48 protein-coding genes (2 of these 48 cut by a window edge) are annotated in these 57339 nt (G+C 71.3%); 23 read left to right on the top strand and 25 right to left on the bottom strand.

The genetic code is table 11. The features are described 5' to 3' along the window. From IC605_RS16840 to IC605_RS16795, 10 genes are all read right to left on the bottom strand, one after another. Window positions 1-1090, bottom strand: the 5' portion of a protein-coding gene (locus IC605_RS16840; RefSeq protein ID WP_216326819.1) for an alpha,alpha-trehalose-phosphate synthase (UDP-forming). 284 nt of this gene lie to the left of the window's left edge; the window shows 1090 of its 1374 coding nt (coding positions 1-1090); its start codon is at window positions 1088-1090; its stop codon lies off the left edge, out of view. Window positions 1091-1234: 144 nt separating this feature from the next. Beyond that, a complete protein-coding gene (locus IC605_RS16835; protein WP_216326816.1) occupies window positions 1235-1567 on the bottom strand; it encodes a cupin domain-containing protein in 333 nt (110 codons plus the stop codon). 201 nt (window positions 1568-1768) lie between these two features. Further along, complete coding sequence (locus IC605_RS16830) at window positions 1769-5749, bottom strand: VWA domain-containing protein (RefSeq protein ID WP_216326813.1); 3981 nt, start codon at window positions 5747-5749, stop codon at window positions 1769-1771. Continuing rightward, window positions 5746-6633 (bottom strand): DUF58 domain-containing protein, encoded by an 888-nt coding sequence (locus tag IC605_RS16825; protein WP_216326810.1) that lies wholly within the window; start codon window positions 6631-6633, stop codon window positions 5746-5748. The genes IC605_RS16830 and IC605_RS16825 overlap by 4 nt, the downstream gene beginning before the upstream one ends. A gap of 2 nt (window positions 6634-6635) precedes the next feature. After that, window positions 6636-7634: an AAA family ATPase gene (locus IC605_RS16820; protein ID WP_216326808.1), complete on the bottom strand. Its 999-nt coding sequence runs from the start codon at window positions 7632-7634 to the stop codon at window positions 6636-6638. Then, complete coding sequence (locus IC605_RS16815) at window positions 7631-9052, bottom strand: hypothetical protein (protein ID WP_216326806.1); 1422 nt, start codon at window positions 9050-9052, stop codon at window positions 7631-7633. Before IC605_RS16815 ends, IC605_RS16820 begins: the two co-directional genes overlap by 4 nt. Before the next feature lie 8 nt (window positions 9053-9060). Then, window positions 9061-9690, bottom strand: coding sequence for a hypothetical protein (locus IC605_RS16810; protein ID WP_216326804.1), 630 nt, complete (start codon window positions 9688-9690; stop codon window positions 9061-9063). Beyond that, complete coding sequence (locus IC605_RS16805) at window positions 9687-10403, bottom strand: ABC transporter ATP-binding protein (RefSeq protein WP_216326802.1); 717 nt, start codon at window positions 10401-10403, stop codon at window positions 9687-9689. Before IC605_RS16805 ends, IC605_RS16810 begins: the two co-directional genes overlap by 4 nt. Further along, a complete protein-coding gene (locus tag IC605_RS16800) occupies window positions 10400-11197 on the bottom strand; it encodes an ABC transporter permease (protein WP_216326801.1) in 798 nt (265 codons plus the stop codon). The genes IC605_RS16805 and IC605_RS16800 overlap by 4 nt, the downstream gene beginning before the upstream one ends. 3 nt (window positions 11198-11200) lie before the next feature. Beyond that, entirely contained in the window at window positions 11201-12196 is a 996-nt protein-coding gene (locus IC605_RS16795; protein ID WP_216326799.1) for an ABC transporter substrate-binding protein, read from the bottom strand. A gap of 303 nt (window positions 12197-12499) precedes the next feature. Between IC605_RS16795 and IC605_RS16790 the strand changes: the two genes are divergently transcribed. The 8 genes from IC605_RS16790 (at window position 12500) to IC605_RS16755 (ending at window position 21440) form a co-directional block, all read left to right on the top strand. After that, complete coding sequence (locus IC605_RS16790; RefSeq protein WP_216326796.1) at window positions 12500-13708, top strand: helix-turn-helix domain-containing protein; 1209 nt, start codon at window positions 12500-12502, stop codon at window positions 13706-13708. A 264-nt stretch (window positions 13709-13972) separates the two neighbouring features. Next, entirely contained in the window at window positions 13973-15208 is a 1236-nt protein-coding gene (locus tag IC605_RS16785) for an MFS transporter (protein WP_216326793.1), read from the top strand. Between the two features lie 247 nt (window positions 15209-15455). Further along, entirely contained in the window at window positions 15456-16031 is a 576-nt protein-coding gene (locus tag IC605_RS16780; protein WP_216326837.1) for a Rieske 2Fe-2S domain-containing protein, read from the top strand. A 58-nt stretch (window positions 16032-16089) separates the two neighbouring features. Beyond that, window positions 16090-17754 carry a PQQ-dependent dehydrogenase, methanol/ethanol family gene (locus IC605_RS16775; protein ID WP_216326790.1) on the top strand — a complete coding sequence of 555 codons (1665 nt, stop codon included), beginning with the start codon at window positions 16090-16092 and terminating at the stop codon, window positions 17752-17754. Window positions 17755-17972: 218 nt separating this feature from the next. Then, window positions 17973-18866 carry a substrate-binding periplasmic protein gene (locus tag IC605_RS16770; RefSeq protein WP_216326787.1) on the top strand — a complete coding sequence of 298 codons (894 nt, stop codon included), beginning with the start codon at window positions 17973-17975 and terminating at the stop codon, window positions 18864-18866. Beyond that, entirely contained in the window at window positions 18863-19843 is a 981-nt protein-coding gene (locus tag IC605_RS16765) for an ABC transporter ATP-binding protein (RefSeq protein WP_216326785.1), read from the top strand. Before IC605_RS16770 ends, IC605_RS16765 begins: the two co-directional genes overlap by 4 nt. Beyond that, window positions 19840-20664 carry an ABC transporter permease gene (locus IC605_RS16760; protein WP_216326783.1) on the top strand — a complete coding sequence of 275 codons (825 nt, stop codon included), beginning with the start codon at window positions 19840-19842 and terminating at the stop codon, window positions 20662-20664. Before IC605_RS16765 ends, IC605_RS16760 begins: the two co-directional genes overlap by 4 nt. After that, window positions 20661-21440 (top strand): substrate-binding periplasmic protein, encoded by a 780-nt coding sequence (locus tag IC605_RS16755; protein ID WP_216326781.1) that lies wholly within the window; start codon window positions 20661-20663, stop codon window positions 21438-21440. The genes IC605_RS16760 and IC605_RS16755 overlap by 4 nt, the downstream gene beginning before the upstream one ends. Here the strand turns inward: IC605_RS16755 and IC605_RS16750 are convergent. The 5 genes from IC605_RS16750 to IC605_RS16730 are packed head-to-tail and all read right to left on the bottom strand — an operon-like array spanning window position 21410 to window position 27118. Beyond that, window positions 21410-23035: an FAD-dependent oxidoreductase gene (locus tag IC605_RS16750; protein WP_216326779.1), complete on the bottom strand. Its 1626-nt coding sequence runs from the start codon at window positions 23033-23035 to the stop codon at window positions 21410-21412. The genes IC605_RS16755 and IC605_RS16750 overlap by 31 nt on opposite strands. Window positions 23036-23038: 3 nt before the next feature. Next, a complete protein-coding gene (locus tag IC605_RS16745) occupies window positions 23039-23875 on the bottom strand; it encodes a carbohydrate ABC transporter permease (protein WP_216326778.1) in 837 nt (278 codons plus the stop codon). Next, complete coding sequence (locus tag IC605_RS16740) at window positions 23865-24779, bottom strand: carbohydrate ABC transporter permease (protein ID WP_216326776.1); 915 nt, start codon at window positions 24777-24779, stop codon at window positions 23865-23867. Before IC605_RS16740 ends, IC605_RS16745 begins: the two co-directional genes overlap by 11 nt. 13 nt (window positions 24780-24792) lie before the next feature. After that, window positions 24793-26037 carry an ABC transporter substrate-binding protein gene (locus IC605_RS16735; protein ID WP_216326772.1) on the bottom strand — a complete coding sequence of 415 codons (1245 nt, stop codon included), beginning with the start codon at window positions 26035-26037 and terminating at the stop codon, window positions 24793-24795. Window position 26038: 1 nt separating this feature from the next. After that, on the bottom strand, window positions 26039-27118 hold the full coding sequence (locus IC605_RS16730) for a LacI family DNA-binding transcriptional regulator (protein WP_216326769.1): 1080 nt from the start codon (window positions 27116-27118) through the stop codon (window positions 26039-26041). Between the two features lie 201 nt (window positions 27119-27319). Here IC605_RS16730 and IC605_RS16725 point away from each other — a divergent pair, with 201 nt between their 5' ends. Together IC605_RS16725 and IC605_RS16720 are read left to right on the top strand one after the other, a co-directional pair. Next, window positions 27320-27700: an ArsR/SmtB family transcription factor gene (locus IC605_RS16725; RefSeq protein WP_281416363.1), complete on the top strand. Its 381-nt coding sequence runs from the start codon at window positions 27320-27322 to the stop codon at window positions 27698-27700. Between the two features lie 14 nt (window positions 27701-27714). Next, on the top strand, window positions 27715-28242 hold the full coding sequence (locus IC605_RS16720) for an SRPBCC domain-containing protein (protein WP_216326762.1): 528 nt from the start codon (window positions 27715-27717) through the stop codon (window positions 28240-28242). A 151-nt stretch (window positions 28243-28393) separates the two neighbouring features. Here the strand turns inward: IC605_RS16720 and IC605_RS16715 are convergent, their stop codons facing one another. Next, window positions 28394-28774 carry a hypothetical protein gene (locus IC605_RS16715; protein ID WP_216326760.1) on the bottom strand — a complete coding sequence of 127 codons (381 nt, stop codon included), beginning with the start codon at window positions 28772-28774 and terminating at the stop codon, window positions 28394-28396. 61 nt (window positions 28775-28835) lie between these two features. Beyond that, window positions 28836-29336, bottom strand: a complete 501-nt coding sequence (locus tag IC605_RS16710) for a hypothetical protein (RefSeq protein ID WP_216326757.1) — start codon at window positions 29334-29336, stop codon at window positions 28836-28838. 84 nt (window positions 29337-29420) lie between these two features. On the opposite strand from IC605_RS16710, the gene IC605_RS16705 reads away from it, so the two are divergent. The 7 genes from IC605_RS16705 to IC605_RS16675 all read left to right on the top strand — a co-directional run bounded on the left by IC605_RS16705 (window position 29421) and on the right by IC605_RS16675 (window position 40415). Beyond that, window positions 29421-30101: a glycerophosphodiester phosphodiesterase gene (locus IC605_RS16705; RefSeq protein ID WP_425514228.1), complete on the top strand. Its 681-nt coding sequence runs from the start codon at window positions 29421-29423 to the stop codon at window positions 30099-30101. 130 nt (window positions 30102-30231) lie between these two features. Further along, window positions 30232-31518, top strand: a complete 1287-nt coding sequence (locus tag IC605_RS16700; protein ID WP_216326750.1) for an ABC transporter substrate-binding protein — start codon at window positions 30232-30234, stop codon at window positions 31516-31518. An 89-nt stretch (window positions 31519-31607) separates the two neighbouring features. Next, complete coding sequence (locus IC605_RS16695) at window positions 31608-32561, top strand: carbohydrate ABC transporter permease (RefSeq protein ID WP_216326748.1); 954 nt, start codon at window positions 31608-31610, stop codon at window positions 32559-32561. Further along, entirely contained in the window at window positions 32551-33417 is an 867-nt protein-coding gene (locus IC605_RS16690) for a carbohydrate ABC transporter permease (protein WP_216326744.1), read from the top strand. The genes IC605_RS16695 and IC605_RS16690 overlap by 11 nt, the downstream gene beginning before the upstream one ends. A 294-nt stretch (window positions 33418-33711) precedes the next feature. Continuing rightward, a complete protein-coding gene (locus IC605_RS16685) occupies window positions 33712-36828 on the top strand; it encodes an ExeM/NucH family extracellular endonuclease (protein ID WP_216326741.1) in 3117 nt (1038 codons plus the stop codon). A gap of 219 nt (window positions 36829-37047) precedes the next feature. After that, window positions 37048-38952: a glycoside hydrolase family 2 protein gene (locus IC605_RS16680; protein WP_343216645.1), complete on the top strand. Its 1905-nt coding sequence runs from the start codon at window positions 37048-37050 to the stop codon at window positions 38950-38952. Between the two features lie 20 nt (window positions 38953-38972). After that, window positions 38973-40415, top strand: coding sequence for a xylulokinase (locus tag IC605_RS16675; protein ID WP_216326735.1), 1443 nt, complete (start codon window positions 38973-38975; stop codon window positions 40413-40415). Window positions 40416-40428: 13 nt separating this feature from the next. Here the strand turns inward: IC605_RS16675 and IC605_RS16670 are convergent, their stop codons facing one another. The 4 genes from IC605_RS16670 to IC605_RS16655 all read right to left on the bottom strand — a co-directional run bounded on the left by IC605_RS16670 (window position 40429) and on the right by IC605_RS16655 (window position 44250). Continuing rightward, a complete protein-coding gene (locus tag IC605_RS16670) occupies window positions 40429-41094 on the bottom strand; it encodes a hypothetical protein (protein WP_216326732.1) in 666 nt (221 codons plus the stop codon). Between the two features lie 554 nt (window positions 41095-41648). Then, on the bottom strand, window positions 41649-42122 hold the full coding sequence (locus tag IC605_RS16665; RefSeq protein WP_216326729.1) for a DUF892 family protein: 474 nt from the start codon (window positions 42120-42122) through the stop codon (window positions 41649-41651). Window positions 42123-42676: 554 nt separating this feature from the next. Further along, the gene (locus tag IC605_RS16660; RefSeq protein ID WP_216326725.1) at window positions 42677-43597 is read right to left on the bottom strand and encodes a DUF389 domain-containing protein; all 921 of its coding nucleotides are present in this window, start codon (window positions 43595-43597) and stop codon (window positions 42677-42679) included. After that, the gene (locus IC605_RS16655) at window positions 43597-44250 is read right to left on the bottom strand and encodes an HAD family hydrolase (RefSeq protein WP_216326722.1); all 654 of its coding nucleotides are present in this window, start codon (window positions 44248-44250) and stop codon (window positions 43597-43599) included. Before IC605_RS16655 ends, IC605_RS16660 begins: the two co-directional genes overlap by 1 nt. Before the next feature lie 174 nt (window positions 44251-44424). Between IC605_RS16655 and IC605_RS16650 the strand changes: the two genes are divergently transcribed. Continuing rightward, the gene (locus IC605_RS16650; protein WP_216326719.1) at window positions 44425-45627 is read left to right on the top strand and encodes a zinc-dependent alcohol dehydrogenase; all 1203 of its coding nucleotides are present in this window, start codon (window positions 44425-44427) and stop codon (window positions 45625-45627) included. A 122-nt stretch (window positions 45628-45749) separates the two neighbouring features. Beyond that, window positions 45750-46172 carry a four-helix bundle copper-binding protein gene (locus tag IC605_RS16645; RefSeq protein WP_216326716.1) on the top strand — a complete coding sequence of 141 codons (423 nt, stop codon included), beginning with the start codon at window positions 45750-45752 and terminating at the stop codon, window positions 46170-46172. 107 nt (window positions 46173-46279) lie between these two features. Here IC605_RS16645 and IC605_RS16640 read toward each other — a convergent pair whose 3' ends face one another. Continuing rightward, entirely contained in the window at window positions 46280-46750 is a 471-nt protein-coding gene (locus IC605_RS16640) for a hypothetical protein (protein WP_216326713.1), read from the bottom strand. Between the two features lie 84 nt (window positions 46751-46834). On the opposite strand from IC605_RS16640, the gene IC605_RS16635 reads away from it, so the two are divergent. From IC605_RS16635 to IC605_RS16625, 3 genes are all read left to right on the top strand, one after another. Further along, a complete protein-coding gene (locus IC605_RS16635; protein ID WP_216326711.1) occupies window positions 46835-47089 on the top strand; it encodes a hypothetical protein in 255 nt (84 codons plus the stop codon). Between the two features lie 535 nt (window positions 47090-47624). Then, window positions 47625-48566: a dienelactone hydrolase family protein gene (locus tag IC605_RS16630; RefSeq protein ID WP_216326708.1), complete on the top strand. Its 942-nt coding sequence runs from the start codon at window positions 47625-47627 to the stop codon at window positions 48564-48566. A 345-nt stretch (window positions 48567-48911) separates the two neighbouring features. Beyond that, window positions 48912-50648, top strand: coding sequence for an ABC transporter ATP-binding protein (locus IC605_RS16625; protein ID WP_216326705.1), 1737 nt, complete (start codon window positions 48912-48914; stop codon window positions 50646-50648). Window positions 50649-50914: 266 nt separating this feature from the next. Here the strand turns inward: IC605_RS16625 and IC605_RS16620 are convergent, their stop codons facing one another. Beyond that, entirely contained in the window at window positions 50915-51835 is a 921-nt protein-coding gene (locus IC605_RS16620) for a tyrosine-type recombinase/integrase (protein WP_216326702.1), read from the bottom strand. A gap of 321 nt (window positions 51836-52156) precedes the next feature. Continuing rightward, a complete protein-coding gene (locus IC605_RS16615; protein ID WP_216326699.1) occupies window positions 52157-52840 on the bottom strand; it encodes a DUF1990 family protein in 684 nt (227 codons plus the stop codon). A gap of 594 nt (window positions 52841-53434) precedes the next feature. Between IC605_RS16615 and IC605_RS16610 the strand changes: the two genes are divergently transcribed. After that, window positions 53435-55891: an apiosidase-like domain-containing protein gene (locus IC605_RS16610; protein ID WP_216326696.1), complete on the top strand. Its 2457-nt coding sequence runs from the start codon at window positions 53435-53437 to the stop codon at window positions 55889-55891. Window positions 55892-56395: 504 nt separating this feature from the next. Here the strand turns inward: IC605_RS16610 and IC605_RS16605 are convergent. Beyond that, window positions 56396-57339, bottom strand: partial view of a saccharopine dehydrogenase family protein gene (locus tag IC605_RS16605; protein ID WP_216326694.1) — the 3' portion only. 142 nt of this gene lie beyond the right edge of the window; only the last 944 of its 1086 coding nucleotides appear in the window; its start codon lies beyond the right edge, outside the window — the gene reads right to left on this strand; the stop codon is at window positions 56396-56398.

Below are 57339 nucleotides of genomic sequence, written 5' to 3'. Positions count from 1 at the left end.
TGACGAGCATCACGTCGGCGGCGCGGTAGTGGGCGACGAGTTCTTCCCGGCCCACCCCCCGGTAGATGTACTGGATGGGCGCCCAGCCCCCCTGGGTGTGCTTGCCGTTGATCCGGCCCACCAGGCCCTCGACCTGCCCTCGGAGCTGGCGGTAGGACTCGACCCGCTCGCGGCTGGGCACGGCGATCTGCACCAGGGTCACCCGGCCCCGCGCCTCCGGGTGGCGGTCGAGGAAGGTGTCGAAGGCCTCCAGCCGCTCGGGGATGCCCTTGGTGTAGTCGAGGCGGTCGACCCCCAGCAGAATCTGGGTTTGCAGCGTGCGCCGCAGGTGATCGGCGGCCTCTTCGACCTCGGGGCTGGCGGCCAGCCGCTCGAAGACCCCCACCTCGATGCCGATGGGGCGGTCCACCACCCGCGAGACGCGGCCCTGCCAGCGGACCTCCCCCTCGCGCGTCCCGGCGTTCAGGGCGCGGCGGCAGGCGGAGAGAAAATGGCCCACGTACTCGGGGGTGTGCATCCCGATCAGGTCGGCGCCGAGGATGCCCGCCAGCACCTCGCGGTCCCAGGGGAGGGTGCGGAAGACCTCCGAAGACGGCCAGGGGATGTGCCAGAAAAAGCCGATCCGGGCCTGGGGCAGCGCCTCGCGGATCATGCCCGGCACGAGGGCGAGCTGGTAGTCGTGGACCCAGATCAGGTCGCCCTCGCGGTAGCTGCGCACGGCGGCCTCGGCGAAGCGGCGGTTGACGTTCACGTACGCGCGCCAGCCCGAGCCCTGGTACTTCGCCCGCTCGATGAAGTAGTGACTCATGGGCCACAGGGCGCGGTTGGAAAAGCCGTGGTAGAAGTCGCGGACCTCGGCCTCGCTGAGCCGGAGGCGCTCCAGGCGATAGCGCGTCTCGCCCTGGGGCAGCTCCACCGTCCGGAGGTCGGAGCGTTCCTCGCCCCAGGCGATCCAGGTGCCGCCCGCGCGTTGCAGGGCGGGGTCGAGCGCGGCGGTCAGCCCGCCGATGGAGGGCACCCAGGCCAGGGTTCCGTCCTCGGCCCGGTGGGGGGCGTAGGGTTCGCGGTTGGAGACGACGATCAGGCCCATGCTCGGTCCTCCGGGGGCGGGGTGGGGGAGACCGGGACGGTTCGGCCATGGGCAGGGCCGCCCACGTGCGCCGGTCTTTCCCCCGTCCCGCACGTGCCCACGCGGGTCGCCCTCACGGAGGTCGGTGGGACCGGGACGCGGCGCTCAGCCATCCTTGAACTCGATCACGAGGTTGCGGTAGGGCGTGTCCCCGACATTCACGAGTCGGTGGTGCAGCAGGCCTTCCTCCCCGGCCTCCAGAAAGACGACCTGATCGTCCTCGTAGCGCACGTCCTGGCTCTGCGCCGGGTCGTCGGGGTGAATGTGGCGCAGGTGGCCGCCCCGCACCACCACGAAGCAGAAGTCGAGGCGGTGGAGGTGCGCCCCCAGCGCCTCGCCGGGCGCGAGCGCGAGGTCCCACACCCGGACGCGGCCATTCTCGAACAGGAGGCGGGTGCCGACCTGCTCGCCGGGCTCCGCACTGGGGTCGGGGGTCATGCGGTCCTCCTCTCGGGTGGCTCGGGACAGCCGGGGCGAGGCTTTGGGGCAGCCGGGCCCGCGTCGGGCCGCCTCCCGCCTTCCCCCTTGCCCCCCTGCCTGAACAACCCTATCACCGGTCGGCGCGACGCTCCGTCCCCGTCTATGACGTTCCGGCCCACCGTGCGCCTCTCCCGGGCTGCCCCGACGTTCCGCCGGTCCTCAGCCCCGGACCCGCCGCCCCTCCGGCAGGGAACGGAAGGCCAGTCCCAGCAGGAAGCTCAGGAGCGCCAGCAGGGCGAAGGCGGGCCACGCCGGGCGCCACGCCCAGCCCCCACCGCGCGGGGCAGGTCGGGCCGGGCTCGCCAGCACCTCCCCCCCCGTCGCCCCCGCAATTCGGCGGGGCAGGGCCGGGTCGCTCACCGGGGCGGGCAGGCCGAGCGCGGCGTCCGGAAGGCTGTACCCGCCGGGACCGGGAGCCTCCAGGCGGGTCACGAAGCCACCCGCGCCGTCGGGGCGCAGCGCCACCGGGCGTGGGCCCCCGGGGCCCTCCAGGGTGACGGTGGGGGAGGAGGCCCGCACGATCAGGTCGTGGCCGTCGGGTTCGAGCGCCTCTGCCTCCTGATTTCCCCCCTCGGCGCGGATCAGGGCGGCGACTTGGGCCGGGTAGGCGGGCCGCGCGGTCCAGGCGCTCACCCAGCTCCCCGCGAGCCCGCTGCCGAGCGCCGTCACCCGCCCCAGGCCGACCCGCCACGAGGCCGCGAGGGGATCGCCGCCCGGGGTGCGCGCGAGCAGGGTGGCGCCGGGCCGCAGGCTGGTGTGGGCGTAGCCGCCGACCACGCCGGGGCCCGCCCCGCTGGCCTCGCCGAGCCAGCGCACGCGGGTGGGCTTTGCCGTGACGGCGGGCCCGCCCTGCCCCAGCGTGTCCTGGGCGAGGAGGCTGGGCACGTCGCGCCAATCCAAGGTGAGGTGAAAGGTGCCCTCTCCCCAGCGGGCGATGTCGCGCATCAGGGGGACGTGCATTCCGCTCCCCACCGAAACCGTGCTCACGGTGATCCCCGTCGCGCGGATGCGGCGCACCAGCCGCTCGTAGTCCCCCGGGTTGAAGATGCCGCCGTCGATGCCGTCGGTGAGCAGGATCAGGTGCTTGGTGGACGCCCCCGACGCGTTCAGTTGCTTGAGCCCCGCCTCCAGCGCCCGCCACACGACGGTGCCGCCCTCGGCCTCGATGCGGGCGATCTGGGAGCGGACCCGGGCGGGGTCGCCCACCCGCCCCAGTGGCACGGCGACCTTGGGCGAGGTGTCGAAGGCGATCACCGCGAGGTCGCCCCCGGGGTGGAGCTGCCCCGCCGCCGCGAGGCCCGCCGCCTTGATGAGGTCGAGCTTGGTGACACCACCCGCGACGGGCTCGTTCATGGACCCCGACTTGTCGAGCAGCAGCCCCAGGGCGAGGCGGGGCGCGTCGCGCGGCACCCGGCTCGATAGCGGCGAGAGGTCGTCGAGGGCGGTGCCCGGGTAGCCCCCCGGCCCGAAGGCGCGCGGCCCGCCCCCGATCACGAGGTGGCCTCCCCGCCCCACCCAGCCCGTGAGCGCCGCCCGCACCTCCGGGCCCAGCGCGCGGGCGGGCACGTCGAGGAGGGCGAGGCTCCGGTAGCCCTCCAGGTCGGCGGCCCTCAGCCGGGCCGGGTCGAGAGGCGCGGCGTCCAGCCCCTGCACCCCGAGGGCGCGGGCGAGCAGGCGGCGTGCCCCGGCGTCCCCGCCGACCACGGCCACGCGGGGGGGCGCGGTGACGCGGGTGGCCGCCTGTCCCCCCACCTCTGCCCCCTCCCCCCGCAGGGTCAGGGTGTACCCGGCGAGTCCGGGACCGTCCTCCCGCAGCGGCAGGGCGAGCCGGGTGTCTCCGGCGGGCACGGTCAGCGTGTCCTCGAAGATGGGGTCGTCGCCGCGCCGCAGGTGGACGCGCAGGGTCGTCGGCGCCGCGGCGCGCAGCGAGGCCCCGAGGGCGAAGCTCTGCCCGGCAGGCACCCGGGCCGGGAGGCTCAGGGCGCGGAGTTCGAGGGGAGGCGCCGCGGTTGGAAGGGCGTGGACGGCCACCCCCTCGGCCCGCAGGGAGGCCAGCACGTCCGGCAGCCGGGAGGAGGCAGGCCAGCGGTCACCCATCAGGAGCACGCTCCGCTCCGCGTCGGCGGGCAGGGTCGCGGCGGCGAGTTCGAGGGCGGCGGCCAGGTCCCCGGTGGAAGAGGCGCGGGGAGGAGGCGTCAGCCGGGGAGCGGCGGTGCCCCAGACCCGCGTGGTGTTCGGCACCCCGGCGGGCGGCGCCTCCTCCGGGGGCAGGACGAGCGCGGCGGCCCGCGTGCGGCCCGGCCCCGGCAGCGGAACATCGAGCAGGGCGAGCCCCAGCAGCACGGCGGCGAGGGCGTGCAGCGCCAGCATCCGCCGCTGGGGGGCCCGCAGCGCCGCCCAGCGGCCCCGGCGCAGGGCCGGTTCGCCACGGATCATCAGCACGCCCTCGGTCAGGAGAAGCGCGAGCGCCAGCCCGAGCAGCAGAACCCGGAGGGTGCGTCCGGTGGGCAGGGTCGGTGAGGGGGTTCCGCCCGCCCGTTCACCCCGGCTGGAAGCGGTCAGGTCGGCCTCCGGCCCGGCGAGGCGGTTGACCGCCAGGGGCTCGCCCCCGATCCGGTACACGCCCGCGCGCGAGGGGGTGAAGCGGCTTTCCGTGATCCCGACGGCCTGCCCTGCCGGGTCGGTGAGCGGCTGACCGGGGGGCAGGGCGCAGGGGTCGCCCACCGTGCAGGGGCGGACCACCCGCTCCCCGGCCTCGGGCCGCGCCGCGAGGGCCACGTTGCGCAGGAAGACGGGCCACGCGGGCGTCCGCACCCACGACCCCGCCTCGACCGGGAAGTTGACCCGCACCTCGGGCACGCCCCCCGCCTCCCGCCGCTCGACCAGGGGGCCCGCCGGGGCGGAGAGCAGCGCCGTTCCGTCCGGCCAGGGTGTGACCCGGGCGGGAGCCGAGCGCAGGGTCAGGCTGGCCCAGGCGACGCCGCGGCCCAGCGGGTCGCGGTCGTTCCACCCGGCCGGGGTGAGGGGCGGACCCGCCGCGCGCGGGGTGTTGAGCCACAGGGTCGGGCGGCTCACCTTGCCCGTCACCCCGGGCCGCGTGACCACCACGAGGTCGGCGTCCGCGTCCAGGGTGTCGGCGGGGGAGAGCACGGCGCCGGGCAGGGCCAGCAGCGCCCGCCGCACGTCGCCCGCCGCCTCGCCGATCAGGGCGACCCGCAGGGGGGCGGGGGTGGGGCGCAAGACGGCCTGCACCGCGTCGTCGGCGGGGAGGGCGTCGGGGTCGAGCGAGGCGCGCAGCACGCCGCCCCGCCCCGGGGTGAAGGTCAGCGTGAAGGGCGCCTCCGCCCCCGGGGCGAGGGCCAGCCTGCGCCGCGCGAGGAGCTGACCGTCCAGCGTGACCGTCAGCGTGCGCTCGCCGGGTGGGCCGTAGAGGCGGGCGGCGCCGCGCAGGGTCCAGGGGGCCTCCGCCCTCCCCGGTATGACCTCGAAGCGCGTGAGGGCGGCGTTCGTGACCGCACCCCCCACCGTCCGGACCTCCGCCCCCAACCCGGCGAGGGCAGAGCGGGCGGGGGCGGCGGTGGACGGTGCGACGAATGCCACGACGCGAGGCCGCCCCTCCCCCCGCAGGGACCGCACGAGACGGCCCGCCGCCTCCCAGTCCGCGGGGCCGTCCGTCGCGCCGGAGGCGAGGAGCGAGCGCCGCACCGCCTCCCGGTCGGCCCGGCCCACCGCGAGCGGGGTGACGTGCTCGCCCACGAGGAGCACCGTCACCCGACCGCCCAGCCGCCCGGCGGCCTCCCGCGCGGCGGCGGTGAAGCGGTCTGGTCGCACGTCGGTCGCCCGCATTGCCCGCGAGGCGTCGAGGAGGACGAGGGTATCCGCCCCGCCCGCCGGGTCCCGCCCCAGGCTGGGCCGCGCCAGGGCCAGCGCGATCAACCCCAGCACGAGGAGTTGCAGCAGCAGCGCGGCGCTCAGCCTGGGCCGCCGGGCCTGCTCGGGCGCGTGTTCGGCCCCCAGCCGCCGCCACAGGTGCAGGCTGCCGACCTCCGCCGCCCGGTGCGCGTGCCGCTGGCGGTGCAGGAAGGCGAGCAGCAGGGCCAGCAGCGCGAGGAGCAGCCACCCGGGCTGATTGAAATTCATCGGACGATGCCGCGTGCCAGGAACTCACGCAGCACCACCTCCCCGAGCGGCTGGTCGGCACGCACCTGAACGAGGCGGCCCCCGTGCCGGGCGAGGCTGCCGCGCAGCTCGGCGGTCCAGGCGTCGAGCGCCCGGCGGTAGCGCGTCAGCGTCGCGTCGTCGAGGGTGACGACCGCGCTGCCCCCGCCCTCGGCGTCGTCGAGGCGCAGCGGCTCGGCCCGCCCGGGAGAGGCGCGCAACCGTTCGGGTTCGAGTTCCTCGGGGGCGAGGACCTGTACGGCCAGGACCTCCTGCCCCCGCGCGTGGAGGGTGTCCAGGGCGCGCACGGCGTCTTCGGAGAGGAAGTCGCCCACCAGGATGACGAGGGCCCCCTTCGGCGCGCGGGCGGCGGTGCGGCCCAGGGCGTCCTCCAGGGTGCCTTTCCCCTCGGCGCGGGCCTGCCCCAGCCAGCCCAGCAGCTCGGTCGCGCGGTTGACCCCCTGCAACCGGGGCGAGACGCGCACCCCGGCGCCGAAGGTCACCGCCTGCACCGCGTCGCCCCCCGCCAGCCCCACGAAGCCCAGCGCCCCGGCCATACCCGCCGCCAGCCCGAACTTCGGCGGCCGTCCCACCCGCATACTCGCGCTCGCGTCGAGCACCACGAGGACAGGCAGTTGCTGCGAGACCACGAACTCGCGCACGACCGGGGTGCCCAGCCGGGCGGTGACCACGGCGTCGAGCGCGCGGATGTCGTCCCCCGGCTGGTAGGGGCGGTGGTCGGCGAACTCGATCCCGGCGCCCTTCGCGCGGGAGGGCCGCTCGCCGACGCCCCCCTGGGCGCGGGCGTGGGGGGCGGTCAGGCGGCGCCGGGCGAGTTCCTGTTGCAGGGCGGGGGGGAGCTCCATGGTCACCCGGCCTGGGCGTCCAGCAGCCGGAGCAGGAGCGCGTCCTTGTCCACCCCCGAGGCCACCCCCTCGAAGTTGAGCTGGAAGCGGTGGCGCAGGGAGGGGAGCAGGACCGCCCGCACGTCGGTCAGGCTCACGTGGGCCCGCCCCGACAGGAGGGCCTGCGCCTTCGCCGCGAGCACGAGCGTCTGCGCGCCGCGCGGGCTGACCCCGAAGCGCACGTAACGCCGCACCTCCGCCCCGCTCTCGGGCCGCGAGGGCTGGGTGCTGACGATCAGCCGCGAGACCGCCTCCACCACGTCGGGCGACACGGGCAGCGCCCGCACCGTCCGCTGGGCGTCGAGCAGCTCCACCGGAGTCAGGCACGCGCGGGCCTGTGCGGCGTCCAGCCCGGTCGTCTGCGCCAGAATCCGGCCCAGCACGTCCGCGTCGGGGAAGGGCACGTCCACCTTGAAAAAGAAGCGGTCGAGCTGCGCTTCCGGCAGCAGGTAGGTGCCTTCCTGCTCGATGGGATTTTGCGTGGCGAGGACGAAAAAGGGGCGGGGCAGCGGGCGGCCTTCCCCCGCCACCGTGACGGTCCCCTCCTGCATGGCCTCCAGCAGGGCGGATTGCGTCTTCGGCGTCGCCCGGTTCACCTCGTCGGCAAGGAGGAGCTGGGCGAAGATCGGCCCGGGCATGAACTCCAGCCGGTTCACGCCGCGCTCGTCGGGGGAGAGGACGAGCGTCCCCGTGATGTCGGCGGGCATCAGGTCGGGGGTGAACTGGACGCGGCCCATCCTCAGCCCGAACACGTCGGCGACGGTGCGGACGAGCAGGGTCTTGCCCATGCCGGGTGCGCCCTCCACGAGCACGTGCCCGCCCGCCAGGAGCGCCACGAGCACCTGATCGACCACCTCGCCCTGCCCGACGACGACCTCGTGGATGGCGACCTTCGCGCGCCGCAGGGCGTCTAGCCGCTCGTCCACGCGGGCAAGAAGGGGGTCGGGTGCCGTGTGGGTCATGGGGTCCTCCGGAAGTACGCGCCCACCGTGTCCTGGGCGGCGGCGGGGATGTCGTCGGGGGTGAGGGGCGGCTCGGCCTGCGGGGTCCAGGGTCCGGCGGTGGCGCTGCCGGGGTCCGCGACCGGGGGAGAGGTGCCCGGCACCGCGAGGACGCGCACCCGGTCCCCCTGGGTCTCGTTCCCCGCGAGGAGCCGCGTGCGGAAGCGCACGGTCACTTCCGCCATCCGCCCCTGGCCCAGTCCCACGCCGCTCGTGCTGCCCGCCGCGCCGCCGCCGCTGTCACTCGTGCCGCTCGCGTTGCGGTCGTCGGGGGCGGGAGGCCTGGCCGCGCGGGGTGCCGAGCCCCGGTTCATGTCGTCGTTCGTCAGGCAGTCCTGCGCGCAGCGGTCGTCGCCGTCATTCTCCACGCCCCGGCCTCCGGAAGCCCGCCGCTCCTCGGGGGGACCGCCGCTTTTCTGCCGCTGCGGCTCGCTGCCCGGCCCGCCGGGGTCGTAGGGGGCGGCGGCGAGGGCGTCCGGGTTGCTCCGCGCCGCCTGTTCGCCGAAGCTGCCGCTCTCCCGCGAGCCGAAGGGGGTATCGCGGGTGGAACCGCCGCCCGGGCGGGCCTCTGCGCTCGACGTTCGCGGTTCGGTGAGGAGGGCAGTTCGGGGCTCGCGCGGGCGGTCGAGTCCTGGGGTGCGTCCTCCTGTCGCCGTGGCCGCCTCGGCGGCGCCGCTGGGCCGCTCCGTCTCCGCCTGGGCCTGGGGTGTGGAGGGCGTCTCCGGCGTCTTCTCCCCGACCTCGGCATCCTCATCGGAAGGAGCTTGAGTCGTCACAGGAGCCAAGGAATTGACCGTTCCCCCTGCCTCTGTCCTGGCTGGCTCCGGCGTGCGGATGGCCTGGGCACGGGGCTCCTCGGCGGCGGCGAGTTGTACGGGGGCGGGCAGGGGCGGGATCAGCCACAGGACGAGGGCGAGAACGGCCAGTCCGGCAGGCAACCGTCCCCAGGCTGGGGAGGGGGAAGGCACCACGTCCGCCGCGCGCAGGGGCCGGGCCGCCTCCTCCGCCTGGGCACGAACGCGGGTGTGCAGGGCAGCCTCCAGCGGGTCTTGCGCCGTTTCCGGCAGGGTGAGCGCCGTGCCGAGGAGATCGTGGAGCCCCAGGCGGCGGTCGGCGAGGCGGGCGGCTTCCCGGTCGGTCGGCGGCGAGGTCCGCACTTCCAGCCCCAGGAAAGTCAGCGCGGCCAGCCCTCCGGCCAGTCCCACCGCGAACGGTATCGAGACTGGAGGCCAACCCAGCGGGGCGCGGACCACCTGCCAGAGGCCGAGCAGCGCCAGCGTGCCGACTCCGACAGCCGCCGCCCACGACACCCGCCGCCAGCGCCGACGCCCCGCCTCCCGCCGCCTCACCCCGCGCAGGAGGGCGGTCAGGGAGGTCATCGTCCCCGTCACGCCCCCCGCCCCAGGAACGAGCGGCCCAGCACCCTCAGCAGCACGCGGCCCAGCAGCGCGAAGGCCAGCCACAGCCCCGCGGCAAGGAGCACGTAGGCGGCGAGGTGGTCGAACTGGGTAAACAGCGCGTAGAAGCGAATCCTGGCGCCCAGACCGTCCCCGCGCGCGAGGAGTTCCGCCGCCATGACCGCCGTGAAGCCGTACCACAGCGCCCGCCGCAGGTAGGCCTCGCGCCGCTCCTCCAGCTTGCGCCGCCCGAGGGCGAAGACCTGCACGGCGGTGGCGAGGGCGGCGATCCCCAGCCCCGTCGACTCCCGCACCCCCAGGGTGGGAATCAGGTTCATCGCCACCAGGATGAGCACCCACGGCACGGCGAGCAGCGCGAGGACCCAGGGGGTCAGCCACGCCTCCACCCGCGGGCTCGACCGCATCAGGGCCGCGAGCGCTGTGCCGATCAACAGACCCGCCCCCAGCGCGATCCCCAGCCGCCCCGCCGTCACCCCCAGCGTCTCCAGCATGAGGCCGCGCTCGCCCGCGAGCCAACCGAGGTCCACCCCGGGCAGGACGCCCTGTGCGGAGGCTCCGCCAAGAAGGAAGGCGAACAGGAGGACACGGCCCGCCTTCACGCGGTCACCCGTTCCCTGGTCAGCAGGCGGCGCACCCCGCGCACGACGGCGGCGGCACTGGGGTCGTCCGGGTCGCGGGGGCGGGGCAGCGTCACGATGACCTCGCCCCGCACGGCGGCGGGTGTTCCGGCCAGGGCGACCACCCGGTCCGCGAGGAAGACCGCCTCGGACGGATTGTGGGTCACGAGCAGGGTGGTGGGCCGCGTCTCGCGCAGCAGACCGGCGAGTTCGGCCCGCAGTTCTCCCGCCGTCAGCTCGTCGAGGGCGCTGAAGGGCTCGTCGAGGAGAAGGAGGTTCGGGCGCAGCAGCAGGGCGCGGGCGACGGCGGCCCGCTGCGCCATGCCGAGGGACAGCTCCCCCGGATACCGCCGCTCCAGACCCCCCAGCCCCACCCGGCTCAACTCCGCCGCGATGAAGGGGTGACGCTCGGGCGGGCTCGTGAGCCGCAGGTTGTCTCCCACGCTGAGCCACGGCAAAAGGCGCGCGTCCTGAAAGACGTACCCGGTGCGGGCCTCCCCGCCGAACGCCACCGTTCCCCCCTGGGCCTTGAGAAGCCCGGCGGCGAGGTGCAGCAGCGTCGTCTTGCCGCACCCGCTGCGCCCGATGACGGCGACGACCTCCCCGGGCCGCACGCTGAGGTTCAACCCGGCGAGGACGGGAGGGGCGGACCCGTACCGCACGGTCACGTCCCGGAAGTCGAGCGATCCCGTCACGCCGCCCTCCGCCACGCGAAGACCCGCTCTCCCAGCGCCGCGAGCCCGTAGTCGATGGCCGACAGGACCAGCGTCATCACCAGCCCGTAGGCGAGGATGCCGCGCATCTCGAACTGCTGGAAATAGAAGGCGATCATGTACCCCACGCCGCTCGTGCGCCCGAACACCTCGCCGAAGACGACCATCTTCCACGAGAGGCTGAGGGTGACCCGCGCTGCCCCGAGCAGCGAGGGCCACAGTTGCGGCAGCGTGACGTGCCTCAACGTCCGCCCCGGTGACACCCGGAACGCCCGCGCCATGTCGGCCAGGCGGGGGTCGAGCGACCGCACCCCCTCCCTGACCTGAACCGCGACGGTGGGCAGCAGGATCAAGGTGATCGCCGCGACGAGCGCCCGCTCGTTGAGCCCCACGACGAGGTACGCCGCGAGCAGGATCAGGATGCGCGGCACCGTCAGCCCGACCGCCAGCCAGGGCGACGCCAGCGCCGCGAAGCGCGGATGCGTGCCGAGCGCCCATCCCAGCGGCGCCCCGAGCAGCAACGCGAGGGCAAAGGCGGCGATCACCCGCCAGAGCGTGATCCCCACGTTCGTCCAGAGGGTGCCGCGCTCGGCCTCCCGCGCCAGGAACCGTAGGGTGTCGCCCAGCCCCGGGAACACGTCCGGTCCCAGCGCCGCGCTCGCCAGCGGCCACGCGAGGACGAGCAGCCCCAGCCCCAGGGTAGGCAGCGCCCAGCGTCCCCACCGCACGCGGCGGGCGGGCGCGGCCTGGGCGCGGCGGGGCTGGACGCGTTGCATCGCTCAGGGCCGGAAGCGGGTGTTGAAGGCGCGGGTGTCGAGCCGGGTCAGGCCCACCACGTCGGGGCCCGCCACCTCGATCATCTTCCGGGTCAGGAGCAGGGTGTTGTTCAGGTCGGCGGCGCTCCACCCCTTTGGCAACCCGGCGGCCCACTGGGCGCGCAGGGCAGGGAGCTGCGCGCGGTCGGGCAGGTTGTACAGGCCCTCTTTCAACATCGCGTCCCAGTACCCGTCGTCCCGCCTCATCCGCTCCTCGGCGAGGAGGACGGCCTTCACGAAGAGGCGCAGCGTCCCTGGGTCGGTGTCGTTGCGCGCGACGAGGTAGAGCAGCGGCACGTCGGGCTTGAGGCCCAGGCCGCGCAGCAACTCGCCCGTGGAGATGAGCTGGCGGTACTTCCCGCCGCTCACCATCCGCGCCCCGTGGTGCCAGAAGGGGAGACCCGCCTGAATCTCCCCCCGGGTCATGAACTGCTCCATCGTCGGACTCGGCACCGAGGCGACCTGAGAGGCCGTCATGGGATCGAAGCCCGCTTTCGCGCGCGCGAAGGCCCGCAGCAGCAGCAGCGTCTTGTCGGTGAGGCTGGTCGCGCCGATGGTCTTGCCCCTCAGGTCGGCCACGGTGCGCAGGTCGCTCGCGGCGGGCACGATCACCCCACCTGTGAGCAGGCTGAAAGGGTAGACGGCGGTGACGGGAAAGCCCCTCCCCCTCAGCAGCGTGACCTCCAGAAAGTCGTCCACCACGACCTGCGTGTCCCCCGAGCGCAGCGCGACGCGGGTGGCGTCCTTGCTCGCGTAGGTCCTCGCGTTCACCCTCAGCCCCAGCTCCCGGTCGATCCCGAAGTACCCGATGGCGGAGGTGACCCACGAGAGGGTCCCGCCCGCCTGCAAGCCGACGTTGATCGAACGTGTCCCGGCCTGCGCCCCCGCCCCCCCCGCGAGGAGCAGCGCCCCCGCGAGCGCCCACCGTCCCCAGCGTCTCCCTGCTCCTGGCTGAGCCACCCCACACCTCCGAAACGAGAACGGTGACGCGCCGCGCTCCCGCGCGAAGGCGGGGTCCCGCGACCGGACGCTGTGAACCTCTGAGTGGCCCCACGCTAGCCGCCCGGACCCTAGCAATGCAACTTTGCAAGCCGCGTTCCAGACAACCCCAACCTCTTTCCAACCTCGCGGCTTAAGGGCGTGCTAATCTGGTCTCACCTGTTGGGCTCAATTCAATGGTGAACGGCTCAGGGTTCTGGGCCTGCACAACCGGACCCCTCGGCATCTCCTCCCCTGGCACCCTCCCCCTGGCACAGAGGCAGCATGAACGAACGGCTCATCCGGGAGCGTGAGCGGCTGGAACGCGCCTGGCACCGGTACATCTCTTCGCGGGTGGAAGTCCCCGCGCCCGGGGAACCCGTCCCCGACGAGGTGGCGGCGTCGTGGGCGCGCTCCGCCCAGACGGTCCCCCCCGAGCGCGTCTGCGCTCCTGTCGAGAACGACGCCGACGTGCGGCACGCCTGGCAGGAGTCGCGGCTGGAACATGCCAGCCGTCCCCTCCTCGCCGAACTCGTCAACCTCGCCGAGGACGGAGACCTGATCGTCGCGGTCGCGGACGCGGGCGGGCAACTGCTGTGGACCAGCGGCAGCGAGCGGATGCACCGCCTGGCGAGCGGCATCAACTTCGTGCCCGGCGGCCACTGGGACGAGTCCAGCGTGGGCACGAACGCGCTGGCGCTCGCCCTGCGGACGCGGCAGGCGGTGCGGGTCTTCGCCGCCGAGCATTTCGTCCAGACCGTGCACGACTGGGTGTGCTACTCCGCGCCCATCCGCGACCCGGTGACGGGCGAGCTGCTCGGCGTCCTCGACTTCAGCACGACCTGGGAACGCAGCACGCCGCTCGGCCTGGCGAGCACCCGCCACTACGCGGGCCTGATCGAGGGGGGCCTGACCCCGGTCCAGGGGGTGGCCGAGGGCCTGACCCTGCGGCTGTGCGGGCCGCCGCGCGTCGTCCTCCAGGGCCGGTCCCTGCACCTCACGCCCCGGCAACACGAGCTGCTGGCGGTCATGGCGCTGTGTCCGGACGGGCTCACCCTCGACGCCATGCACGCGCACGTCTACGGCGACCTGCCCGTCAGCCTCAGCACCCTCAAGTCCGAGATCAGCACCCTGCGCGCCCTGCTCGGCGGGGCCGTCGCCTCCCGCCCCTACCGCCTGACGCTGGGGGTGAGTTTCGACGCCCTGAGCGTCGAGGCCGCGCTGCTCTCGGGCCAGCCGGGGCGGGCGCTCGACACCTACGACGGGCCGCTGCTGCCCCACAGCGCCTCGCCGCTGCTGACCTACTGGCGCGAGTACCTCGACGCCGCCCTGCGCGAGGCCGTCTCCCGCGCCCGCGACCCCGAACTGCTGTGGCGCTACACCAACCGCTTCGACGACCCCGAACTCCTCCACGACCTCGAAGCCCTGCTCGCCCCGGGCGACCCGAGGCTGCCGATGGCGCGGGCCCGGCGGGCGGCGCTGGGGGAGATGTAGGGGCAGAGAGATGGAGTTGGCGGTCCTCGTCCTCCTCTCTTGACCTGCGGAGAGGGCAGGCCGTCTTCTTTCCGCCGCGCTGGGGGGAGGTTGCGGTTCACCCCCTCCCAACCTCCTCAAGGCAGAGGGGTAAAGGGACGCGCCCAGAGCGCGTTTTGGCGCTAAGGAGAACGCGGCTCACAGCTTATCTTTTCGGAAAGATAAGACCGTACTCCCGGCTCCTCCCTTCCCACGCGCCCCCTCTGCCCCCTTATGCTGCCCTCCATGTCACAACCCGCCTTGGAGGGGACGGCCCAGGCTGCCCCGGGACGCTGGTCGGCCCTGTCGCGCCTCGCGGTGGCCGTCGTGCTGGCGATGGCGCCGTGGTTCTCGGCGGCGGCGGTGTTGCCGCAACTGCGGGCGGCGTGGGGTCTCACGGATGCGGCGGCTTCCTGGCTCACGCTCGCGGTGCAACTGGGTTTCGTGGCGGGGGCGGTGCTCAGCGCGGCGCTCAACCTCGCGGACCGGGTGCCGCCCCGGCGGCTGATCCTGGTGGGGTCGCTGCTCGCCGCCGGGGCGAACCTGGGGCTGCTCGTGGCGGGCGGCCCGGTGGTGGCCGGGGTTCTGCGCGCGCTGACCGGAGCCTCCCTTGCGCTCGTCTACCCCCCGGCGCTCAAGGCGATGTCGGCGTGGTTTCGCACCGGGCGTGGCGTGGCGCTCGGCGTGATGGTCGGGGCGCTGACCCTGGGCTCCGCTCTGCCGCATCTCGTGAACGGGCTGGGGGGGGCGAACTGGCGCGGCGTCATCCTCACGACGAGCGTGCTCGCCGCCCTGGGAGGCCTGATCGCCGCGCGGGTGGGGGAGGGGCCGCACCGCTTTCCGCCCGCCGTGTTCCGGCCCGCGCAGGCGTGGCGCATCCTGACGGGCCGGGGGGTGGGGCTCGCCACGCTGGGCTACCTCGGGCACATGTGGGAGCTGTACGCGATGTGGGCGTGGTTCGCGGCCTTTTTCGGGGGGGTCCTGACGGCGGGGGGAGTGCCGGACCCGGCGCGCGGCGCGGCCTACGCCACCTTCGCGGTCGTGGGGGTGGGGGCGCTGGGCTGCTACGTCGGCGGCGTCCTCGGCGACCGCTGGGGGCGCACCCGGCTCACCGCCCTGGCGATGGGGCTTTCAGGTGGATGTGCCCTCGCGCTCGCGTTCCTCTCGCAGGCCGCACCGCCCGTGGTCCTCGCCCTCAGCCTCTTCTGGGGCTTCTGGATCATCGCCGACTCGGCGCAGTTCTCGACCATCGTGAGCGAGATCGCCGACCCGGCCTACGTGGGCACGGCGCTGACCGCGCAGCTCGCGCTGGGCTTCACCCTCACCGCCGCGAGCATCGCCCTGGTGCCCGTCCTCGTGCGGGCGGGGGGCTGGGCGCTGGCCTTCGCGGTCCTGGCGATGGGGCCCTTTCTCGGCGTGGTCGCCATGCGGCTGCTCGCCCGCACGCCCGAGGCGGCGCGGATCGCGGGCGGGCGCGGCTGAGGGGGGCGGCCCACCAACCTTTCCCCAACCCGGCCTTCCTAGACTGAAACACGATCACACAACCCACCGGGCCTCCCGCCCCGCCGTCTTTCCCGTTCGCCCGAGTTTGACCCTACTGCACGGAAGCTTGAGAGTGCGGCCCGTTCCAACCTTCACGATTCCTGGCTGTGACCGTGCGCGGCGCTCCTGCGCTTCCCCGATTGTTGGACCGGCCCCGTGGCCGCCGCCCCACCCCGGAGGACCCCCGATGACCGACACGCCGCCGAGTTGCCCCCAGAGCCGCCGCACCTTCCTCAAGCTGACCGCCGCGACGGGCGCCGCCGTGGCGCTGGGCCGCCGCGCCGGGGCGCAGACCGCGAGCAGCCCCGCCAAGAGCGGCGACCTCCTGATGTACCAGGACGGCCCGAAAAAAGGTCAGGCCGTCAAGGCCGCCGACCTGAAAGAGGGCGAGGCCGTCTGGGCGATGGCGGTGGACCCGGCCACGAAAAAGCCGCGCGACGCCATGAAGTCGGGCGTGGTTCTGGTGCGGCTCAAGCCTGCCGAGATCAAGGACAGCTCCAAGAAAAACGCCTCGGGCGGGGTGGTCGCGTACTCCAGCGTCTGCACCCACCAGGGCTGCCCCACCAAGGAGATCGGCTCGCTGGGGCAGGGCAAGGGCAACATCATCTGCACCTGCCACGGCTCGATCTTCGACCCGCGCGACAACGCGACCGTTCTCGGCGGCCCGGCTCCCCGCCGCCTCGCCGCCCTGCCGCTCAAGGCGGGCGCGGGCGGGGGGCTCGTCGCCGCCGCTGAGTTCACGGGCCGGGTCGGCGTCAAGTAATTCCGAACCGCACCTCCACCCGTCCAACCGACTTCCATTCTCGGCTCAAGGGGGCACCATGCGTAGGATTCTGACGGCGGTACTGGCGATGGCGGGGACCTGGGGCGCGGCACAGGTGGGCAATTACACGAACGTGACGGACGCCCGGCTCCAGAACCCGGAGGCCGCCAACTGGCTGATGTACCGGGGCAACTACAGCAACTGGGGCTACTCGCCGCTGAACCGCATCACGGCGGCGAATGTCAGTCGCCTGCGCCCGGTGTGGGCCTTCTCGACCGGGCAGTCGGAGGGGCACGAGGCCCCCGCCATCGTGAACAACGGGGTCATGTTCATCACCGCGCCGATGAACAAGCTCTTCGCCCTCAACGCCGCCACCGGCCAACTGCTGTGGAAGTACGAGCGCGAGCTGCCCGACGACATCACGAGCTGCTGCGACGTGGTGAACCGGGGCGTGGCCGTGTACGGCGACATGGTGTACATGGGCACGCTCGACGCCCACATCCTCGCCTTCAACGCCAAGACCGGCAAGATCGCCTGGGACCGGACCATCGAGGATTACAAGAAGCGCTACACGATCACCTCGGCCCCCCTCGTCGCGGACGGCAAGCTCATCACGGGCGTGCACGGCGGCGAGTACGGCATCCGGGGCTTTCTGGAGGCGATGGACCCGAAGACGGGCAAGTCCGCGTGGAAGAGCTACACCACCGTCGCGGCGAGCTACCCCCAGGGCGGAGCGGCCCAGGGCGGCGCCCCCACCTGGCTCACCGGCTCGTACGACCCCGCCACCAAGACCGTGTACTGGGGCACCGGCAACCCGAGCCCCTGGATGGACCCCCGCCGCAAGGCCAGCGACGATTTGAAGTGGTCTTCTTCCGTGATCGCGGTGGACGTGGGCACCGGGCGCATCAAGTCGGGCTTCCAGTATTCCCCCAATGATGCCTGGGACTACGACGGGGTGAACGAGCAGATCCTCATCGATGCCACCATCAATGGCAAGGCGACGAAGGCGATGGTGTCCGCCCACCGCAACGGCTTCCTGTACCTCTTCGACCGCGCGGGCGGCGGCGTGGCGTACAAGAACGCCAGCAAGTACGTGACGGTCACGGCCTACAAGGGCATCAATGCCCAGGGCCGCCCGATCTGGGACCCACAGCACCGCCCCGACATCGGCAAGCAGGTCAACGCCTGTCCGAGCTTCCTGGGCGGCAAGAACTGGCAGCCCGCCGCCTACTCCCCGCAGACCCGGCTGGTGTACATCCCCAGCAACGAATGGTGCATGGACATCAAGGGCGCCCAGACCAAGTACGCGGCGGGCGAGGCGTACGTGGGCGCGGAATTCGAACTCAACCCCGTGCCCAACCTCGGGCACGTGGGCAAGCTCCAGGCGGTCGATCCGGTGACCGGCAGGCAGGTCTGGAAGCAGACGTGGAACGCGCCGCTGTGGGCCGGGGTCCTCACCACGGCGGGCGGGCTCGTCTTCACCGGCAACACCGCCGACCGCGACTTCATGGCCTTCGACGCCGCGAGCGGCAAGAAGCTGTGGTCCTTCAAGACCAACTCGGGCGTGATCGGCACCCCGGTGAGCTACTCGGTGAACGGCAAGCAGTACGTCGGCGTCTTCAGCGGCTACGGCGGCGCGATCCCGCTGTGGGCCGGGCCGATGGCGCAGCTCACCAAGGACACGCCGCGCGGCGGGGTCTTCTGGGTCTTCGCCGTCGATTGAGAGCGCCTGGTGAACGTCGGCGGGGGCCTGTGAGAAGGGGTCCCCGCCCTTCGCCCATGAGGGGGTCATTGGGGGATGTCATGCTGAGCGGGAGCGAAGCATCTCCAAGTAGCGTGCGAAGGCGAGGCCCTTCACTCCGTTCAGGGCGACACCTGCCTGGATGTGGTTCCACCCTGCCCTCTTCGCCGCTCCCCTTCCCACTGCCCAAGGAGGGCGTCATGAACCGCCTCAAGCCGCTGCTGGCCCTGCTCGCTCTCGGGCTGCCGGGGCCAGCGCTCGCCCAGCAGGACCCCAGTTCGCCCACCAGCACGACGGGCTTTCTGCGCACCGACAACACCCTGCTCTTCTGCCTCGACCAGCAGAACCCCATCTGGCGCTTCGAGCAGGACCTCGCCCTCGCCGTCGCCCGTTCGCTGGGGCGCAAGGCCGAGTTCTACGTCCACCGCACGCCGCTGCCGGGTGTCGACACCTCGCCGCAACCGCTCGACCGCCTCGAACTCCTGCGCCTCTTCGCCCACCGCTGCGACATCTACCCCGGATTGGTGGGCAGCACCACCCCCGCCTTCGACTACCCCGCCGACGAGCAGATGTACGCCACCCGCCCCTACCTCAAGGTGAGTTACGTCTTCGCCAGCCGCGACCCGAAGGTGAAAACCCTGAATGCCCTGCCGAAGACCACGCCGCTGAGTATGGAGCGTAACGGCCTCCCCGCCTATTTCATGTATGCGACCCGCAAAGGACAGTTCACCGACCGCCCGGTGCCGACCGCCGCCCGGCTGGTGCAGGACCTTGCGACGGGGAAGACGAAGGCGGGCCTCGTCTTCGCGCCGCAACTGTACGGGCGGCAGAAGAATCTGGCGAAGGTGGGGCTCACCGCCACCCCGGTCACCACCCTGCCGAACATGACGTGGTACGTGATCTACGGGCTGCGGCGTGACCGACCCAGCCTGCGCGCCCAGCTCGACTCGGCCATCGTGCGCCTGATCCGGCGCGGTGATATCCAGCGGCTCCTCGCCAAGCACGGGCTCGACCGTCCCGGAATCGCGGTGGCGAGCGTGAGCGACCGCCGTCCCGCCTCGGAGTCGTACAAGGACGAGGGGCCCGCCCGGTGACCGAGCCCGTCATCGAGGTGCGGGGGGTCCGGCACGCCTACGGGGACATCGAGGCGCTGCGCGGGGTGGACCTGCACGTCCCGCGCGGCACCTTCTTCGCCCTGCTGGGGCCGAACGGGGCGGGGAAGAGCACGCTTGTCGGCCTGCTCTCCACCCTGCTCCCCCTCCAGACGGGAGAGGCGCGGGTGGCGGGCTTCGACGTGCGGCGCCAGAGCGGGCGGGTGCGCCGGACCCTCGGCCTGGTCTTTCAGGAACCCAGCCTTGACGAGCGGCTGACCGTGCTCGAAAACCTCGACTTCCACGGGCGCATCTACGGTCTGCCCGCCCGCGAACGTGCCAGGAGGGCCGATCACGTCCTCGGCGTCGTCGAACTCACTGACTGGCAGAACGCCACCGCCCGCATCCTCTCACGTGGGATGAAACGGCGGCTGGAGATCGCCCGCGGGGTGATGCACGACCCCGCCCTCCTAATGCTGGACGAGCCGACGACCGGCCTGGACGTGCAGAGCCGCCGCGCCGTGTGGACGTACCTGGGGCAACTCCGCCGCGAGACGGGCGTCTCCCTGCTGCTGACCACCCACCAGATCGAGGAGGCGGAGGGGGCCGATCTCGTCGCCATCGTGGACCGGGGAGAGGTGCTGGCCTTCGGGCCGCCCGCCGAGTTGAGGGAGCGGCACGGCGGCACGGTGGTCACCCTGCGCGGCGCCCGCCCGGAGTTGCGCGCCCGGCTGGAGCGGCGGTATCCGGGGAACGTGGAGGCGAGCGGCGAAACCCTTCGCCTGCGCGTCCCCGACGCCGGGGCCCTGATGGCGAGCCTCGCGCCCGAACTCGGCTCGTTGGGCGGCCTGAGCGTGCAGCCGCCCAGCCTGGAAGACGTGTTCCTCGACCTGACGGGGCGGGCGCTGCGGGAGGACCGGCCCGCTGTCAGTGAAGCGACGCTCGCCTTCGCGCGGGGCGGCGGGGAGCACACGCGGTGACTACTTATTCAACAACGACGGGCGCCCGGTACTACCTCTCCTGCCTGTACGCGATCTGGTCGCGCGAGGTCAAACGCAGCGTGCGTGAAAGTGGGCAGCTCGTTGGGGCCTTCAGCCGCCCCCTCCTGTGGGTCATCATCTTCGGGGTGGGGCTGACGCCGTACTTCCGCACCGGGCTGCGGGAGACGACCTTCGTGGTGCCCTTCACCTACATGCAGTACATCTTCCCGGCAGTGGTGGTGCTCAACATCCTCTACCCCAGCATCCAGTCGGCGGTCAGCCTGATCTACGACCGCCAGTTCGGCTTCTTCCGGGAGGTGTTCGCCTCACCCGTGCCGCGCAGCGCCGTCTTTTTCGGCAAGCTGCTCGGCGGGGCGACGGTTGCCACCTTGCAGGGCGGGCTGGTCCTCCTCCTCGCCCCCTACGTGGACGTGGCGATCACGCCCGCGATGCTGCCGGGCATCCTCGGCGTCATGCTGCTCGTATCGCTGGCGTTCACGGCGGTCGGGCTCCTGATCGCCTCGCGGCTGCGGTCCTTCGAGGGCTTCGGCGTCTTCTCGAACGCCCTGATCCTGCCGCTGTACTTCCTGGCAAGCAGCGTCTTTCCCCTCGACCCCAGCCTGAGCGTGCAGCAACAGCAGCAGGTGTTCCCCGCGTGGCTGGTGCTGCTCGTGCGGTCCAATCCGCTGACCTACGCCATCGACCTCCTGCGCGGCTTCATCATCGACTACCGGGAGCACGCCCTCGCGCTCGATGTGGGCGTTGTCGTCTCGCTCACCCTCGTCGCCTGCACGGTCGCCTACCGGGAGTTCCGGCGGTGACGGTGAGGCGGGGTCCAGTAGGGCCGCCACCCAGGCCCCGCCGCTGGCGTCCTTCCGGCAGCACGGTTTTCATTATCGTTGGCGTCCTCGCGTACCTGGGGCTCCGGCAACTTCCCCCCGACAACTCCCTCGCGCTCGTGCGGCAGGCGGGGGTGATGAGCGTGTGCATCCCCGCCGAATTGCCCCCCTTCGTCACCGCCACGGAGGACGGGGCGCGGGGACAGGAGGCCGAGTTGCTGCGCCGCGCCGCCGCCCGGATCGGCACCTCGCTCGAATGGAACCTCCAGGCCTCCTGGGGCACGACCCCCGACCCGGTGGACTGGGGACTACGCCCGGAGTCGTGTCAGGTGCTCGCGGGCGGCATCGTCGTCTCGCCGGAAACGCAAGCCCTCATGCAACCGCTGCCCTACGCCGAGACGGGCTGGGCGCTCCTGACGTTCGACCCGGCCAAGTCCCTCGGCGTGCTGGCGAACCACTGGGGGCTGAACGCCGAGGAGGCGTACGACTGGGCCGACCGCCAGGGCCAGGACTTCACCTCCTACGACCATGCTGGCGAGGCCCTGGCCGCCCTGAAGGGGGGAGAGGTGGGCCGCGTCCTCTCCTTGCGGGAAGAGGCGGAGTGGTTGCAGGGGCAGCTTCCGGGTGCTCGGGTGCAGGAGGTCTCTGACTTACCCCGTCACACCCTCGCGCTGGGGATGTGGAAGAACTCCATCACCCTCAAGCGGGCGCTGACCGCCGCTCTTCCTCAGAACCCCGGTGAGGCCGTCAGGCGGTAACGCTCCGGCCACGCCAGCTCGAAGCCGAGGTCCACCGTGAGGAGGGCCTGGAAGTCTTGCAGGTGCCCCGCCGTGTTCCGTACCTGGCGCGGCGTGAGGCCCCGCTCCAGGCAGTACGCCGCCAGCGCGCCCGCCGCCTCGCCCACGTTCCACTCGACGGGGTGCAGGCGGTAACACCCGTTGGTGATGTGGGTGGTGCCCATGTTCTTGCCCGCCGGGAGGAGGTTCTCCACGCGGACAGGAATGAGGGCACCGAGGGGAATCTGGAAGGGGTAGCTCTCCACGTCCACGTACGAGCGCCCCGCCGTCGAGGGGTGCAGGTCGATGCGGTACTGCCCGATTCCCACGCTGTCGGGGAAGGTCTCGGCCCCGGTCAAGCCCGCCCGCGCCTGGACGCCGACATGCTGTTCCAGCACCGTGAACTCGGCTTGAATACGTCTGGACTCACGCACGTAGACGCTCTTGGCGAGGCCGTCTTCAGGACCTCCCGCCTCGGTGCCCACCACATCGGGGCGAAGCCGCAGCCCCGGATACCCCTCCCCCTTGCCGTCATGGCGGGGCGCCTCCGTCTGCATCCAGTACAGCATGGAGAGGCTGAGTTGCCGGGCGCCGCGCAGGTGTCGCCGCTTCTCTTCCTCGCTCACGCCGATGATCGGCCCCAGCCAGTAGTCGATGTGCGGCCAGTTCACCAGGGTGATGTCGCTGGGGTAGAGCCCTTCCGGGTACTGGTCCTTGCAGAAGATGCGGCGGTAGTGCCAGAAGTCGCCCCGGTGGAGTTGGACGACCGGATCGCCAAAGAGGTCGCGCGTGCGTGGCTGGAGGGTGATGGGGTGAACGTCCGTCCACGCGAGTTGGGGACCCGGCCAGAAGGGCGCCTGATACGTGCGCCAGAAGTCGTAGTCCTCCGGCTTCTCGATGGTGTGGTCCTCGCCGGGCAGATAATCCACAGCGAAGCACCAGCTCACCGCCTGCTGGTCGAGGGGGTTGGCGGGGCCGGGCAGGGCGTGGAGTTCCCCGGTGTCGTCCTGGCTCTCCGCGCCGACCACGTGCTCCACCCCGGCGAGGTCGAGCAGGTCACCCAACTCGGTCGCGTCGAGGACGTAATGGGCTTGGATGAAGGTACGTTTCCCTGTAGCCGAGCTTTCCAATTCCACCCCGGCCACCCGGTCCCCGTCCATCTTCGCACGCATAGGCCGGTGGTTCATCAGGACGCGCAGTTGCCCGCCCGCCCGCCACGGAGCCAGCATCGCCTCGATCACGGCCACTCCCACACGCGGCTCGAAGCACAGGCGCGAGACGTTGCCGAGGCCCGGGTTGAGGTGCTCTTGCGCCCGCACCTCCTCCCGCAGCGGGTAGTGCGCCCGGTAATACTCGCGCACGAGGTGGCGCAGGCGGCGGTAGGAGGCAGTCGCCCCCGCGTCCTCGATCCACCACGCCTCGTCGGGGGGCACGGCCTGCGCGCTGAGTTGCCCACCCAGCCAGTCGGTCTCTTCGGTCAGAACCACGCGCCGCCCCAGCCTTAAAGCCGCGAGGGCCGCCGCGACGCCACCGAGCCCGCCGCCCACGATGAGGATATCCGTCTGGATTTCGGTCATGCGTTAACCCTTGAGCCCGCTGGAGGTCAGCGACTCGACAAAGTGCCGCTGCGCGACGAGGAAGGCGAGGAGCAGCGGCAGCGTGGCGAGAGTGGAGGCCGCCAGGGTCAGGTTCCAGAAGATGCCGCCGAGCGGATCGGTGAAGCCCTGAAGCCCCAGCGGCAGGGTGAACCGCTCGCCCGAGTTGAGGTAGATCAGGGGGTTGAAGTAGTCGTTCCACGAGTTCAGAAACGCGAAGATGCCTACCGCGACGAGCGCCGGGCGGGCCAGCGGCAGCATCACGTGCCAGAAGATGCCCCAGCGCCCCAGCCCGTCGATCAGGGCGGCCTCGTCGAGTTCACGCGGCACGGTCAGGAAGTGCTGACGCAGCAGGAAGACCGCCAGCGCCCCCGTCCCCCCGAAGATTTGCAGCAGGATCACCGGGGCGTGGGTGTTGACCAGCCCCGCCGCCTTGAACAGGGCGAACTGCGGGATGGAGACGGCCTCGGAAGGCAGCATCATCGCGCTCAGGCAGGCGATGAACATCAGGTCGCGCCCCGGAAAGTTCAGCCGTGCGAAGCCGTACCCCGCCAGGGCGCCCAGCAGCAAGGTTGCCAAAGTGACGATCACGGCGATATACACCGAGTTCAGGTACTGCGCCGCGAAGGGGTAGTCCCGAAAGACCTGCGCGTAGTTCGCCCAGTCAACGCGGGACGGCAGCAACCCCAGCGGCTCCGCAAAAATCGCCTGATTCGACTTGAACGACGCGCCGATCATCCACAGCGTGGGGAAGACGAAGGGCACGGCGAGCACGACCATGACCGCGTAATACGCGGCGCGGGAGAGGCTTCTAAGACTCATAGTGCACCCAGCGTTTCCGCATTTGCCACTGCCCCACGGTCAGGAGCAGCATCACGACGAAGAGAACCCACGCGATGCCCGAGGCGTAGCCGAAGTCGAAATACTTGAACCCGTTCTTGAACATCTGCACCATCAGCACGCTCGCGGAGTCGCTTCCCCCCGTCAGCACATAGATGGGCGCGAAGGCTTTCAGCGCCCCGATGATCGTCACGACGAGGGTGAGGAACACCGTGGGCGAGATCATCGGCAGCGTAACTTTCCAGAAGACCTGCCCCCGGCTTGCCCCGTCGATAACGGCGGCCTCGTGCACCTCACGCGGCACCCCTTGCAGCGCGGCGAGGAAGATCAGCATGTTCAGGCCCACGTGCTCGATCACCATGCTGACGATCACGGCGACGAGCGCCCAGGGGAACTCGAAAAGCCAGTTGGGCCCCGAGATGCCGATCCTCCCCAGCAGGTTGTTCACCAGCCCGAAGTCGGGTTGCAGCACGAAACGCCACACGAGCGCCCACGCGACGAGGGGCACGACCACGGGCGAGAACAGCAGCGTGCGGAAAAGGCCCACCCCGCGCGCCTTCACGTTCAGCAGCAGCGCCAGTCCCAGCGCGAGGCCGATGTTGAGCGGCACCAGCCCCGCCACGAACAGCGCGGTGATCCACGTCGAGCGCAGCACCTCGGGGTCACGGGCCAGCCGCGCGTAGTTGGAAAAGCCCGCCCACGTCGGTGCGTCGGGGAGGACCCAGTTCAGCAGGGAGAGGACGGGCACCGCGAGCACCGGCCCCAGGAACAGCACGGTCAGCCCCAGCATAAAGGGCGCCACGAAGGCAAAGCCCACCCACGGCGACTCCCAGCCCCGGCGGCGTTTCACCACACGTGGGGGGGCCGCCGTTCTCGCCTTGAGCATCACGCCGCCTCCCTCACTTCTTCAGCACGGCGTCGACCTCGTTGCACACCCGCCCGAGTTCCTGCCCGACGTTGGCGCTGGGCCGGAGGGTGCGTTCGAGGTTGCGGACCACCACGTCGTTCACCTGCGTCCAGTTCGTCGGCACGATCAGGGTGCGGGCGCTGCCGACCTGCTTGAGCACCGCGTCGCGCAGGCTCGCCTCGCTGATCAGCGGATTCTTGAGGAACGTGCTGGAATTCAGGAGGGAACGGCGCGGCGGCGGGAAGAACTGGGCGGTGCGCTGCATGACGGCTCGGCTCGACAGGTACTTGATAAAGTCCTGCGCCTCCCTGGGGTGCTTCGACGCGCTGAAGACGGCGTATCCGGCCTGCCCGAGCAGCGTCTTGCGCCCCGAGGGGCCGCTGGGCATCGGCGCCACGTCCCACTTGAAGTCCACGTCCTTGAGCTGCGCGCTGTACGACACCTGATCGGCGTACATGCCGAGGCGCCCGCTCGCAAAGGTGACCTGCTCGCCGAGCCTCGGCGCCGTGCCGTCCCGCATCATCCGCTGCGCCAGCTCGAAGGCCCGGACGCTGCCCGCGCTGTCCAGGGCGCAACTCGCCGCGTCCTGCCCGAACACGTCGCCGCCGTTGGAGTAGACCGCCGCCAGGATCCCGCCCGCCCAGTTCTGCGGGTCGAGGCGGAAGAGGCTCGCGCCGTACGCGCCGGGGCTCGCCTTCTTGATGGCGCTCGCGCTGGCCTCGAAGGCGGCGTAGTTCCACTTGTTCTGCCTCAGCAGCGTCGCGGGGGTGGGAATTCCGGCCTTCTCGAAGAGGTCGCGGTTGTAGTAGACGAGCATGGGCGAGAAGGAGAAGGGCAGCCCGTACAGCGCGTCCCCGCGCGTCCACAGCGCGAGCGAGGCGGGGGAGTAGTCGTTCAGGACGAGACTGGCGTCGCTCGCCACCGTGGGCCGCAGGTTGACGAGCGAGCGGGAGGCGATGTAGCCGGGCACCGACCGCTCCGCCACCCAGCCCACGTCGGGAGGGGTGCCGCCCGCGATCTGCACGGTGATCTTCTGGTCGTAGCTCCCGAAGGGGATGGACTCGACCTCGACGGTGACGTTCCGGTTCCGCTTGCCGTAGTCGGCGGCGAGGCTCTGGAGCAACTTCAGGGCGTCGCCGCCCGCCCAGGTGGTGAAGCGCAGGGTGACCTTTTCCTGGGCGAGGGCGCTGCCGCTGGCGAGCGCGGCGAGGATGAGCAGGGAGCGGGCCTTTCGCATGTCAAACCTCCGGGGACGTGGGGGCGGCTGGGGGAGAGGGATGCGGTGAGGCGGGCGGTGGCCGGGGAGACTTCTGGGCCACGGCGCCGCACGACCCCCGCACGACGAGCCTCGGCGGCAGGGTGATGTGCAGCGGCGGCTCCACCCGCCCGGTCAGCAGGTCATCGAGGAGGCGGGCGGCGGTCCGGCCCAGACGGCGGCGGGGCACATGGACGGTCGTGAGGGGCGGGTCGCTCAGGCCCGCGAGGTGGATGTCGCTGTAGCCCACGACCGCCACGTCGCCCGGCACGCAGACACCGCGCTCGCGCAGGGCCCTGAGCGCCCCCAGGGCCATGTGGTCCTCCGCGACGAAGAGGGCGTCGAAGTCTGCGCCGCTGCCCAGCAGGTCGTGGACGGCCCGCGCCCCGCCCTCCACGCCGCCCATCGCCGTACCCCGCGCAAACCACAGCGGCCCGGGCTGTGCTCCCGCCAGGTGCAGCGCGCGGCGGTAGCCCGTGAGGCGGTCGTCGTTCATGAACGACTCTGTGGGATCGCCGCTGATGAAGCCCACCCGCCGCCGCCCCAGCCCCAGCAGGTGCTCGGTGGCGAGTTGCCCACCTGCCGGGTTGTCCGTCAGCACGGCGTTCAGGCTGAGGTGCCCCGGATAGCGCCCGATGAAGACGCTGGGAATGGTCAGCGCCCGTACCCGCTCCAGCACGCCCTCGGCGATGGGATTGCCGCCCAGAATCAGCCCGTGCGCCCGGCCCTCGCGGACGAGGCGCGGCAGGTCGTGCCCGCCGAAGGCCGCGACGCTGACGGTGTGCCCGCCCCGCTCGGCCTCCTCGGTCACGCCGCGCAGCACCTCCCCGAAGAAGTGGTCGGCGCTGGGGTGCGCGCTGCCCTCCGCGATCAGCACGCCGAGGTGATGCACCCCTCCCGGCGCGTGCAGGGCCGTTCGCGCGACGTACCCGAGGTCTTGTGCCGCCTGCAACACCCGCCGCCGCGTGTGCTCGCTGATGCGCGGGTCGTCGCGCAGCACGAGGCAGACGGTGGACACCGAGACCCGGGCGGCCTCGGCCACGTCCTGTTGGGTGACGGGCATGGTGAGGGCAGCTTAGGCCGCGGGCAGGCCCCTGTTCAAATTTCGTTCAATTTTTGAACGGGTGGGCCCGTCGCCTTCCCGGTCCACCTCGTCAGTCGGTCCGGCCTTCTCCCCGCCGACCGCCCCGATCCTATATACCTTAACAGGAATATTCCTGAAGTAGCATAATCCGTCTACAGATTCGGAAAGGAGGAGTCATCCCTGAACGCCGCCACGTTCGGCGCCCTGGCCGAGGGGCATCGCCTACAGATGGTCGAGCTGCTGATCCGGCAGCCGCTGACGGTCGGTGAGATCGCCACGCGTCTCCAGATTCGCCAGCCGCAGGCGTCCAAGCATCTCCGCGTCCTGAGCGAGACCGGGTTGGTCGAGGTCGAGGCGGTCGCCAACCGGCGCATCTACACGCTCCGGGCCGAGCCTTTTCGGGAGCTGGACGACTGGCTGCGCAGCTACCGGCAGCTCTGGGAGGGCCGCTTCGACCGCCTGGACGAGTATTTGCAGAGGCTTCAGCAAGAAGACCGTGACGCCGCAAGCCCCGAGGCCAGTCCGCCCGCCTGCCCGCAGAACGGTTCAGGTCAATCCTGACCAGGAGGTTTTCCATGACCGGCACCGCAGCTTCCGCCATGATCTCGAACGTCGAAGAGAGCCGGGTTCTCGTGCTGGAGCGCGTCTTCAAGGCCCCCCGCGAGCTGGTCTTCGGCGCGTTCTCGCAGGCCGAGCATCTCCGCCAGTGGTGGGGCCCGCGCGGCTGGGAGGTGCCCTTCTGCACCGTGGACTTCCGTCCGGGAGGCAGGTGGCATTACTGCATGAGGTGCACCGACAAGACTCAGGGCGAGTTCTACGGTATGGAATCCTGGGGCCTGGGCATCTACCGGGAGATCGAGGTCCCGGCGCGCCTCAGCCTCACCGATTCCTTCTCGGACGCGGAGGGCAACGTCAACGAGACGATGCCGTCGACCCTCTCGACGTTGACCTTCGAGACGGTCGAGGGCGGAACGAGGGTCGTCAACCGCGCCGTCTACGACTCCGAGGAAGCGTTGAGAACGGTCATGGAGATGGGCATGGTGCAGGGCGTGACCGAGACGTGGGACCGCCTCGCCGAGTACCTGGAGACGCGGCAGACCTGAAGGGGCGCCAGGGTGGGCCTCGGCAGACCGGGCGAGCGGGAGTTCAGGCGCCCGCCCGGTTTCACAGGTGAAACGTGGCTGTCTTCCACTACGTCTACGGGAACCGCTCCACGCCGGTGCCTCGCTCTGCTGCCACCCGAGCCCGGTGAGCTCAGAGGGGTGGAGGGCGGCGACCCGCTGACCGTTCCGCCCCCCAGTCCGTCGCCCACCACACCAGGAGGTTGTACGTGGCGAAGGCGAGGAAAAAAGCGCGCGCCCGCCTCTCCCGGGAAAAGCCCGCCAGCCACGGCAGGGCGAACTGCACCAAGGCGCTCGCCAGTTCCGCCCGCCCGTGCCACGGGAAGGGCACCACGCGCACCACGCCGAGGGGGGTCCGCGTCGTCGTCACGGCGAGCAGGATCAGGCCCACGAAGAGGTCCGCCCACCGCAGCGGGGTGCCCCTCAGCCCTGCCCACCGCGCCGCCGCGTACAGAGCGGGTGCCGTCGCGTAATCCACCAGGGCGTGACCCCGCCGACCCCACAGCCTGAGCATGGCCGAGCGTACAGGCCGGGGCAAGCCGGATGCTGTGGGGACGCTGAGGGCCTGCCCCCGGTTACTGAACGGGCTTGATCTCCGACAGGGACGTGGAGGTCGATTCGATGCGTTGCTCGCGCAACCGGCCCACCTCCTGCGCGTCCACCGCGTCGTCGGCGAGCACGATGGTCTGGGCGAGCAGCAGCAGGGAGGCGCTGACGCTGCTCTTGAGGGACCGCGTGCCCTGGGCGGACACCACCACCCCCTGGCGCCCGTCGGTCAGGATCAGGACCGTGGGGCCGACGAGCAGCCCGGCATTCGTGGGCGAGCCCCACGTCCTCGCCCGGCAGGCCATCAGCTCGGCCCGCCAGAGGTCCGTGCTCTGGCCCCCGGCCTCGGCGGGCGGTCTCGCGCGGACCTGCTGGAAAAGCTCCCCGATCACCTGCCCGACGAGATCGCCCTCCCCACCGTCCAGGCGGGTCAGCCCCCCGATCACGGCGTCCCGGCTGCCTTCCCCCCCTTGCCAGGCGGTGACGGCGTTCAGCAGGTCGTGGGCGGCGGGGTCTGGTTGGCTGCTCATCATGCACCTCGGGCAAGGGGTCGGTCGGTCGGCGTCCTGAGGCTGAGGGTAGCCCACGGCCCCCCCGCCGTGAAGCCCGGTACGATGCCCGGCATGACCCGCCCCCTCCTGCTCGGCCACCGGGGCTCGCCCCGCCAGCACCGCGAGAACACCCTGCCCAGCTTCCAGGCGGCCCTGGACGCCGGGCTCGACGGGGTGGAACTCGACGTGCGGAGATTGGCCGACGGCACGCTGGTGGTCCACCACGACGAGGCCCTCTTCGACGGGCGGCGGCTGGCGGACCTGACCCGGGCGCAGCTCGCCCCCCACCCCGTGCCCACGCTGGAGGAGGTCTGCGCCTGGGCGGCGGACACGGGCGCCCTCCTCAATGTCGAACTCAAGTACGAGTCCACGCGCCCCGACGACCGGGTGCCCGGCACCGCCGAGCTGCTGCGCCGTCACGGGCTGGGGCCTTCCACCATCGTGTCGAGCTTCAATCCCCTCTTCCTCGCGGCCCTGCGGAACGCGGCCCCGGAGGTGGGGCGCGGTTTCCTCTTCGACCGCGCCCCCGGACTGGCACCCCTGATCGCCGCGCGGCTGGGGGTCAGCGCCCTGCACCCGCGCCGTACCCTGGTCACGCCCGCGCTCGTGGAGGCGGCCCGGCGGCGCGGCTGGCGGGTGAACGTGTGGACGGTGAACGACCCGGACCTCGCGCGCCGTCTGGTGGCCCTCGGGGTGGACGGCTTGATCGGGGACGTGCCGGAGGTCTTGCTCGCGGCGCGCTAGGGCGGGTGTATGCTGGGCTCACAAATCTCAGTTCAGTTCCGGCACGGGGCGTGGAGGGGGCGGACGGCCCAGCCCGCCGCGTGACGGCCCCCTGACCCCGGCCCCCTACTTTCCCCTCACCGGAGGACCCATGAAACAGCTCGCGCTCACGCTCGCCCTGCTCGGCACCGCCTCGGCCCAGACCGTCACCGTGGACTTCTGGCATTCCTTCGGGGACGCCAAGCGCGCCGGGTGGATTCAGGCCCGCGCCGACGAGTACAACAAGCAGCACCCGGGTGTGAAGGTCGTGCCCGCGTACAAGGGCGGGTACAACGACTCGCTCCAGGCGACCATCCTCGCCGCGCGGCAGAACAAGCCGCCCGCCCTGGTGCAGATTTTCGAGGTCGGCAGCCAGCTCGCGCTGGACTCGGGGGTCTTCCAGCCCGTCAGCGGGATCAAGGCGGTGGACTTCAGCGACTACATCAAGCCGGTGATCAACTACTACACGATTGGGGGCAAGGTGAACTCGCTGCCCTTCAACTCGTCGAGCCCGGTGCTGTACTTCAACAAGAACCTGATGAGGAAGGCGGGTCTGGACGTCACCCGGCCCCCCGCCACCTTCGGGCAACTTCTCCAGGCCTGCGAGAAGATCAAGGCGGCGAACCTCGACGCCAAGTGCCTGAGCGCGGCGCTCTACGGCTGGTTCGTCGAGCAGTGGATGAGCGAGCAGAACGCGCAGCTCGTGAACAACGGCAACGGGCGCCAGGGCCGCGCGACCGAGAGCAACCTCGACTCGCCCGCCGCGCGCAACGTCTTCCAGTTCATGAAGGACGTGAACGACAAGGGCTACTACACCTACACCGGCAAGCTCGCCGACACCGACGGCGGCAACGCGATCTTCAGCAACCAGAAGGCCGTGTTCAACATCAACTCCACCGCCGACATCGGCAACGTGAGCGACTCGGCGAAGAAGGCGGGCTTCCAGCTCGGGATCGGCGTGCTGCCCATTCCCGATGGGGTGAAGCGCAACGGCGTGGTGATCGGCGGCGCGAGCCTGTGGGTCGCCAGGAACATCCCGAGGCCCCAGGCCGAGGCCGCGCTCGACTTCGCCCTGTACATGACGAACACGCCGAACATGGCCGACTGGCATAAGCTCACGGGCTACTACCCGGTGCGCAACTCCTCCATCGCGCTGCTGCGCCAGCAGGGGTGGTTCAAGCAGACGCCGCTGCAACTCGTGGCCTTTAACCAGCTCCTGCGCACGACGCCCAACGTCGCCTCGGCGGGGGCCCTGAACGGCACCGCCATCCAGACGCGCAAGATCGTGGAGGAAGGGCTCCAGAAGGTCCTCGGCGGCACGGGCGTGGACGCGGCCATGAAGGACACCAAGGCCCGCGTGGACGCCGCCCTGCGCGAGTACAACGCCAACTTCCGCTGAACTCCCGCCCGCGTGGCGCGCATCCCGGCACCAGGCGGGCGTGCGCCGCGCGGTTCTCCTTGCTGCCCTTGCTGATTCCCGGAGGCCCCATGACCGCCCTGCCCACCACCCCACCCGAGGCGGCCCCCGCCGTCCGCGAGACCCAGGCCGCCCCCGCCTTCCGGAGCCGGTTGCTGCCGTGGCTTTTCCTCGCGCCCACCCTGGTCGTCCTCGCCCTCTTCCTGTACCTGCCCGCCGCGCAGACCCTGGGCCTGAGCACCTACCGCAGCAACATCGTCCTGGGAACCCAGCAGTTCGTCGGTTTCGCCAACTTCGGCGAGCTGCTGAGTAGCCCGGTCTACCGGCAGGTCGTGGGGCAGACCCTGGCCTTCGTGGCGCTCGTGGTGGTGCTGGGGCTGGGGCTCGGCCTCGGCCTCGCGTGGCTGGCGAGCCGCCCGATCCGGGGTGGGCGCATCTACCGCCTGCTCCTGATCTTCCCCTACGCGCTCTCCCCGGCGGTCGCCGGGACGCTGTGGCTTTTCCTCTTCAACCCCGAGATCGGCGCGGTGAACCAGCTTCTCGGCTCGCTGTTCGGCCTCCGGCCCCGCTGGCTCGACGACCCCACCCTCGCCTTCGGGCTGGTGACCGCCGCCGCCGTGTGGAAGGGGCTGGGCTACAACGTCGTCTTTTACCTCGCGGCGCTGACCAACCTGCCGGGGGAGGTGCTGGAGGCCGCCGAGATCGACGGGGCGAGCGGCACGCAGAGCTTCTGGCGGATCGTGGTGCCGCTGCTGTCGCCCATGACGTTCTTCCTGCTCTTCACGAACGTCGTGTACGCCCTCTTCGACTCCTTCGGCCTGGTCGACATCCTGACGCGCGGCGGGCCGATCCAGGGGCAGGCGGGCGCGACGACCTTTCTGATCTATCAGCTCTACGAGGACGCCTTCCGCAACTTCCGCACCGGGCTCGCGGCGGCGCAGGCGGTGCTGATGCTCGTGCTCGTCGGCGCGATCACGCTGCTGCAATTCCGCTTCGGCAGCCGGAGAGTCCACTATGGCGCTTGAGCGGGTGGAGGTCCGGCGGGCCGCGCCGTCTGCCAGCGGGCGCAGGCGCCTCTCCCACGCCCTGACGCACGCGGCCCTGATCGTGGCGGTGTTTCTCGTGGGGGTGCCCCTGCTGTTCGCCCTGATCAAGGCCACCCAGACGAGCGATCAGGTCGTGACGCCCAGCCTGCTCCCCGGCGGCGCCTTCCTCACCAACCTGGAGCGGGTCTGGACCGAGGCGAACCTCGGGCGGTACATGCTCAACTCGTTCATCGTGACCATCGCCGTCGTGGTGGGGAAGACGACGCTTTCGGTCCTCGCCGCCCTCGCGTTCGTGTACTTCCGCTTCCCGCTGCGCTCGGTGGCCTTCGCGCTGGTGCTCTTCACGCTGATGCTGCCCACCGAACTCCTGATCGTCGCCCTGTTCGATCTCGTGTCCTCGCGGCTGGGATGGGCGAACTCGTACCTGGCGATCATCGTGCCGTTCCTGGCCTCGGCGACGGGGACCTTCCTCTTCCGGCAGCATTTCCTGAATATCCCCACTTCCCTGGCGGACGCGGCCCGGATCGACGGGTGCGGGCCGCTGCTCTTCTTGCGCCACGTGCTGTTGCCGCTGAGCGTGAACACCATCGGCGCCCTCGCGGTGATCCAGTTCGTGTTCGCGTGGGACCAGTACCTCTGGCCGCTGGTCATCATGCAGAGCGACGAGCGGCAGGTCGTGCAGGTGGGCCTGCGCAAGCTCATCGACGTGGGCGGGCAGACCGACTGGGGCGCCGTGATGGCGGGCGCCATCGTGACCCTGCTGCCGCCCCTCCTCGTGTTCACGCTGCTTCAGGAGCAGTTTTCCAAGGGCTTCGCGCTGGGGCAGGAGAAGTGAAGCCTCACGCTTTCTGAGACGGAGCATCGCGCCCGGCACCCCCACGGAAGGATGTGGAAGAGGTGCCGGGCGCTTCCTTGACCACACCGTGCGGACGTCCGGGCTCCCGCAAGGAGGAGCGGCGGTCGGGGAGGCCCACCGCCTTGAGTCCTCTCCATCCGGCCACTCGTTCCCGCGCGATCCTCCCGAGCGGCGAGAAATGTAATCCATCTGAAGTTTCGATGGCGAAAATGTGCTCTTCTCCTGTGCGGTTGCTACCCCCTCAACCTATTCCCCTTCTTCTCAAGGAGAACCATGCGTTTATCCATCCTGGCTCTGTCCTGCTCCCTGCTGCTCGCCGCGTGCGGTGAGACGGCCACTCCCGGTGCCCTCGGCGCCGATACCGGCGTTCAGGCCCTCGCCCAGAAGGACGCCGCCCTCGCCGTGAAGGTCCCGGCCGAGGTCAAGTTCGTGACCGCCGAACTCAGCGGCGGCAAGCTGAGCTCGCCCCGCACCTTCACGGCGACCCCCAGGGACGGGCAGGCCACCGTCGTGCTGGGTGACCTCCCGAACGGCGATCCCAAGTACCAGGTGGTCATCCGTGCCTTCGACCATGCCGACCGGGCCGTGGTGCTGTACCGGGGGACGGCGGAGATCAACACGGCGAGCGGCAAGACGACCACCGCCCCGGCGCTCACCCGCGTGACGGCCACGGTGACGGTGACCGCCTCGCCCGTGCTGGCGGGGAGCACCCTCACCGCGCGGCTCGGCGACCTCAGCCAATCCCTCAGGGTGGAGGGCGAGCAGGCCACCGCGCAGTTCACGAATGTCCCCACGGCGCGCGGCCTCACCGTCACCGTGCAGGGTGTCAGCGCGGACGGGCAGGTGACCCAGCAGGGGGAGCAGACCTTCAATCTCAGCGAGGGGGGCGCGAAGGTCGGTGTGACCCTGACGGCGGTGGCGAGCTGCCCGGTGGCCGCCGGGCCGATCACGGCCATCCCCGCTATCCAGGGGAGCGGCGCGACTAGCCCCCTTTTGGGTCAGAGCGTGACCGTGCGTGGCGTGGTCACGGGCGACTACCAGACGGGCCTGGGCGGCTTTTTCCTCCAGGACGCGAAGGGCGACGGTGACGCGGCGACGAGCGACGGTCTCTTCGTGTTCACGGGCGCCGCGCCCCAGAACGTCGCGCCCGGCGACCTCGTGCAGTTCACGGGCGTGGTGCGCGAGTTCAAGGCGGCCAGCGACCGGCTCGCGGCCACCGCCACCCAGCTCGACACGCTGAGCAACTTCACGAAGTGCGCGGGCGGCCTCGTCGTGAAGCCGGTGGAGGTGAAGGCCCCCTTCAACGACCTTGAGCGCTATGAGGGGATGCTCGTCACCTTCCCGGAAAAGCTCACCGTCACGGACAACTTCGGCCTGGGGCGCTACGGCGAACTCGGCCTCGCGGCGGGCGGACGGCTCTTCAACCCCACGAACGGCAACGTGGCGACGACGACCGCCGAGCAGGGCGCGCGGCGCATCGTGCTCGACGACGGCAGCAGCCGCCAGAATCCGGCGACGGTGCCCTACCTCGACGCGCAGAACACCCGCCGCACCGGGGACACCGTGACCGGCCTGACCGGCGTGCTGCGCTACGGCAACGACGCTTTCAAGGTCGAGCCGACCGGGACCGTGACCTTCGTGAACGAGAACCCGCGCCAGGACAAGCCCAAGGATGTGGGCGGCACCCTCAAGGTCGCGGGCGCGAACGTGCTGAACTACTTCACGACCTTCACGGGCGCGGACCGGGGGGCGAACAGCGCGTACGAGTTCGCCCGCCAGAAGGCCAAGGTCGTCGCCGCGCTGAAGGGGCTCGACGCCGACATCGTGACCCTGATGGAGGTGCAGAACAACGGGGACATCGCCCTGGGCGACCTCGTGAGCGGGCTGAACGAGGCGTACGGCAAGGAGACCTACGCGGCGGTGCAGACGGGCGTGGTCGGCACGGACGCCATCAAGGTCGCCCTGATCTACAAGCCCGCCCGCGTGACGCCCGTGGGCAGCCCGGTGGTGGACGACAACGCGGACAACGTGTACAGCCGCCCGCCCGTCGCCCAGACCTTCCAGGACAAGACCACGGGCGGCGTGCTGACCGTCGTCGCCAACCACCTCAAGAGCAAGGGAAGCTGCCCCACGAGCGGCGACGTGGACACCGGGCAGGGCTGCTGGAACGAGCTGCGCGTGCAGCAGGCGCAAAAGCTCCTGGGCTTCGTGGACCGCCTCAAGACCCGCAGCGGCGACCAGGACGTTCTCCTGATGGGCGACTTCAACGCCTACGGTGACGAGGACCCCATCAAGGCGATTGTGGCGGGCGGTTTCGTGAGCGAGAACAAGCGCGTCCCCGCCGAGGACCGCTACTCGTACCAGTTCGGCGGCCTCTTCGGCTACCTCGACCACGCGCTCGCCTCCACGAACCTCGACACGCAGGTCACCGGCATCACCGAGTGGCATATCAACGCGGACGAGCCCACCTTCATCGACTACAACGTCGAGTTCAAGAACAACCCCAACTGCACGGGCACCTCCTGCACGACCCCCGACCTGTACCAGCCCAATGCCTTCCGCGCGAGCGACCACGACCCGGTGCTGATCGGCCTGAACCTCACCCGCGACGAGGTGCGTCAGCCCCTGGGCGTGACCGCCACGGGCGCGGCGAGCGTGACGGCGGGGCAGGCGTACACGCTGAGCATCGGCACGAACGCGGCCCTGGACAGCCTGAAGGTGAACTGGGGCGACGGCAGCGCCGAGGAGACGCTCGCGCCGACCGCGACGGGGGCCACGCACACCTTCGCCGCCGCCGGGACGTTCGCGGTCACCGTGACCGCCACGGCGAGCGGGGAGACCCGGACCGCCACCCAGAGCGTGACCGTGAACGCGGTGCCCACGGGCGGCGCCAAGCTCGTGGTCAGCCAGGTCTTCGGCGGGGGCGGGAACTCGGGCTCGGTCTATAAGAACGACTTCATCGAGATCTTCAACGCCGGGAGCGAGGCCGTGAACCTCGCCGGGTACTCGGTGCAGTACGCGAGCGCGACGGGCACCTCCTGGCAGGTCACGCCCCTGACGAGCTTCAACCTCGCCCCCGGCGGGTATTACCTCGTGCAGCAGGCGGCGGGAGCGGGCGGCACGGCGACCCTGCCGACGCCCGACGCGACGGGCACGATCAACATGAGCGGTTCGGCGGGTCAGGTCCTGATCGCCGAGGGGACGACGGCGGTGACCGACCGGGCGAATGCGAACGTGCGCGATTACGTCTCGTACTCCGGCCTGACGACCACCACCAGCCTCAGCCGCGCGAACGGGGGCTGTACCGACACCGACGCGGCCGCCGACCTCACGTCGGGGGCGGTGGCGCCGCGCAACTCGGCCTCGCCGGTCAACGTCTGCCCGAAGTGACGCTGGCCTGAGCCCAACCCGCCGGAGGCGGCCCGGTCTTTCCAGTGGACCGGGCCGCCTCCGCTGTTGCCCGCTTCCCCCCCCGGCTCCCCGGCGCAGGCGGCGGGCAGGCTGTTGGAAGCCCCTGCGGCCCGAAGCCGTATGATCGCGGCGTCTTCATGCCCCCTGCCGGGGAAGACAGGTCCCCGGCGTCCCGCCCCCCTCCCAGGAGCAACCCCCGTGAACGAACAGGCCCCGCAGTCCCCGGCGTCCCCCTCCCTCCACCCCCGCCCGCAGCTCACCCGCGAACGCTGGGACGACCTCGGCGGCGTGTGGGGCTTCGCGCACGACGACCAGGGCGTGGGGCTGGACGAGCGCTGGTTCGGGCGCGAGGACGTGTTTGGCCGGCAGATCACCGTGCCCTTCCCGCCCGAGTCGCAGGCGAGCGGGCTGCGCGAGACGGGCTACCACCCGGTCGTGTGGTACCGCCGCACCTTCACGGTGCCCGGGGAGGACCGCGCGGGCCGCGTCCTGCTCCACTTCGGGGCGGTGGACTACCGCGCCTCGGTGTGGGTCAACGGCCGCCTCGTCGCCGAGCACGAGGGGGGGCACACGCCCTTCACCGCCGACCTGACCACCGCCCTGGTGCCGGGGGAGACGCAGGTCGTCGTGGTGCGGGCCGAGGACGATCCCCACGACCTCGCCCAGCCGCGCGGCAAGCAGGACTGGGAGGAGAGGCCGCACGCGATCTGGTACCACCGCACGACCGGCATCTGGCAGCCCGTGTGGCTGGAGGCCGTGCCGCGCACCCATATCCAGACCCTGCGCTGGACGCCGGACGTGGACCGGGGACAGCTCGGCCTGCACCTGCGGCTGAACCGGGCGGGGGGAGAGGGCCTGCGCGTGCGCGTGCGGCTGAGCCTCCGGGGCAGGCGCCTCGCCGACGACACCTATGCCCTGGAGGGCCAGGAGATCCGCCGCGAGATCGAGATCGACCCCCTGCGGCTGAGGGCCGAGCGCAAGGACCTCGTGTGGACTCCACGGCGCCCCAACCTGATCGACGCGCGGATCACCCTCCTCGACGAGGACGACAACGTGGTGGACGAGGTGGGCAGCTACGCGGGGTTGCGCAGCGTGGGCGTGCGCGACGGGCGGTTTCTCCTCAACGGCTCGCCCTATTACCTGCGGCTCGTGCTCGCGCAGAACTACTGGCCCGAGTCGCACCTCGCCGCGCCGTCGGAAGACGCCCTGCGGCGCGAGGCCGAACTCGTCAAGGAACTCGGCTTCAACGGCATCCGCATCCACCAGAAGGTGGAAGACCCGCGTTTCCTGTACTGGTGTGACCGCCTGGGGCTGCTCGTGTGGGGCGAGATGGCGAACGCCTACGTCTTCACCCCGGAGGCGCAGCGCCGCCTGACCCGCGAGTGGGTGGAGGCGCTGGAGCGGGATTACAACCACCCCTGCATCGTGACCTGGGTGCCTGTCAACGAGTCGTGGGGCGTGCCCAACCTGGAGGGCGACGCAGCGCAGCGGGCCTTCGTGCGCGGGCTGTACCACCTCACGAAGTCGCTCGACCCCACCCGCCCGGCCATCGGCAACGACGGCTGGGAACTCGTGGAGGGGGACATCCTGGGGGTCCACGACTACGCCCTCGACGGGGCGACCCTGCGCGAGCGCTACAGCTCCCAGGAGGCGCTGGAACACACCCTGCGGGAGGTGCAGCCCTCGCGGCGCAACTTCTACCTCGCCGGACACCACCGCCAGGACGAACCCGTGATGCTCACCGAGTTCGGCGGGCTCAGCCACGCCCCCGCGGAGTCGGACCGCTGGTGGGGGTACGGCACCCTGCCCGACACCGACGCGCTGCTGGCCCGCTACGAGGACCTGCTGAACGCCGTGCTCGACAGCCCCGTGATCGCGGGTTTCTGCTACACCCAGCTCACCGACACCGAGCAGGAGACGAACGGCCTGCTGCGGGAGGACCGCACCCACAAGCTCGATCCCGGGCGCGTGCGGGCCGTGACCTCCCGCGTCTCGCGCGCCGTGCAGCACGACGTGTTGCAGGAAATCCACGCCCTCGCCGACGAGCGCCGCCTGGAGCAGCTCCGCGCCGAACGCGAGCGGGAGACGCTGGCCGGGGGATGACGCGGCGGCCCGGAGCGCCCATGTACCTCGGCCTTGACCTCGGCACCGGGAGCGTCAAGGTCGCCCTCTTCGGGGAAGACGGCTCACCCCTCCGCGAGGGCAGCGGGGCCTACCCGGTCCGGGCCCCCCGCCCCGGCTGGGCCGAGAGCGACCCGGCGGAGTGGTGGGAGGCCGTGGGCCGCGTCACCCGCGAGGTCGTCGGGGCGGACGGCCCGCGCGTCCGCGCCCTGGGCCTCTGCGGGCAGATGCACGGGGTGGTGCTGTGCGCGGCGGACGGCGCCCCGCTCAGGGCGGCGGTGCTGTGGGCGGACGGGCGGGCCTCCTCGGTCCTCGGCGCCTACCACGGGCTGCCCGGGTCCCTGCGCCTCAGCCTCCGCAACCCCGTCACGGCGGGCATGGCGGGGCCGACCCTGCTGTGGCTGCGGGAGCACGAGGCGGAGGTCTACGACCGCGCCCGCTGGGCCCTGCAACCCAAGGACTGGCTGCGCCTGCGCCTGACCGGGGCAGCCCACGCCGAGCCCTCCGACGCCTCGGGAACGCTGCTCTACGACCCCGAACGCGATGGGTGGAACGCCCCGGTCGTGGGGGCACTCGGCCTGCGTGCCGACCTGCTCGCGCCGCTCGTCCTGTCGGCGGCGGTGGCCGGGACCCTCACCCCCGCGGCAGCCTCGCACCTGGGGCTCCCCCCCGGCCTGCCCGTCGCGGCGGGGGCGGCGGACACGGCGGCGGCGCTCCTGGGCACCGGGCTCCCCGCCGGGCAGGTGCAGCTCACGGTCGGGACGGGGGCACAGCTCGTGTTGCGGGAGGAGGCCTTGCCGGAGGCGCGGCGGGGGCTGCACGTCTTCCGCACGGCGGGGGACCGGGGCGGCTACCTCCTCGGCGCCGTGCAGAACGCCGGGCTCGCCCTGGAGTGGGCGCGGCGGGCCCTGCGCTGCGAGTGGGCAGAGTTCTACGCGCTCGCGCAGGAGGCGGAACCCGGCTCACGTGGCCTGTTGTTCCTGCCGTACCTCACCGGGGACCGCACCCCCCACCTCGACCCGCACGCGCGGGGGGGCTGGATCGGCGCGGGGCTGGAGCACGGGCCGGAACACCTCGCCCGCGCCGCCTTCGAGGGGGTGGCGCTCTCCATCCGGGAGGCGCTGCTCCTGCTGCCGCAAACCGACCGGCCCGCCCTGCGGCTCGCGGGCGGGGGCTCGGTCCACCCCTGGTGGCGCCAACTCCTCGCCGACGTGCTGGGGCGCCCGCTGGAGGGGGTGGAGGTGCCCGGGGCCTCGGCGCTGGGAGCCGCGCTCCTCGCCCGGGCGGCGGTGACGGGGGAGGAGCCCAGGGTGACGGCTCCGCGTACCGGGGAGTCCATTGAACCCCGTCCGGATCACGACTGGGCGGAGGTCGCCGGGCGGTTTGCGGCGGCCTACGGGGCGCTGCGGGACTGGTTTCCGGTGGAGGGCCGGGACGGGGGCTGACCTCCGGCCCCCCTCACTCCGGGGCCGTCGGAGGTTCCTTGACGAGGCCCAGGTGGAGGAGGTAGGGCGTGCGGTCGGAACCCTTCGAGGACCGGGCGGCGTAGCGTTCGAACAGCGCGTCGAGTTCCCCTTGCAGGGCCTCGGCGTCCGGGCGGGTCAGGTGGAGCGTGCCCCACGAGTTGGCGCCGACGATGCTCACCGGGGTGACGGACGCGTCCAGGTACCAACGCGGGAAGCCCTCGCGGCGCAGGCGGCCCCCCTCGTCGCGGTAGAGCCGGGCCGCCCAAACGTCGGCGACTTCGAGCGACGTGAGGATTGCCCCGCGCATGAACCGCTCCCAGTACGGGTCCCACTCCCGGCGGAAGTATTCCTCGCTGGGCACCGAGACCGCCGCCGGGGGCAGCAGCACGAGCTGGTCGGCGACCGAGCGGTACGTCCGCACCCGCCGTCCCCGCTCCTCACGCGGGCCCGAGTCGCGCACCATCCCCAGCCGCCCGAACTTCCTGACCCAGTAGCTCATGGCGTTGGGCCGCAGCCCGCAGCTCGCCGCCGCCTCGGACACGGTGCACGCCCGCCCCAGGAAGGGCTCGAAGTACCGCCCACGGCGACCGTCGAGCAGCAGCGCCACGACTTCGGGGTCCCGCACGACCTGGGTGTCCTGGAGCTGGGCCTGGGGCATGGCCGTCAGCCTACGACGCCCGGCGAGGGGGGAGGCCTCATTCCCACGAAAACAGCGGCCACGGGGGCCGCAGTCGCAGTCGGGGTCTGATTCGGGTGGCATGGCCTCCGGTTGCCCGGTCGCCGATGGGGGTGCCGGGCGCGGGAGAAGCGGCGGCAAGGAGCAGCTCGGCCTAGGTCTTCATGAATGTCCTCCCGTTGCCGCGTGGGCCCCCGGTCCGGGTGTCTCCCGTCGTCGGCGTGCTCCTACCGTAGGTGGGCGGCCGCTCAAAACCCAGTCTTGTTTTTGAAGAGACCTCGACGGGACTCGCCGTCAGCGTTGCGCCCCCTAGTCTTTGTGCCCGCAAGCGAAGGGCTCGCCCCAACCCACCGCTTCGGCCTGCCCATTGCCCGCCGGGGGCATTGGGTTCGCCAGCGGGCAGCCGGGCAGGGTCAGCGAGGGACCAGATCGCCGTGCAGCTCCCGTCCTCCGTCAGGGTATCTGGCCTGGGGAGACACCCGAAACACGCTCGGGGGAGTGTCTCGGCTCCCCCGGGCGTGTGGTGGTCAGGGACCTCAGCCCATGATCCGGGCCGCGATCTCCGTGTGTTGCTCGTCGGCCTGCTTGGCCTCTTCCACCGACCGGCTCATCTCCTGCTCGGTCTGACCCAGCCCCGACTGGCGGGCATACGCCTTCATCGTCCCGAAGGCGGCGATCCAGTAGTGCAGCGCGAGTTGCCCCGAGGCAATGATGCCCAGGTCGCGCACCTGCTCGTCCTGAGCGGTGTCGCGGATTTTTCTGGACACCTGATAGTGGGCCTCAAGAATGGGGTTCTCACCCTCACCCGTGGCCCCAAGCTCACCCAGCGCCCGCTCGATTCGCGTCTGCCACGTCTTGGCCGTCTCGTTGCCCGCCTCCAGCGCGGACTTCAACTCCGGGTCGCTGGCGGCCTGCTGAATCTCGTCGGTGGCCGCCGCCGCGACACGTCCTCCGGCCTTCATGGCGACCAGACCATCGGCAATCAACTGCTGGAGATGTTCCTGATTCATGGCGCTCCTCCTGCCGTCAAGGCACGGCCAAGGTATAAAGAGAGATCGTCTTTAAAAAGTTACCGTGGACCAATGAACATAAAGCCAACTTTTCGGGACGATCAAGCTCGGCATTTGTACCCGGATGGAGAATGAAGCAGTATTTTGATGTAACAAGAAAGCTAAGGAAGAGCTATGAAGCCAGGAGCGTCGCAGCGACAACATGTATCGAATGGCGATGTGCGTCTCGCCACCGTGCGGCGGGCGGCTCACGGCATCCCGCGAACTGACCTCTCCGAAATCCCGCCCCATGACCGGCGACAATCATTTCACCACCTTGTCCAGGGGTCCCGGCCACGGCCGACCCGTCCACACCCCGGTCAGGGCGAGCACCGATCCGGCCTGACTGCTCCCCGTCCCTGCCAGCGGTGACGTGAGTCCGTGCCGATGAACCCGGCCAGTCGGGGGGAGAAACGTCGGTCCGTCAGGCGACCGTGGAGAGCTTCGGCGGCCCGCCCCCGGTGCCGATGAAGGTGGGCCGGGTCCGCCGCGACGGGACCAACACGAGACGGGGCTCAGACGAGGGGCCCGCGGCGGTGGACGGTGCGCTGCTTGACGGCGAAGACGGCCCATCCCAGGACGACCACGAGCAGGGCGTCCAATCCGAAGCGTTCCAGACCCTGCCGGGCGAGGTCGAGGCGACCGATGGAGAGGGCCAGGCCCACCGACGCGGCGGAGGGAATGAGCACCAGCGCGACGAGCGCCCCGGCGATCACGCTGCGGCGGTACGACGCCATGATGACGGCGCCCGAAAGCGCCCCCACCACCGAGAAGAGCAGGTCCTTGCCGCCCGGCGAGGCGAGGCGCGCCAGCTCGGTGTTCTCGGTAAATTCCCGGATGGTCGCCGACCCGGCGGCCCGCAGCAGCAGGAAGGTCAGCCCGGCGACGAGGACGAAGACCGCGTACCCCGCCAGCGTGGACCGCAGCCCCCGCCGGACCACGTTCCCCCGGCCCAGCGCCGCCCCGAGCGCAATTTTCACGATGGGCTCGAAGCCGGGCGTGATGATCGAGGCCGCGACGAAGGCCAGCGCCTGGGGTGCCCCCTCGCTCACCATGCCCACCGCGCCCAGCACGCCGCCCAGGGCCATCAGCGCCAGAAAGTTCGGCGTGATCCGGCCCTGGTGGCGCAGCCCGGTCTCGACCTCCTCCCAGATCGCCTCGTCCACGTCGTTCTCCACGCGGGCGCCGTGCCGGGGGTCGATGATGCTGCTCGTCTCCGCCGTCACCACCGAGACCTCAGGCCCCACCTCCCCGGCCAGCCGCAGCACCTCGTCCGCGCCCCGGTTGAGGACGTGGACCACGATCACGTCGCCGGGCGGCTTGACCGACGCGCCCCGGTGCACGCCCAGCCCGATCACGTCCTCCAGCCGCGCGAGGGCCGCGAGCAGCCCGTCGGTCGCCTGGGCCGGAACGCTGAGGTCGAGGGTGCGGTGCATCAGGCGACGGGCGACGCGGCCAACTGATCGAGCCAGTCCTGTGGGCTGTCGTACACGGCGACGGCGCCCTCGAAACGGCTGTCCCCGCCGCAGCGCAGGGCCACGGTGTCCACGCCCGCCCCCCGCGCGCTCTCCACGTCGAAGGGGGTGTCGCCCACCATCAGCACCTCGGCGGGGGCGAGCCCCAGCTTGGTCACGGCGGCCCGCACGATGTCGGGCTCGGGCTTGGAGGCCTCCACGTCGGAGGCGGTGGTGTGCTCGGTGAGCAGGTCCTCCACCCCGGCGATCTTGAGCAGGTCCGCGACGAGCGCCTCGTCCGCCGAGGTGCCCGCGATCAGCCTCAGGCCCCGCGCTTGCAGGGCCTTGAGCAGGGCGCGCGCCCCCGGCTGCCCCCGCAGGTTCGGCAACTCCTCCTCCTGAAAGTGGCGCTTCCAGCCGTCCGAGAGGGCCTGGTAGCGGGGGTCGCCCTTCCCGGTGCCCGTCACGCGCGGGACGAGCTGGTCGCCGCCCATGCCGATCAGGGGCCGGACCTGCTCGAAAGGAACCTCGATGCCCTCGTCGGCAAAGGCCCGCACCCACGCGCGGGCGTGGGCGTCGTTGCTGTCCACCAGGGTCCCGTCGATGTCGAAAATCATGCCTCGGTAAGTCGCCATTGCCGGAGGGTAGAGAGCCACCGGGGGCCGCGCATAAGAGGGCGCTTGGCGGGCGCTTCATGCAGGTTCGGCGGGCCGGAACGGGGCCCAACGTGAACTCTGCCGTGGCCGATCCTTTATTCAGCGGTCCCCGCCGCCCCCCCTGCCGTTAGATGGAGCCTGTCAGGAGGCCCTATGAAAGCAGTGGTATGGCACGGCGTGGGAGACATTCGGCTGGAGGACGTTCCCGACCCCCGGATCGAGCAGCCGACGGACGCCATCGTACGGCTGACCGCCTCGGCGATCTGCGGCACCGACCTGCACTTCGTGCACGGCACCTTCAGCGAGATGGTGCCCGGCACCATCCTCGGCCACGAGGGCGTGGGCATCGTCGAGGAGGTGGGCGCCGACGTGCGCAACTTCCGGCCCGGCGACCGGGTGGTGATCCCCTCCACGATGGGCTGCGGCTACTGCCCGTACTGCCGCGCGGGCGACTACTCCCAGTGCGACAACGCCAACCCCAACGGGCCCTCGGCGGGCACGGCCTTTTACGGCGGCCCCAAGGCGAGCGGCCCGGTTCAGGGCCTCCAGGCCGAGAAGGCGCGCGTGCCCTTTGCGGCCATCAACCTCGTCAAGATTCCCGACGCCGTGACCGACGGGCAGGCGATTCTCGTCTCGGACATCTTCCCGACCGGGTACTTCGGCGCCGAGCTCGCGGAGATCAAGCCCGGGGACACGGTGGCCGTCTTCGGCTGCGGGCCGGTCGGGCAGTTCGCCATCACCTCCGCCAAGCTGATGGGCGCCGGACGCGTCTTCGCGGTGGACCGCATTCCCGACCGATTGGAGACCGCGAGTGACCAGGGGGCCGAGGCCATCAACTTCGACGAGGAAGACCCGGTGGAGACCCTGAAGCGCCTGACGGGCGGCACCGGCGTGGACCGGGTGATTGACGCGGTGGGGGTGGACGCCCAGCACGCCGACCACGGCCCGGCGGCTCAGCAGGCCCGCCAGGAGGCGGGGGAGTTCGAGGAGCAGCTCTCGCAGGTCGCGCCGGACGGCACCGCCGGGAACGTGGGGAACGCGCCCAGCCAGGCCCTCGAATGGGCGGTGCAGTCGGTGTGCAAGGCGGGGACCCTCTCGATCATCGGCGTGTACCCGCCCACCATGCAGAGCTTCCCCATCGGCGCGGCGATGAACAAGAACCTCACGATCAAGATGGGCAATACGCCCCACCGCAAATACATCCCGTACCTCCTCGACCTGATCCAGCAGGGAACGCTCGACCCTGAGGGGCTGCTCTCTCGCGCCGAGGAGATGAGCGACGTGCTCTCGGCCTACCGGGCGTTCGACGAGCGGCGGCCCGGCTGGCTCAAGGTCGAACTCGTCCCGGGGATGTGAGCGCCCAGACCCGCCCCTTCCGCAGCCCGACCTGGCGACCGAATCCCCGCCAGATCAGGACCGCACCGTGAGATCGAGGCGGGCGCCGGGGGCGGACCCGCTCAGCCATACAGGAGACCTCCATGCCGCAGAACACCGCCCGGATGCTGGAAACCCACCCCAACCCGGCGAGCGTCTTCGACCTCGGCGCGCTCGCGGAGTGTATCGACGCCTGCTTCGGGTGCGAGAACGTCTGCTCGTCCTGCGCCGACGCCTGCCTCGCCGAGCGCGAGCACCTGACGCACCTCGTCCACTGCATCCGGCTGAATCTCGACTGCGCCGACGTGTGCGGCGCGACCGGGCGGGTCCTCTCCCGGCTCACCCAGCCCGACCGGGGCGTGGTGCGCGCCCAGCTTCAGGCCTGCCAGGCGGCCTGCCGGGCCTGCGGGGACGAGTGCGAGCGCCACGCGCGCGAGATGAACATGCCTCACTGCGGGGTGTGCGCCGAGTCCTGCCGCCGCTGCGAGCGGGCGTGCGAGGGGCTGCTGGGCACCATGAGCGCCTGAGGTCGGCCCGGCAGGTAGCCTCACCCAGGGCCGGAGGCGTGGACGGGGCCACCGCTGGCCCTGTCCACGCCTCCATGGGTTCGGGTGCAAGCCGAACGGCCTGCCGCCTACTTCCGGGCGCCGCGCTTGCTCCCGGTCTTGCTGGCGGCCTTGCCGGACGGAGTGCGGGTCTGGGCGCGCGACTTGCCGAGGGTCTGTCCCTTCTCGAAGCTCGCGTTGAGTTTGCGCCGGGTCTCCTCGGCGAGCGCCCGGAAATCCACGGACCCGGCCTCGATGTTCTCCAGGGTGGGCTTGACCCTCGCCCGCCGCTCGCGCCCCGCCGACAGCTCCTCGTTCACCCGCGTGAACCAGGCCTCGAACTCGGGGCTGGGCTCGAACACCATCTCGCGCACGTCGCGGGTGGCAGTCTCGTCGCTGCCCCGCTTGCGGTAGGTCTTGGGCAGGGTGAAGCGCTGGGGCAACTCCGCCGCCTCCAGCTCGCCCTCCCGCACCGCGTCGCGGAACCGCTTGACAAAGGTGTCGCTCCTCTGCGGGTTGGAGAGGTTCTTGATCTGTTCGCTCAGGGTGGTGTACGGCACGGCGAAATTCTAAAGGTCCCCGCCGGTGACGGGGCCGCCGCCGTTGTGCCAGTTTTGTCAGACACCTTCACTTAATCTTTAACTATGACGGCTGCCGCACGGATCCCCTGCTACTTCGTCCTCGTCGTCGATGGCCTGCCGCTGACGCACCCCGACACCCCCCACGTGCCCGTCATCTTCCGCGAGGAGCGCGAGGCCCTGGCGGCGAGTCGGCCGCTCCAGACCGGGGATCTCACCCGGAAGGTCGTTCTGGAGACCTATGCGGACGACTATAGCTTCGTCGAGGGCCGTCCCCTCGAAAGGCCGTCCGGCCTGACCGTCCAGCCCGCCGGTCTCTGAGGCATCGTCCGCCCCACGCTGCGGGCCGGGGGCGGCGCCCGGCAGGAAGACCGCCGGATCACCGAAGGCCCGCGCGAAGGTTCCCAGGACGGTGCCTGCCTTCAGAGACAGCGAGAGCGCGGTGCTGGTTGCGGCGCACCCCAGTCCCGTTGCCCGCCTGAGGGGAGGAGTCCGCTTAACCTGGAGCGCCCTGCCGTGGCACGACCACCTGCTCGGTATCTCCCCGTATACGCGGCCCGAACGCCAGACGGCGGCCCTGCTCGCGCCGGAGGGCCCACGCCCCGCCCCCGGCCGGTGAGCCTGCTGTGCGAGGGAGGCGAGGGCGCGCGGCGACGGGCAGCGACCTCGTGGAGAGGACGGCGGTGCCGGGCCTCCTGCCGGGGCTCGACGTGAACGCCCCACACGCCTTCACGCGAGGGGCGTCGGCAAAGGTCGCGTGCCGGGAAAAAGTGCGTCCGGGGGCGCCCGGGCCGGGAGGTCTTACAGTTTCGCCGCCCCTTTTCCGGTGTGATGGACAGGCCACGAAAGGAGCGCCATGAGCGAGTACCGGCAGGACCTGTTTCGCTACGTCGCCGAGGAGTTCGCCGAGGACTACCGTGAGGGGGAGATGGCCCGCCGCGAGTTCCTGCGCCGCAGCGTGCTGCTGGGCGGCGGGATTCTGGGGGCGCGGACGCTGCTCGCCACCCTGGGCGTGATGGGCGTCAGCGCCGCCGAACTCGCCGAGGCGCAGGGGGCCGCCCCCCAGAACGAGCCCGCCCGCAACTCGTACCAGGTGGACCCGCAGGACCCCGCCATCGAGGCGCGCGACCTCACCTACGAGGCGCTGGGCCGCACCAACTTCGCCTACGTCGCCCGCCCCGCCGGGGTGGCGAGTGCGCCCATCGTCCTGGTGATCCACGAGAACCGGGGCCTCCAGCCGCACATCAAGGACGTGACGCGCCGGGTCGCCAAGGCCGGGTACATCGCCCTCGCGCCCGACTTCGTGTCTCCCGAGGGGGGCACGGCCCGCTTCACCGACACCGCCCAGATTTCCGCCTTCATCGCCCGCACGCCCGCCGAACAGCATGTGGCCCACGCGCTGGAGGCCGTCAAGGTCCTCAAGGCCCAGCCCGGGGCGCAGGCCGAACGCTTCGGCATGGTGGGGTTTTGCTGGGGCGGCGGCATGACGTGGCGCCTCTCGACGGTGCTGCCCGACCTGCGGGCCGCCGTGCCGTACTACGGGCCCTCTCCCTCGTTCGGGGACGTTCCGAACATCCGGGCGGCGGTGCTGGGCATCTACGGCGGGCGCGACGCGCGCATCACGTCGAACGCGGCCCCCACCGAGGCGGCGCTGGCGGCGGCGAACGTGCGCCACCAGTTCCTGATCTATCCCGGCGCCAACCACGCCTTTCACAACGACACCGGCCAGAATTACAAGCGCGACGCGGCGGAAAACGCCTGGGCCACGACCCTGGTGTGGTTCCGGCAGTACCTGTAGGGGAGGGCCGACCCTCCGCCCGTGTGCCTGCGCTAAGCCTCCCGGCTTAGGGCGCTAGGCCACATCACGGGGAGCCGGGCCCGGCCCGCCGTGCCTACCCTCATCGGAAGTTCCGAGCATCACCAAAGGAGAACCCCATGCCTCAAGGTCGCCTGTCTGTCCAGCCCACCCGCGCCCTTTCCGCCGGGAGCCCGGACGTTTCACGCGCAGTCGCCTTGACGCCTCGCCCGAGCAGGTAGGCTCGAACGAACCCGCCTGCCCGGCCCCCTCGCCGGAAGACAGGCCGGGCGGACGGCACCACGCCCGCGGAAACGAACCGGACCCCGGTGACCCCAGGAGTCCACCTTGCCGTCCCGTCTCCGCGTTTTCCTCGCGTATTACCGGCCCTACCGCCGCACGCTGGTCCTCGACCTCCTCTGCGCCTTTGTCGTCGCGGGGACCTTGCTGGTCTTTCCCCTCTGCGCCGGGTACGTCACCCGGACGGTCCTGCACCAGCCCACCCCGGAGGCCCTGCGCCAGATGCTCCTCGTCGGCGGGGGCATGTTGGGGCTGGTCGCCTTGCAGATCGCCGCGAACACCTTCGTGGACTACCGGGGCCACATGATGGGCACGTACATCGAGCGCGACCTGCGGCGCGACCTGTTCCGGCACCTTCAGGCCCAACCCTTTGCCTTCTTCGACGGGCAGCGCACCGGGCACCTGATGAGCCGCCTCACGAACGACCTCCTCGCCATCGGGGAACTCGCCCACCACGGCCCGGAGGACCTCGCCGTCGCCCTGTTCAAGTTCACGGGCGTCTTTTTCATCCTGCTGGGAATCAACCCGGGGCTCACCTGGCTCCTCTTCGCGTTCGTGCCGCCCATGGCCGCCTACGCGCTGGTCTTCCACCGTCGGCTGCACCGGGCCATGCTGCGCAGCAGCGAACGGATCGGAGACGTGAACGCCCAGGTCGAGGACTCGCTCGCGGGCATCCGCACCGTGCAGTCGTTCACGAACGAGGGGGTCGAGCAGGGGCGCTTCGACGCGGCCAACGGGCGCTTCGTGGAGAGCCGCGACGACGGCTACCGCAACGAGGCGTATTTCTACCAGGGGATGACGGCCTTCACGCAACTGATGACGGTCGCCGTGCTGGTGTTCGGCAGCCTGACCATCCTGCGCAGCAGCCTGCGGGTGGACGAACTCGTCACGTACCTGCTGTGCGTCGGCCTCCTGATCGAGCCCATCGCGCGCTTCGTGAACCTCGCCCGGCTGCTCCAAGAGGGTCTGGCGGGCTTCGTGCGCGTTCAGGAGCTGATGGAGGTCCCGCCCGCCGTCACGGACGCGCCCGGCGCCCGGGACCTCGGCCCCGTCCGGGGGGACATCAAGTTTCAGCGTGTCTCCTTCGCGTACCGGCCCGGCGCGGAGCCGGTCCTGCGAGACCTCGACCTGCACATCCGGCCCGGGGAGTTCGTCGCCCTCGTCGGGGCCTCGGGGGTGGGGAAGAGTACCCTCTGCGCCCTGATCCCCCGTTTCTACGAGGTGGGCGGCGGGCGGATTCTGGTGGACGACGTGCCCGTCCGGGACGTGACGCTCGCGTCGCTGCGCCGCCAGATCGGCGTGGTGCAGCAGGACGTGTACCTCTTCGCGGGCAGCGTGCGGGACAACATCCGCTACGGCAACCCGGAAGCGGGCGAGGCGGAGGTCGCCCTGGCCGCCCGGCAGGCGGGAGCACACGACTTCATCATCCGCCTGCCGGAGGGCTACGACACCGACATCGGCCAGCGCGGCGTGCGGCTCTCCGGCGGGCAGAAACAGCGCCTGAGCATCGCCCGGGTGTTCCTGAAAGACCCGCCGATCCTGATTTTCGACGAGGCGACGAGTGCGCTCGACGTGGAGAGCGAGCGGCTGGTCCAGGCGTCGCTCGAACGGCTGGCCCGGGGCCGCACGACCCTGGTGATCGCCCACCGCCTCTCCACCGTGCGCCACGCCGGGCGCATCGTCGTGCTGACCGAGCAGGGCATCGCCGAAGAGGGGACGCACGCCGAACTCGTGCGGCGGGAAGGGGTATACGCCCGCTTGCAGCAGGTCGGGGCGAGCCTCTGAACGCGGTCGGGGCTTCCGGCCGGGCCTACGGGCAGAAGTGCTCCTGGGCGCGGCGTCCCGTCTCTCCTGCCGTGAGGTGGGATGAAGGCTGGGGCGGTGTGCCTCATAGAGTGGGCGGAACCTGATCTCGGCTCCTCCCCCTCGTGGGGAACTGGGACAGCTCGCACCGCGAAAGGCTGGGAGGGGGATGGACGGCGCAGCCGTTCCGGCCCTACCGCCCCTCCCAGCGCGCCCCGCCCGAGTCCCGGCGGGCGCGACCGGGCGGCTCAGGGGTCCTGGTGTTCCTGCTCCTCCGCCCGCTCGCGGCGCACCCGCTCCAGCCGCATGTAGGGCTGCACAGCCTCCAGGGTGCCGAAGCCGAGCTGGGCGGCGACGAGTTGGGGGTCGCCCGTCTCCTGCCACAGCCGCACGGCGTAGCGGTGGCGCAGGGAGCGCCAGGCCTTGTACGTCACGTTCGCCCGCCTGCATAGCCGGAAGAGCCGCCCCCGGACGGCGTGGTCGGTGAGCGAGAAGACCGAGCCCCGCGCGAACAGCACACCCCCGCTGCGGTTGGCCCAGGTCCGCAGCGCGTCCGTGAGCCGCTCGCTCGCCAGGATTTCGCGCCCGTGGACCCGCAGCACGTCGCCGCTCAGCTCGATGTCCTCCCAGGTCAGGCGCGCGGTCTCGCCCGTCGTCAGCCCCACGTCGGCCCCCAGCAGCACGAGGGCTCGCTCCTCGTCGTCGGCGTGGGCCACGAGGCGGGCCACCTCGTCCTCGTCGTAGAGGCTCTTGTCCTCGCCGGGCCGGAAGCGCAGGTCCGGGCCCTTCACCTCCCCGAAGGGGTCGAAGTCGGGCCCCACCACCCCGAGTTCGCGCAGGGCGTGATAGAGGGCCCGCGCCCGCGACAGCAGCACCCGCTGGGTGGCCGGGGCGTGCCCCGCGATGGCCGCCAGGTACCCCGCCGCGAAGCCCGGCGACGGCGTGAGCAGCGATTCTCCCTGCTCCTGCGCGTAGGTCACGAGTTTCTTGATTCCGCTCAGGGTGTTTTTCAGCGTCGTGGGGTTCTCCCGCCCGTCGGGCAGGTGCCCTTTCAGGATCGGCCACGCCGCGTCGAGTTCGTGCCGCAGCAGCGCGCGCCGCACCTTTTCCGCCTGCCCATCCTCGGAAGCGGCACGCAAGGCTTTGTGGAACACCGAGGGGTCGCTCATGGCATCAAATTAATGCAGATGGGGGCTGTTGGTGCGAGGGAGCAGACAAGGGTCAACTACGGATTCAAACGGGGCGGGGCCGCAGCCGCTTGCCCAAGATTGCCGTCGCACGTTCCAGGGTGCGCAGGGTGACGGCGTGATTGTCGGGATCAAGCAGGTCGCCTACGGCAGGGCTGGTCTCCGTCGTCTCATCTCTTGCTTGATCCGAGACGCGATCACCCGTCTGACGACAACCGCCTGGGCATCCGCCAACAGGCCATCCTCCACCGCGAGGCCGCCGAAGCTGCTCCCGACGTGTTGATCTGTCGGCCCACCCCCGCCTCAGGCGTGGTCGGCGGTCTCCAGGCTCGCCCCGACCGGCACCTCGGGCATCTCGGGGAGGTGGTAGGTGTGTTCCAGGGTGTGCATCTCCAGCGACTCGTGGCCCCGGTTCTGAATCTGCCCGCCCGCGTACCGCGCCACGCTCGTCAGGGTCAGCTCCCAGTTGCGGCGCTGGGCCGCGTGGACGCCGAAGATGTACGCGAGGCGGTCGAACTGCGAGTTCACCCGCAGCAGCGACTCGATCTGGAGGACCATCCGCCCGCGCTCCTCGCCCGGATACACCCGGAAGTCGGAGGTGCCCGCGTCGGGGTGCAGCCGCAGGGTCCGGACCCGGAAGCCGAGCGGGTCCACATGCTCGATGACGACCCGGCCACGCCGGATCAGCAGCATCTGAATCTGCAAGCGGTCGCCCTTCCTCACGGGCGGCACGGGGTGGTCGAGGCCCCTGAACCACGCCAGCCACTTCGGGGCGTGCTCGGGCAGGTGGTTGCGCCAGTGGTCGGCCACTTCCTCGGGCGTGTGGGTGGCCCCCTCGATCTCCACCCAGTAGCGGCGGCGGGTCAGCGGCCCCACGCCGTCCTCGGGGGTGGACGGGCGCAGGGGGTCGGCGGGGCCCTTGAGGGCGTAGGCCCCCAGGGCCAGGGCGGGCAGCGCCAGCAGGGGCAGGGGAGAGCGGCAGGGCATGGGTGGACCTCCAGGCGGGAACGGGAAGGGAAGAGGGCGAAACGACGCGGGCACGATACCGGGTGTGCCCCGGCGGACGGGGAGGGCGGGGTTCATCGAGAGGCAAGGAACGGGGCGCAGGGGCCGCCGCTCCCGCCCGCCCTGGGTGATCCCCCGTCCCCCCGGTCCCGGCTTGCCCCAGCCCCCCGGTTCCCGCATAATGGACAGGCCGCAGGTGCGGCGTCCCGTCCGAGAGGTCTGAGAGACGCCCCTGACGATAACCGAAGCTCCCGGCGCTGCCCCTACGCGGCTCCACCCCCACCGACGGCCCACCCTGTCGTGGAGTTTCGGTGATCACGGCATTTCCCCGAGGTACAGATGACCGCCACCCAGCCGCCTCCCCTCTCGCCCCCACCCGCCTCCCGGACTCCTGGCAGGGGAGAGGGAGGCGGCCCTGTTCCGGCACCTCCGTCAGCAGGAGATCAAGAATCTTCTGTACCTCATGCAGCAGGCCCACTCCGCGCGGTTCACGCCTTCTCGGCGACCGGAACACAGTCTACCCGGGGAGGGAGAGGGCGGTGCTCCCGCGTCCCTCCCCGGTCAAGGAGAATTCTCATGCCGACCTTCCCGAGCCTGAACCTCTTGACCGCCGCCGTCCTCACCCTGGGCCTGCTGTCGTCCGGGTGTGCCGCACCCGGGGACGTCATGGCCCAGACGGCACCGGCGACCGCCACACCTGCCCGTGCGTTGAAAATCATGCCGCTGGGGGACTCGATCACCGACGGGTATAACGTGCCGGGCGGCTACCGCACCGAGCTGTACCGCCGGCTGTCGCCGCAGGTGCCCGGGTTGAATTTCGTCGGGTCCATGAGCAACGGTCCCGGCACCCTGGCCGACCGTGACCACGAGGGCCACAGCGGCTGGCGCATCGACGAACTCGCGGCCAAGGTGAACGACTGGCTCGGCCACGCTCAGCCCGACGTCATCTTGCTGATGATCGGCACGAACGACATCATCCAGAACCGAGACCTGCCGGGGGCGCCCGCCCGGCTGGGCCGTCTGCTCGACCAGATCAGCGCCCGGCGCCCGAACACATGGATTCTCGTCTCTTCCCTCCCGCCGCTGCAAAATCCCGATGAGAATCGCCGGGTGGGGCAGTACAACGCGGCCATCCCCGGGATAGCCAAGAGTCGGGCTGATCAGGGGAAGAAAATCACCTTCGTGAATGTGGGGGCCGCGCTGACCCTCGCCGACCTGGCCGACGGGGTGCATCCCACCGTGAGTGGCTACAACAAGCTCGCCGACCTCTGGTACCAGGCACTGCGGCAGACGCTGGGGGTGGTCCAAGTGCAGCCTGCGCCCGCTTCCGTCTCCCTGGAGCCCGCACCGGGTGGAAGCGTTGTAAACGAGTCCGGCGCCTCTCACGGGACGGCACTGGGGTTGTGGTCGGCGAGCCACCGCGCCCGGTTCGTGGTGCCCGCCCATCTGCCCGCCGGGGTCTACGCCCTGCGGCTGACGGCCCGCGCCGACGAGTACCAGGGCTGGCCGGTCGTCGCGTTGAAACGGGGTGGCGCCCGACTCGGGACCGCCACCGTGAACTCGAAGACCTACGCCTCCTATGTCCTGGGCACGACCTCCCTCGCTCCCGGACAGACCCTGGAGATCGAGTACACCAACGACGCGCTCGGAACCAAGGTGGGCGAGGACCGCAACGCCATCATCGACCACCTCACCCTGGTCCCGGCCCAGGCCCGCGCCCCACAGAACACCGCCCGGACCGCTCAGCCGACAGCGACCGGAAGCCGCCTGACCGTCTCCGCCGACGGGCGGCGGCTGCAACACGCGGACGGGCGGCCCTTCCTGTACTGGGCGGACACCGGGTGGGAGGCGTTCCACCGCCTCAACCGCGACGACGCGCGCCAGTATCTTCAGAGGCGCAGGGAGCAGGGCTTCACCGTCATCCAGGCCGTGGCGCTCGCCGAGATGGACGGTCTGACCGTTCCCAACGCCCAGGGCGACCTGCCCCTGGTCGGGAAAGACCCCGCCCGGCCCGCCACGACCCCGGGCAACAACCCCGCCGTCGCCGCAGAGTACGACTACTGGGACCATGTGGACTACGTGGTGAATCAGGCCGCCTCGCTGGGCCTGACGGTCGCCCTGCTGCCGAGCTGGGGGCGCTGGGTGAACAACGAGCCTATCTTCACCCCGGCCTCGGCGCGCAGCTATGGCCGCTTCCTGGGGCAGCGCTACAGGGACAAGCCGGTCATCTGGGTCCTGGGCGGCGACCGGGTGCCCGAGACGGAGGCACAGCGCGCAATCTGGCAGGCGATGGCCCAGGGCATCGAGCAGGGCGTGGGCGGGCGTGACCGGGCCCTGCTCACCTACCACCCCCACGGGGGCAAGACCTCCGCCGAGTACTTCCACGACGAGCCCTGGCTGGACTTCAACCTGTGGCAGACCGGGCACTGCCGCGACCAGCAGGAGGCGCAGAAGGTGCTTGGTACTTACAAACGCACGCCGATCAAGCCGGTGATCAACGCCGAGCCGGTGTACGAGGACCACGCGATCTGCCACGACCGCAAAAACGGCCTTTCCGATGGGGTGGACGTACGCAATGTGGCGTACTGGAGCATGTTCGCGGGGGCGGCGGGGCACGGGTACGGCCACCGGCTGATTTGGGGCTTCGACGTGTACGACGGGGACAAGGCGTGGCAAAAGGCCCTCTCGGCGCCAGGTGCCGCGCAGCTCCGTCACCTCAAGACATTGCTCGAATCACGCCCGGTCCAGGGCAGGAGTCCGGACGAGACGCTGGTGAGGAGCAGCTTCACGGGAACGCGGCCCGTCGTGGCGCTGCGGGGCCAGGACTACGCGTGGCTGTACCTCCCGGACGGCGGCACGGTCACGGTGACGCTGGGCCGCGTGCGGGGTGAACGGGTGCGCGCGTCGTGGTTCGACCCCCGCACCGGGCGCAGGAGCGGGATCGGCACCTTCGCCAACTCGGGCGAGCGGACCTTCAACGCCCCCTCGGGTGGGCGCGGCAAGGACTGGGTGCTCCTGATCGAGAACCCCTGACACGAACTCCGTACGGTCCGCGGAGCTGCGGAGCAAGCCCGCGGAGCTCTGCGGGGCAGCTCCGCGAATCCGCAGGAGAGGGACGGAGTGAGGCTTGGCGGGCCCCGCTGCTCTCTCCGGACGCGGGTGCAGGTCTGGACCATGCGGGCCGGCCTTCCCCCGAACAGGAGAGGGCTGAACGGAATCTCCTGCTCTGGTCGGGCATTCGTGTCGGCGTGCGCCCTCGCCACCTCGTGTAGATGCGTGGTGTGACGACCGCCTCACAGCGGTGGCCGGACGAGTTGCGGGTGTCCGTCCGGCCCTGCGTGGCGTTGAGGGGGGTGCTTTCCTCCCCAGGGCGGAGCGGAGTACCGCGATCAGACCGACTTGCTTTGGTTCCAGAACGTCCGGGCAAGCCCCGTAAGGCCTTCCATCGCCGCCAGCCGGTACCTTTTGTTGGTCGCTCTGTTGCGCAACTTCGCAAGGCCGCTCGGTTGATTCCCACGAATCCAGCGCACACGGGGATCAGCGGGGAGTGGGTGCTCCGCCGTCCGTTTCGAACCCACCGAGCAAAGCCACACCCGGCAGGGTCGTCACGAAGTCCCGGCCGAACGCCTGCGAGGGTGTCCAGGCCCCGGCGGGCACGCCCCCCGCCAGCACGCGCACCATCGACGCGAGGGCCGCCTCCACCGTGAAGCGGTAGGCCTCCGGCCCGAGGAGTTTCGCCGCGCGCGTGCGCCCCGCCGGGTCGGTGACCTCCCCCCAGACGACGGTCCGGCCCTCCCTCATCTCGGTCTCGCTCGGTCCCTTCGCGCGGCCCGCCCGCTCCCGGAGGAGGCGCCGCACGGCGGGTCGCCGCAGCAGGGGCGCCGCGAGTCCGCTTCCCCGCATCACGAACGCGGCGGCGGGGGGCACGGCGAGGTACGTCTCCACCGTGGGGATGCCCGTGGAGTAATAGGCGCTCGCCACGTCGCCCCAGGGGATGCTCACCGCCATGAAGGTCACGCCGTCATGCTCCACCCGCCATGTCCGGGCGGCGACGGGCTCGCGGACGAGGAGGCCGCCCTGACGGCTCAGCCCGCCCTCCCCGGCGCCCTCAGCCATCGTGATCGCCGTGCCCCGGCTGACGGTGCCGCCACGAAAGGCGAGGCGCAGACGGGTGGCCGTGGGCAGCGCGTGGGCGAGGTGTGCCGCCACCCCGTCGGTGGGCACCACGTCGAAGCCGACGCCGGAGACCGCCACGATGCCCGCCCGCCGCGCCTCGGGGCCGCGCCAGTGCAGCCCCTCCAGCACGGCGTGCTCCCCGGTGATGTCGAGGTAATGGGTGCCCGTCTCCAGGCAGCCCCGGAGCATGGGCGGGTGCGTTCGGGAGAAGGGACCCGCGCCGTGCAGGACGAGCGAGACGCCCTCCAGCTTCCGGGCGACCTCGGCGGGGGTGTCCAGGCCGAAGACGCGGGCCTCCAGGCCCA

This window comes from Deinococcus aestuarii (assembly GCF_018863415.1).
GTDB classification, from domain to species: domain Bacteria; phylum Deinococcota; class Deinococci; order Deinococcales; family Deinococcaceae; genus Deinococcus; species Deinococcus aestuarii.
This window is presented reverse-complemented; position numbering and strand designations above follow the sequence as displayed.

Excerpts from the sequence above, each read along its gene's own strand:
- IC605_RS16645 (WP_216326716.1), top strand. The coding sequence starts at position 45,750 with ATGCCGCAGAACACCGCCCGGATGCTGGAAACCCACCCCAACCCGGCG.
- IC605_RS16790 (WP_216326796.1), top strand. The coding sequence starts at position 12,500 with ATGAACGAACGGCTCATCCGGGAGCGTGAGCGGCTGGAACGCGCCTGG.
- IC605_RS16740 (WP_216326776.1), bottom strand. The coding sequence starts at position 24,779 with ATGCTCAAGGCGAGAACGGCGGCCCCCCCACGTGTGGTGAAACGCCGC.
- IC605_RS16830 (WP_216326813.1), bottom strand. The coding sequence starts at position 5,749 with ATGAATTTCAATCAGCCCGGGTGGCTGCTCCTCGCGCTGCTGGCCCTG.
- IC605_RS16665 (WP_216326729.1), bottom strand. The coding sequence starts at position 42,122 with ATGAATCAGGAACATCTCCAGCAGTTGATTGCCGATGGTCTGGTCGCC.
- IC605_RS16650 (WP_216326719.1), top strand. The coding sequence starts at position 44,425 with ATGAAAGCAGTGGTATGGCACGGCGTGGGAGACATTCGGCTGGAGGAC.
- IC605_RS16835 (WP_216326816.1), bottom strand. The coding sequence starts at position 1,567 with ATGACCCCCGACCCCAGTGCGGAGCCCGGCGAGCAGGTCGGCACCCGC.
- IC605_RS16825 (WP_216326810.1), bottom strand. The coding sequence starts at position 6,633 with ATGGAGCTCCCCCCCGCCCTGCAACAGGAACTCGCCCGGCGCCGCCTG.
- IC605_RS16610 (WP_216326696.1), top strand. The coding sequence starts at position 53,435 with ATGCCGACCTTCCCGAGCCTGAACCTCTTGACCGCCGCCGTCCTCACC.
- IC605_RS16815 (WP_216326806.1), bottom strand. The coding sequence starts at position 9,052 with ATGACCTCCCTGACCGCCCTCCTGCGCGGGGTGAGGCGGCGGGAGGCG.
- IC605_RS16700 (WP_216326750.1), top strand. The coding sequence starts at position 30,232 with ATGAAACAGCTCGCGCTCACGCTCGCCCTGCTCGGCACCGCCTCGGCC.
- IC605_RS16785 (WP_216326793.1), top strand. The coding sequence starts at position 13,973 with ATGTCACAACCCGCCTTGGAGGGGACGGCCCAGGCTGCCCCGGGACGC.
- IC605_RS16780 (WP_216326837.1), top strand. The coding sequence starts at position 15,456 with ATGACCGACACGCCGCCGAGTTGCCCCCAGAGCCGCCGCACCTTCCTC.
- IC605_RS16695 (WP_216326748.1), top strand. The coding sequence starts at position 31,608 with ATGACCGCCCTGCCCACCACCCCACCCGAGGCGGCCCCCGCCGTCCGC.
- IC605_RS16630 (WP_216326708.1), top strand. The coding sequence starts at position 47,625 with ATGAGCGAGTACCGGCAGGACCTGTTTCGCTACGTCGCCGAGGAGTTC.
- IC605_RS16770 (WP_216326787.1), top strand. The coding sequence starts at position 17,973 with ATGAACCGCCTCAAGCCGCTGCTGGCCCTGCTCGCTCTCGGGCTGCCG.
- IC605_RS16620 (WP_216326702.1), bottom strand. The coding sequence starts at position 51,835 with ATGAGCGACCCCTCGGTGTTCCACAAAGCCTTGCGTGCCGCTTCCGAG.
- IC605_RS16615 (WP_216326699.1), bottom strand. The coding sequence starts at position 52,840 with ATGCCCTGCCGCTCTCCCCTGCCCCTGCTGGCGCTGCCCGCCCTGGCC.
- IC605_RS16775 (WP_216326790.1), top strand. The coding sequence starts at position 16,090 with ATGCGTAGGATTCTGACGGCGGTACTGGCGATGGCGGGGACCTGGGGC.
- IC605_RS16710 (WP_216326757.1), bottom strand. The coding sequence starts at position 29,336 with ATGAGCAGCCAACCAGACCCCGCCGCCCACGACCTGCTGAACGCCGTC.
- IC605_RS16715 (WP_216326760.1), bottom strand. The coding sequence starts at position 28,774 with ATGCTCAGGCTGTGGGGTCGGCGGGGTCACGCCCTGGTGGATTACGCG.
- IC605_RS16660 (WP_216326725.1), bottom strand. The coding sequence starts at position 43,597 with ATGCACCGCACCCTCGACCTCAGCGTTCCGGCCCAGGCGACCGACGGG.
- IC605_RS16730 (WP_216326769.1), bottom strand. The coding sequence starts at position 27,118 with ATGCCCGTCACCCAACAGGACGTGGCCGAGGCCGCCCGGGTCTCGGTG.
- IC605_RS16820 (WP_216326808.1), bottom strand. The coding sequence starts at position 7,634 with ATGACCCACACGGCACCCGACCCCCTTCTTGCCCGCGTGGACGAGCGG.
- IC605_RS16655 (WP_216326722.1), bottom strand. The coding sequence starts at position 44,250 with ATGGCGACTTACCGAGGCATGATTTTCGACATCGACGGGACCCTGGTG.
- IC605_RS16635 (WP_216326711.1), top strand. The coding sequence starts at position 46,835 with ATGACGGCTGCCGCACGGATCCCCTGCTACTTCGTCCTCGTCGTCGAT.
- IC605_RS16800 (WP_216326801.1), bottom strand. The coding sequence starts at position 11,197 with ATGCAACGCGTCCAGCCCCGCCGCGCCCAGGCCGCGCCCGCCCGCCGC.
- IC605_RS16670 (WP_216326732.1), bottom strand. The coding sequence starts at position 41,094 with ATGCCCCAGGCCCAGCTCCAGGACACCCAGGTCGTGCGGGACCCCGAA.
- IC605_RS16705 (WP_425514228.1), top strand. The coding sequence starts at position 29,421 with ATGCCCGGCATGACCCGCCCCCTCCTGCTCGGCCACCGGGGCTCGCCC.
- IC605_RS16750 (WP_216326779.1), bottom strand. The coding sequence starts at position 23,035 with ATGACCGAAATCCAGACGGATATCCTCATCGTGGGCGGCGGGCTCGGT.
- IC605_RS16675 (WP_216326735.1), top strand. The coding sequence starts at position 38,973 with ATGTACCTCGGCCTTGACCTCGGCACCGGGAGCGTCAAGGTCGCCCTC.
- IC605_RS16735 (WP_216326772.1), bottom strand. The coding sequence starts at position 26,037 with ATGCGAAAGGCCCGCTCCCTGCTCATCCTCGCCGCGCTCGCCAGCGGC.
- IC605_RS16745 (WP_216326778.1), bottom strand. The coding sequence starts at position 23,875 with ATGAGTCTTAGAAGCCTCTCCCGCGCCGCGTATTACGCGGTCATGGTC.
- IC605_RS16690 (WP_216326744.1), top strand. The coding sequence starts at position 32,551 with ATGGCGCTTGAGCGGGTGGAGGTCCGGCGGGCCGCGCCGTCTGCCAGC.
- IC605_RS16720 (WP_216326762.1), top strand. The coding sequence starts at position 27,715 with ATGACCGGCACCGCAGCTTCCGCCATGATCTCGAACGTCGAAGAGAGC.
- IC605_RS16685 (WP_216326741.1), top strand. The coding sequence starts at position 33,712 with ATGCGTTTATCCATCCTGGCTCTGTCCTGCTCCCTGCTGCTCGCCGCG.